This is a genomic window from Lentzea sp. DG1S-22 (assembly GCF_036321065.1).
Lineage (GTDB): Bacteria > Actinomycetota > Actinomycetes > Mycobacteriales > Pseudonocardiaceae > Lentzea > Lentzea jiangxiensis.
Map to the genome: position 1 here is coordinate 4215928 of NZ_CP143276.1, position 54110 is coordinate 4270037.

A 54110-nucleotide genomic window follows, 5' to 3' on the forward strand; every position below is an offset into this window, starting at 1 on the left:
TTTCACGACGGGCGGCGGGGCTGGCGGACGGTGCGCTGGCAGGCAGCAGGGAAGGCACCCAGAAGGTTCTCAACTACTACGCGGCCCCCGGCTCGTCCATCTCCTCCGAGGAGGACCTGTTCGCAGCCGCCGGTCGCGCAAGGATGGGCTGGTAAGTGCCACGACTGCAACTCGAATCCACAGTGGACGTCTTCGACCTCGACGACGCACTGCGCAAGGGAAGGGGGGTCCAGGCCCTGTCCGGTGTGACCGGGCTGGGCCTGCCCCCGGTCTCCGTGCAGTGGCTCAGCGGCGCGGGTGATGGCGCGATCTACCGCGGCCGGCGCGTCCTGCCGCGCGACATCGACCTGCCCCTGCTGCTCGAAGCTCCCGACCGCGCGGAGCTACAGCGCCTCGTGAACCGGCTGGCGGTCATGCTGGCCGAGCCGTGCACGCTGCGCTGGGTCGAGGACGACGGAACCTCGTGGACCACCAGCGTGGTCCGCGTAGGGGGCGGCGACTACGGCTTCGGCGTGGACACGATCGGCGAGACCGACCTGCTGATCGTGATCACGCTCCGAGCCGGAAACCCGTTCTTCACCTACAGCGTGCCGACGCGCAAGATGATCGGCGAGCAGGCCGTGATCCGCGGCCTGCTCGCGGGCAGCCTCGCGACCATGAACGTGGCCTCCAGCCAGGCCATCGGCCAGATCCAGTTGGAGAACTCTGGCGACGCCAGTTCGTTCCCCGTCTGGGAGATCGTCGGCCCCGGCCGCGACTTCAAGGCCACCTCACCGACCGGCGAAGTGCTGCACTGGCGCGGCGTCCTCGGTGTCGGCGAGAGCCTGTTCCTTGACGCCAGCCTGGGCACGGTCGTCGACAACCTCGGCCGCAACCGCTACGGCGAGCTGGCGCCGGCACCCCGCTTCTGGAGTATCCCTCCCGGCACGACCACCGCGACGGTCAGCCTGGAGGACGTCATCCCCGAGTCGCGAATCCTGTGCACCTGGCGACCCCGGAAGTGGATGGTGATCTAGTGCGGCTCGCCGATCTCACGGTCGAGGTCCGCAACCGCGACCTGATGCGCCTGGGCCTCATCCGGCCCGAGGAGCTGAACCTCCGGATCGAGGGCGAGCACAACGGGGTCGGCGTCTGGAAGCTGGAGCTGCCCGCGGAGCATCCTCTCGCGGGCGCTCTCGGCCAGCCCGGCGCCGGAATCATCGTCACCGGCCCGCAGGACATTCTGATGTCCGGTCCCACGGTCAGCCCGGTCACGGTCACCTCCGCCAACGACACTGCGGGCATGGTCAGCTTCGAGGGCGTGTCGGACTCCGTCGTGCTCGCCGACATGCTGGCCTGGCCCCAACCGTCCAATCCGGACCCGACCACGCAAACCGCCTCGCATGACGTGCGCCAAGGCGACGCCGAGAGCGTCATCCACGGCTACGTCAACGCCAACTGTGGACCGGGCGCACCGGCCGCACGCCGCAAGGCCCGGCTGCGCATGGGCTCCAATCTCGCGCGCGGCCCCCGCGTCAAGAAGTCAGCCCGCTTCCCCGTGCTGGGCGCGCTGGTCGCCGAGATCGCCGTGATGGCGGGCCTGGGATTCCGCGTGGTGCAGCGCGGGGACGAGCTGGTGTTCGAGACCTACCAGGTGATCGACCGCAGCATGGACATCCGCCTGGACGTCCTCAGCGGCACACTGGCCTCGCAGTCCGTCGCCATCGCGGCCCCCGGCGTCACGCGCGTGATCGTGGGCGGCCAGGGCGAGCTCGAAAACCGCGACTTCCTCGCGGCCACCACCCCGGAAGCTGTCGAGGCGGAACAGGACTGGGGCCGGCGGATTGAACGGTTCGTCGACCAGCGCCAGACCGACGACCCTGACGAGTACCAGCAGGCCGCCGACGAGGTCCTCGCCGAAGAGGGCTTCACGGCCGTCGCCATGCGCGCGGTGCCCACCGATGACAGCACGATGCGCTTCGGCGTCGACTGGTACCTGGGCGACCGCGTCTCGGCCGTCGTCGGCTCGGGCGAGGTGACGGCCGTCGCGACCGGCTACGTGCTCGCGGTCGGCGCGACCGGCGTGCAGCTCGGCGCGATCCTCGGCGACCCGAGGCAGTTCGACCGCAACGAGACGCTGAACCGGCGCCTGGAGGACGCGCGCAAGCGCATCAGCGCCCTGGAACGCAACGCAGAGATCGGAACGACGGCCGCGGACGACGCGGCGGTCATGAGCCTCATGGGGGTGTGGTAACTCGTGGCGGTGACGCCGAAGACCTTTGTCCGCGAGGAACTCGGAAACGAGTACGGCGAGGTCGTTGCAACGGTGCCGGCAGGCAAGCGATGGGTGTTGACCAGTCTGCTGCTCTCCAACTCCAGGACGGGAAGCGAGTCCGCGAGCGCGAACTTCCTGATGCTGGAGGACGTGTTCGTTCTCCATGACCTCAAGCTCAGCCCCGGCGGGGTCTTCACGCTCGACTGCGCCCAGGTGCTTGAGGCGGGCCAGCGCATCCAGGCATGGGCCGATGGTGGCTACGGCGCCTCACTGCACGCCTGCGGCGTGGAGATGGAGGCCTGATGGGACACCAGTTCCTCAACAACGGCCCGGACCCAGCGCTGCACGCGATCAGGGTCCAGTTCGGAATGACCGGCGGCGGCGTAAAGACAGTGGCCTGGAACCGCAGCGTCCGATGGTCCTACGACTTCCGGGTCTACGCGCACGGCTACCACCCGATGCTGGTCACCGACACGTCGTGGTGGATTCGGATGCCACCAGACGGCACGGTCATCCCCAACCCCGTTCCGGGCGGCGACAGCGTCACCGTCACAGGTGGCCGAATCCCGATGGGAAACTTCACCACGCTCTGGTACGTGCTCCCCATCGGCACGAACGGCGACACCTACCCCAACAACTTCCGCATCACCAGCGCCGACGACAACGACGCCATCCCGTGGGAGATCCCGTCCCACTGGGTCATGATCGTCACGCGCAACGACTCCACCGGAGGAGGTGCCCATGTTCGTTGGGGCACAGGCGAAATCGACGACTGCTGGGAGCCCCTCACCCTGACCAATGGGTGGGTCAACTACGGCGAGGAGTGGGCCACCGCCCAGTACCGCAAAGGCCCAAGCTCGCTCGTGGAAATGCGCGGCCTTGTTCGCTCAGGCAACGCCAGCCACGTCACAACCCTCCCGGTCGGCTGCCGCCCCTCGGCAACCCTGCTGACCGTCCAGAACGTAGGCGACACCTTCAACCGGGTGGACATCCGCGCCAACGGCGAGGTCCACCGCATGGGCGGCGGCAACGCCTACCTGACGATCAATGCGACGTTCTTCGCCGACCAGTAGGAGGCGCTGGTGACAACCCCGAACGCGAGCGCCGCCCCCGGCGTGCCGCTACGTCTGCTCGGCTGGGAGTACGACCAGGCCGCGGACATGATCCTCGGCGTCTTCACCGACGCTCCCGCAACCGACGACCCCAACCCGGCGGCCTTCCGGCCCGCGCTGCGCTACGTCGTGGCCCTGGAGGTCATCGCCAGCGAGATTCACCCGCTCGACGAGCAGCCGGCAGACCCGGCGCCCGAGCCGGACCCCGCCTAGCTTTCCGTCTCCCGAAGCCCCCTGTGCCACGCCGCGCAGGGGGCTTCCCCGTGCCCGCAGGAGGCCGCCCCCGTGGCAGTCAGCTCGTACCCGTTCGACAACCAGTCCACCACCGAATCCCAGTACAGCCACCTCTTCCGCGAACTCCAGGACTCCGGCGTCGTGGACAGCGCGAGCGGCTCGGCCTTCTCGGTCAGCGCCGACGCGGGCGGCATGTACGTCAACGTCCAGCCCGGCATGGCGATCGTCCGCGGCCACGTCGTGGTGTCCACCGCCGTGGAGCAGGTCCCGATCCCCGCGGCCGAGCCGCTCTCGCGCACCGACCGCGTGGCGCTGCGACTGGACCCGGCACAGAACCAGATCACCCTGGAGGTCGTGAAGGGCGAGCAGGGCGCGGGCCTCCCGCCGCTCACCCAGACCGACAGCGGCATCTACGAGCTGGGCCTGAGCCGGGTGCCCGTGCCGACCGGCACGACCAACATCGGCACGACCGCGCCGCAGGACGACCGCCAGTTCGTCGGCGGCCGTGTCCGGGTGTGGCGCACCGAGACCCGCCCGCCCGCGCCGCGGCTGGGCACGCTGGGCCTCAACCTCTCGACCGGCCGCTGGGAGTGGCACAACGGCTCGGGCTGGGTTGACCTGGCCCCGGTCATCGTGTGGAGCACGATCGAGGGCAAGCCGGCGACCTTCGCCCCGGCTCCGCACCGCCACCACTGGAACGACCTCGACGGCGTGCCCAGCTCGTTCACGCCGTCCGCGCACACCCACACCTGGGACAGCGTGAGCGGCAAGCCCTCCTCGTTCCCGCCCTCCGGCCACACGCACGGCAAGGGCGACATCACCGGACTCCAGGGCGACCTGGACTACCTGTGGAACAACAAGAGCTGGGCCGACCACGGCCACGGCAACTACGCGGTCTGGGGGCACCGGCACGGCGGCGGCGAGATCGACGGCCACGTCCACCGCGCCTGGGGCACCGACCGCGTCCACACCAACGGACCCGGCCCCGGCCCGTGGTTCGCGGCCTGGGTCGACGGCAACCGCAACTTCTGCCAGAACACCTCGGCTCGGCGGTTCAAGGAAAACATCCGCGACTACTGGATCGAGCCCGAGCGCGTGCTCGCGCTCCGTCCGCGGGTCTACGACCGCAAGAACACCGACCACAAGAACGAACTCGGCCTCATCGCCGAGGAGGTCGACCAGACGCTGCCGGAAATCGTTCAGCGCAACGAGGACGGCGTGATCATGTCCCTGCGCTACGACCTGCTCGGCGTCGCCCTCCTCTCGGTCGTGCAGGAGCAGGAGAACCGCATCGAGCGCCTGGAGCTGCTCGTGCACCAACTCAAGGAGCGTGGCGCGTGAGCGACCCCGTCATCGTTGCCCTGATCACCTCGGGCCTGGGCTTCCTCGGCGTCGTCGCCGGACTGCTCCGCAAGACGGACAAGAAGCTCACCGCAGTCAAGACCGACACCGCCGCAGCCCGCGCGCAGGTGCAGAACAGCCACTCGACCAACCTGCGCGACGACGTGGACAAGGTCATCGCCCGCCTGGACGCCGTCCTCGCCGGGCAGGCCCGCCACGACGAGGCGCTGCGCGAGCACGGCCAGGAGATCAGCGGCCTGGCCCGCGACCTGTCCCACGAGCGCGCCGAGCGCTTGGCCGTGTCCGAGCGCCTCGACCGACACATCGACGCCGCCGGGCGCTAACCCCGCCTGCCCCTCATCCCCCGAACGCCCTCGCCGGCCAAGCGCCAGCGGGGGCGTTCGGCGTTCCATCCACCCTCACCCAAGGAGCAGCCCCGTGGCTTCCATCCCGCTCACCTCTCGCGAGCCCCTCGTCATCCGCGGCGCCATCGTCGCCGCGCTGACCGGCCTGCTGCACACCCTCGTCGTCCTCGGCGTCCTGCCGATCGACCCGGAGGCTGAGGCCGCCATCGCTGGCGCGGTCGACCTGCTCGGTACCGCCGTCCTCGTCATCTGGGCGCGCGGCGCCGTCTCCCCGGCGACCCGCGGCTCCGACGAGAGCTGATCTCGGAAATGCAAACGCCCCGCCCGCTGGTTCATCCAGCGGGCGGGGCGTTTTTCGTCGTTGTGATCAGGCGCCCTGTTCGCGCTTCTTCTTCTCGATCTCCTCGGGCGTCGTGACCCTGATCCCATGCGGGCGGTAGCGCGCCTTCGCGGGTGCGGCACCAGTAGCCCTGGACTTGGGCTTGGACTTCCCCGCGTTCGTCGCGGAGGCCTTTTCGAGCAGTGCCGCCAAGGGCGCCTCGTGCTCCTCGCACAGGTCCACGTTCCCGGCCACGCCCCCACTCACGTTCCGGATCTGCCAAGACCTGGTCTCCCGCTCGGCGTCCTCGCAGACGTCGCACACCGTGACGGTAACCCTCATCCCCATCTCCCCAAGTTGCCCGTGCAACCACTTAGGATCGCCTAAAATGTTACTTGCGACAAAGGTTCCAATGTGGCAAGGTTACACACGCATTGATCAGGGGACAACCATAAAGGGTGTGCAACATGGCGAGGTCAAAGATCCAGGACGAGGGCGAGGTTCGCCGCTGGATGGAGGAAGGCAAGACCTTCCGCTGGATGGTCGAGGAGTACCTACGCAAGTACAACATCGAGACGACCATCTCCATGTGGTCCAACTATCGCCGCCGCAGCGGGTTTGAGGCACGAATGGCCCGCGACCCCGAACTGGTGCCATGGAAAGTCAAAGAGGAACACCAGTGGGCAACGCCGCTGACCATGCTCAGGCTGGAAGCGCGGCGGCGACAAGGGTTCGAGCTCCGCCCCCAAGACGAGACGCGCCTGACCAACTGGCTGGACGCCATCAAGCTGGAAAACGCGGTCGTTCACTACGACCCCGACACCGACGAAGGCTTCTTCTACGTCCCGCGCGAGCCACAGGACGACGACCTGATCCGTCGCCCCTCGCTCGATGGAGGGAGCAGCGACCGCCGTGACTTTGCGTCACTCCCGGTGTCCGAAGCCTAACTGGTTGAAGCTTCACCTGATCACGCAATTGCACGCACACTTGCACAGTCGCCCAAGTGACGAAATGACAGCGCCCCGGCCTTCGGCCTGGGGCGCTTCTGTTTGACGCGAAACTATATTGGATGTTTACTACTGGCCAGTAGGGGTAACGGGCTTGATTCCATGATCGATGGATCAGATGGAATCGACAACAGACAGTGACGCGGTCCGTCTCCCGCCCCCCGTTGACGAGCAGCGCAAGATCGGGTAGAACAGAGGAGAACTTCTCAAGTTACCCGATCTCAACCTACCCAAAAGGACGCTCCTCAGTGCACACGGCACCACTGCATGACACGGCCCCAACACGTGCGGTTCCGACCGTCTTCGACGGCGACGACCGCGCAGCTTCGGACGCCAGGGCGACGCCCCTCCTGACGGGCATGGCGGCTGGACGGGTCCGCTTCTACCTCGACACCGAGGAGTTCAACTTCTACGTCGATGTCGCGCCCGACACCGCCTCTCGCTGGGTGGCGCACACGCTGACCCACCTCGCGCTGCTCGGCTACGAGCCGATCCCCCTGGACGAGTGCGAGGCCGAGCTGCTCGACGACGGCTGGGTGCGCCGCTACCTGGTGCCGATCGAGCCCGTCGAGGACGCCGACATCGCCCCCGAGATCATCGTCCCGGAGATTGTCGCGCCGCGGGTGGGCGCTTGACCATCCAGGTTCCCAGCAGGCTGTCCTACTCCTCGTTGTCGTCCTACTCCGAGTGCGGGGAGCGCTGGCGCCTGGAGCGCGGCCACAAGCTCAACGGCTCCACCTGGTACGCGACGGTTGCCGGCTCAGCGGTGCACACGATCACCGAGGCCCACGACCTCAACGAGGTCGGTCGTCGAGTCGGTGAGATCCCCAGCTTCAAGGAGACGTTCGACAGCCTGCTCGCCAAGGAGCGCAAGAACGGCGTCGAGGTCAAGCCCTCGGGCAAGAAGCTCAAGAACATCGGCCCCACGGGCGGGCCGAACAAGAAGGACTACGAGTGGTGGCTGGTCTACGGCCCCATCTACGTGGAGAAGTGGCTGGCCTGGAAGGCCGCCAGCGACTGGAAGATCGCGATCCTGCCGGACGGCTCGGTCGGGATCGAGGTCATGGTCAACGAGAACGTGGCGGGCGACCCCTTCCTGGGCTTCATCGACCGCGTCTACATCACGCCGGACGGCCAGGTCGTCATCGTCGACCTCAAGACTGGTGCGGTGCCGCTGTCCTCGGTCCAGCTCGGCAGCTATCGAGTGGCCCTGTGGCGCAAGTACGGCATCGACGCCGAGTGGGGCGCCTACTGGATGGCGAGCGACGGCGAGCTGACCGGCCTCAAAGACCTCACGGTCTACAGCGACGAGTACATCGACGCGCAGTACGCGATGGCGTGGACGGGCATTCGCAACGGCGTCTTCCTGCCGAACGTCACGTCGCTGTGTCGAGGGTGCGGAGTGCGGGACTACTGCCGTGCGGTCGGCGGTCGGCGCTCGAATGAGCTGCCGATCCGGGATGACCTCATCCTCGCGCCGCCGGTGAGCCAGGCCACAGACTCTCAAGTTGCACAATCATCTCCGATTGGGTAACCTGAGAACATCGAACGAGAGGAGCCCACACCCTAGTGAGCAACGAGAACAGCAAGGCCCGCGGGATCACGGTCACCATCAAGGGCAAGGGCGACAAGGCCGACCCCTGGGCCGTCTTCTACGGCTCGCCGGCCGAGATCCGCGACGACCTCATCGTCTTCTTCGGCCTCGACTCCTACGCGACGGAGCAGCGCACGCTGCACGAGCTGGTTCAGCTCGCCGCGAAGGTCGCCTCGGGCGCCCCGATGCCCGCGGGGATGCAGGCCAGCAGCTCCGGCGAGTCAGAGGCGGAAGCCGAGGCTCGGGCGATGAAGTTGCTCAAGGACGAGCTGGGCGCAAAGCCGGTCACGGAGACGACCACCGCAGAGGATGTCTGGGCCAGCGCCAGCTCCTCGCCTGCGGACCCGCCCTGGCCGACCGACGACAAGCCGGCCGTGAACCCGATGCTGGCGCAGATCGAGGCCTGCGCGTCGGTCGAGGCGCTCAAGAAGCTCTGGGCCGCGAACCAGGCCGCCTTCGCGGACGGCTCCCTGATGGACGCCTACAAGGCCAAGGGCCGGGCACTCAAGGCTGCCGTCTGATCTTGCGCCTGTCCCTCGTCCCGTCTCGTTAGGAGGTCCCGCACCCGTGTTCAAGAACCCCTTCTCGAAGTCCGTCGAGCCCGCCGAGCCGTCGCTGTCCGAGCGGCTGACCCTGGCTGACGTCCAGGCCGGTCGTGCCCTGGCGCAGTTCACCGAGGCCGCGGAGGCACTGGAGAGCGCTGCCCGCGAGCAGGAGATGGTCGCGCAGGAGACGGCGGCCCAGATCGAGACGCTCGCCGGCCAGGCTGCGTTCGCCGAGTTCTCGGCCGCGCAGAACCGCGCCTCCGCGAAGAAGCTCCGCGAGATCACGCGCTAACAGGGGTTGCACTTCCAATCCGGATTGTGTAACCTGAGAACATCTTCGGCGAGGCGCTGACCTCGCCTTTCTTCGAGTCGCATGGGTAACCTGAGACATGCGGCTCTCCGCTTCACCTCATCACCCCCAACCTAGGGAGAACCCCAACAGTGCTGACCTTCGCCGACATCCCCAACCAGTCCGGTGGCTGGCTGAAGCCCGCCGAACTCCAGGGCGCTGTCGCGATCCTCGTTGAGGTCAAGAGCTTCGAGCGCCAGCGGCCGACGCCGCACGGCCCCAAGGACTCGGCCCTCGTCGACATCTCGGCCTTCCAGACCGCGGCCAACCTCGACAGCGGCGAGCCGGAGATCCAGCAGGGCGTCCGCGTCGAGCAGACCGTCCTGGCCCGCGACCTCGGCCAGCTCGTCGGTCAGGCCACCGTCGTGACCCTGGCGCAGGTGCCGAGCAAGACGCCCGGCAGCAAGCCCGCCTGGGTGTGGCGTCAGGTCGACCGCGCCACGATGCAGAAGGTCGTGGCCTACGCGACCAAGCGCGAGGCCGCCCTCCAGGCCGCCATGTCGGACGCGCCCGACTTCGACTGATGGCCGAGGCGCAGCAGGGCACGAGGCGGGCCTCCCGGTCCGCCTCCGCCCCCACCCCCAGCGTGGCTCGGCTCGTGCACTACACGACCGACCCTGGCGGCGCCACGCGCGCCGCGCTCATCACCGACGTTCATGAGGACGGCTCCACCGCGGACCTGCTGATCTTCAACCAGGTCGCCCCGTACGCGCACCCACTGCCCGGCGTGCCGTACGCGGAGGAGCCGACCCCTGGTCACTACCACTGGCCCCCGCGGGTCTAGGAGGCATCGCAGTTGCTCACGCCCTCGCGGTCGCTGAGTCTGCACGCCGAGTCCGGCCGTGAGCTTCCTCGGGTGCCTGCATTCCAGAGTCTGTACGACCTGGGATGCAGGCCCCGTCACGGGGAAGTGATCATGATCGCCGGTCGGTCAGGCACGCAGAAGTCCGGCCTGGCGCTGTTCTGGGTCGCGCAGATGAACCTGCCGACGCTGTACTTCAGCGCCGACATGAGCGCCTTCACCGCCTCGTCCCGCCTTGCGTCGATGGCCCTCGGGCACACGACGGAGATGGTCGAGGCGGGCATGGCCGAAGGCGGCCACCACCGCCAGAAGTACCTCGACGCCCTCGCCGGCTCCCGCATCACCTTCAGCTTCGGCTCGCCGATCACCTGGCAGGCGGTCGACGAGGAGCTGGAGGCGTACATCGAACTGTGGGACGAGTACCCGCAGGTCATCGTCTTCGACAACCTGATGGACTTCGACGGGGCCGAGTCCGACTACACCGAGCAAATGGCGGTGATGAGTTCGGCCACCGAGCTTGCCCGCGCCACGGGCGCGACCGTCATCCTCCTGCATCACGCCAGCGACAAGTCCTGGGAAGCCAAGAGCGACCCGTGGGCGCCGCCGTCCCGCGACCAGGTCAAGGGTGGCCTGTCGGAGAAGCCGGAGCTGTCGCTGTCCGTGGCCCTGGACCCGACGTCGCTCATCTACCGCATCGCGGTGATCAAGCAGCGCATGGGGCCGTCCGACCCGACAGCGCGCACCTACGCGGCACTGCGCTGCGAGCCCGACAAGACGCGCTTCCACGCGATCGACACCCACAACCCCGCATTGGCAGGTGTTTCACTTTGACCGACACCGCGAAGCGCAACGCCGCCAACCGGCGCCGCGGCGCCCAGTGGCAGAGCGACCTCCGCAACGGCCTGCGTGACGCGGGCCTGGACGTGGAGCGCCTCGTGCTGACCGGCAAGGAAGACGAGGGCGACCTCGTGGTCCGCGACTTCGCCAACCCTGGCGAGTTCGTCGTGATCGAGGCCAAGGCCGGCCAACTCCACGTGACGGAGTTCGTCCGCCAGGCCCTGGCCGAGGGCGGCCACTTCGCCAAGCACCGCAACCTCGACCGGGCGCGCGTCGCCAGCATCGCCGTGGTCAAGCGCCGGGGCATGAACTGGAAGGACGCGCTCGTCCTGACGACCGTGGGCGACTACTTCGGGTTGACCAGGTGACCAACGAGCACCTGAAGCCCTACCTCGCCGTCATCTCCAACACGCTGGACGAGCTCGCCGCGCAGGCCGAGATCCGCGGCGGCGAGTGGCAGGAGTGGATGGACCTGCGCGCCTGGCCGCAGGGCACCGACACCGCCACCGTCGAGTTCGAGATCGACGCCCGACTGGAAGCCGACGACCTCGGCATCGAGCACTGGGGCGTCCGCCAGATCCGCGCCGCCGAACTGCTCTTCGACGTCGTGCCGACGCCGGCCAGCCTCGCCGAGTTGGGCTACGACCGGACGACCGGCACCCTGCGCGGCCGGAAGTTGGCGTGACGGATGTCGAGCGCCCGGACCTGGGCGCGCTCTTCGAGCACTACGGCGTCCGCTTCTCCGGCCGCACCCGCCAGATGGTCGCCTGCCCGCTGCACGAGGACCGGACTCCCTCGTGCAGCGTCGATCTCGACAAGGGTTTGTGGAACTGCCACTCCTGCGGCCGGGCGGGCGACAGCTTCAACCTGATCCAGCTCAAGGAGGACCTCGACTTTGTCGGAGCACGAACCTTTGCAGCCTCTCTCGGACTCGCAACGGGAAGCGCTGGAGGAGGCGACGACGAGCTATCAGGCAGCGCTTACGGCGGACGCCGCAAGGTGGCTTCTCGCAAGGGGAATCAGCCGCGAGGCGGCGGTTACGTTCCGGCTTGGCGTCGTCGGTGACCCTCACCCCGGACACGGGAAGTTCCGCGGCTTTCTCGCGATCCCCTACCTGGACCGCAACGGCAGGCCGCTGATGATCCGCTTCCGGTGTCTCCAGGAGCACGACCACCGGGCGCTGTTCCACGGCAAGTACATGACGCTGGAGGGTGACACCCCCCGGATGTTCAACGTCGGCGCCGTGCACGAGGCCGCGGACGAGATCCACATCTGCGAGGGCGAGCTGGACGCGGTCATCCTCCGGATGCTCGGCCTGTACGCCGTCGCCATCCCCGGCGCCAAGCTCTGGTTCGCCCGGCATCGCCGGATGCTGGCCGGCTTCTCGCGGGTGTACGTCTGGGGCGACCCGGACGACGCGGGCGCCGAGTTCGTCAGCAAGGTCACCCGCTCCCTGCGCACCGCCAAGGGTGTGCGGCTGTCGCCTCAGATCGGCGACGTCACCGACACCTACCTGGCCGGTGGCCGCGACGCCATCTTCGACGCCTTCAGGCCCAAGGAGTTGGTCGCGGCGTGACCCGCGACGTCCCCGAGGTCTGGTGGTCCGGGGACCCCGCCGACCAGCGCCACCTGCAACACCTTCCCCCGCCTACAGCGAACACCTGGAGCCCTACACAGTGTTGACCTTCACCGAGCTGACCCATTCGACCGAGCGCGTGCGCACCACCAACGGGGTCCTCGCCGAGATCCGCGCCGAGCGCAACGCCGAGGTCGCCGCCCTCGGACTGTCCACCTCCGCCGGCCAGCCGGACCGCGCGGACGGGACCGGCCCCGCCTTCGTCGGGATGCTGCACGACGCCCGCCACAACATCGACGAGGCTGCGCGGTACGGCGTGGTCTCCTGGCGCGACATGCTCCTGGAGAAGACCTCCGTGGCGCTCACCAAGCAGGACCCCAAGGACCTCGCCAGCAGCCTCATCGAGGTCGCCGCTCTCGCGGTCGAGTGGCGGGAAGCCTTGCACCGCCGCGGCACGGCACGGCTCAAGGACGCGGCGCCGGTCATGCACACGACGCAGGTCGCCAACGTCGCCGAGCTGTTCTGGGGTCCGAAGAACCCGTGACCTCACAGGACTTCGCGCACGGCCAGCTCGCTCTGGTCATCCGGTACGGCGAGGAAGACGGCGAGCTGGCCCTGTTCGTGGACGACGGCGAGGACGTCGGGCACTGGCAGTTCTTCGGGGACGAGGTCGTCGACTACCCCGAGGACGTGACCGTCGTGCAGCGCGTCGAGGTGGTGCCGGCGTGAGCACCGAGACGATCACCGTCCGAGTGCCGGTCTACCCGGCTGAGCCACGCGATCTCGGCTTCCACCCGGAGCACGACGGACTGGTTGATCGCTTCTGTGTGTTGTGCCGCAAGGTGACGCGCTCGGACGGCACGAGCGACTGGACCGGCGCCGAGTGCGACCAGGTGGTGCTGTCCGACTTCTGGGGGCCGGTGCACGCGACCTGCTACGTCCGCGCCGTCGAGGGGCAGCACGGCGTCGGGGCCTGGGTGGTGCTCGCCTCCGACATCGCCAAGCGCCCGAGTCGTTACAGCGCCTCCGACATCCGCTCCGTGCTCCGACAACTCCTCCGCATCGTGAGCAGCTCCGCTCACAGGAAGGCAGTGCAGCCCGAGTGACCGAACCCCTGCCTGGGACTCCAGGCCCCACCCTCGCGGCCCTCTGGGGCGGCCTCAACTCCGACCAGAGGGCCGCTCTGCGCCCACACCTGCTCGGCACCACCTCGGCCGACTGGTTGACCACAGTCCTGCGCGAGCACGGCCTGACCGTGTCCGCGTCCACCATCCGCAACTACCGGCGAGCCACTCGCCAGGAAGGGGGTGTCCACGTTGGCTGACAGCCTGACGGAGCAGCTCCTCGCCAAGCCGGTCGGCCCTGCGATCCCCCCGCGAGCCGCCAACCCCGAGCGTGACTTCACCCGCGCGGTCGAGGTCTCCGGCGACACCGCCGAGGTCGTCGTCCGCAGTGACGTCGAGGTCGACGAGAGCGCGGCAGCCAACTTCCTGCGCGAGAAGGGCGAAGACCCGGCGCTGTGGGAGGTAACCGGCTTCCGCTCCTCGGAGTGGACGATGGCCTCGGGCGAGACCGGCATCTCCACCCGGTACAGCTTCGCCCGTCGCGGCACCGCGGCCAGCACCGAGCGCCCGCCGCTCGATGAGCTGTTCTCCGAGATCCGCGTGCAGAAGCCGACCGCCAACCGAGCGGACGGCGACCACGGCTTCATCGTGGCCCTCGGCGACACCCAGTTCGGCAAGATCGACGGCGACGGGGTGGAGGGCACGCTCAAGCGCGCGGTCGACGGCATCGACCGGGCAGCCGAGCTGTTGGAGCTCTACCGTCAGCGGTTCGACATCGGCCACGTCCACATCGGCTGGCTGGGTGACCACACCGAGGGGTTCGTCTCGCAGGGCGGCTCGAACGTGTGGCGCACCCGGCTCACGCAGACCGAGCAGATCCGCCTGCACCGCCGGGTGATGCTGCACGCGCTGCTCACCTTCGCTCCGCTGGCTCGCCAGCTGACCCAGGCCGCGGTGCCCGGCAACCACGACCAGGCGGTTCGCATCCAGGGCAAGGGCCTGACGCGATACGACGACAGCCACGACACCGAGTCCCTGATCGCCGTCTCCGACGCCGCGAAGCTCAACCCGGACACCTTCGGACACGTGGAGTTCTACGTCCCCGAGACCGATGAGCTGACCGTCGTTCTCCCGGTAGCCGGGACCGTCGTGGCGCACGCACACGGGCACCAGTGGAAGCCCGGCAAGCACTTCGAGTGGTGGAAGGGCCAGGCGTTCAACACCGCCTCGCCGATGCATCAGGCAGACCTGCTGCTCGCCGGCCACCTGCACCACGAGCACATCGACAGCGACGGACGTCGCCTGTTCATCCAGCCGCCCGCACTGGAGTCGGAATCGACCTGGTGGCGGCACGCCAAGGGCACGACCGGGCACCCCGGCCTGATCGTCGCCGTGACCAAGGACGGGGCCGTAGGCCCACTGGAGGTGGTTCGTTGACCGACCGGACTGACTGGCGCGTGGCTCAGCTCGCCCCCGTCGTGGAGGCGATGAACATCGCCTCGGGAAGCATCGCCCGCGACTTCGGGCACGTCGTCGAGATCGCCGACCTCCGGCAGGACGCGGCCATCCTTGCCGCCACCAACCCGGACAGGGTCCTCGCCTACCTCGCGGACGAGACCAACCCCGGCCACCTCGTCCGGTGGTTCTGGTCGAGGCTGCGGGATCAGTACCGCCCGGTAGTTCGCCGGTCCAACCGGGTCGTGTCGACCGACTGCCTGGGGGCAGAAGTTTGACCTACACCCCGGAACAGGTCGAGCGGCTCCTGCCGACTGTCTGGGGTAGGGCGTGGGCCTGGGGGATGCAGAACTCCCAGGCCCCTGATCCGGACATGCCCCGAGCATCTTCCGTTGCCTCCCATGCCGGCACCTACTGGGCGCACCTGGCGGACATCAGTTCCGCCTGGCACAAGACGTACCTGACCCGCGAGCTGCGGGTCGCCCTGTTCCTCACTCACGCCTGCGGTTGGACCCAGGAAGAGATCGCCAAGCACGAGCAGGTCAGCCAGCGCGCGATCAGCAAGCGCCTGACCCGTGGCCTGGAGCTGCTCACCAACCACCTCAACAACGGGACCATCCACACGGAGGAAGCCGCCGCGTGACCTGAGGCCGGCCAGACAGCAAAGAGCCCCCGCCGATCCCTTCGGCGGGGGCTCTCGTGTGCGCAAGCTTCAGCGGCTGTTGAGCCGGTGCTCAAGCCAGCGCACCGCGGCATCCGTAGCCTCGGTCCCCGCGAACTTCCGTTCCCAGAGACGCACCAGCGAGGCCGCGAACGCTGTTATGCCGTCACGCTCTACAGAGCCGAACCCGTCGAACTGGGCGGCCCACGCCTCGGCTTCCGCTGGGGAGTGCCCGGCGGCGACCAATCGCACGACGAGGTGTGCGGCGTCGACCCATGCGGGTCCCGTCTTCCACCAAGCCCAGTCCACGACCTGTGCTCGATCTGCCACGAGGACGTTGAACGGGTTGAGGTCGGAGTGGATCAGCGCGGAGCCGCCGAGGTAGGACGGGGCACGGCGTGCCCACTCCTCGATCGTCAGCGCGTTCTCACGTGACCATGAGTGGGCGTCGTCAGGCGGTGCGAGGGCCAGTTCTTGATCCAGAGCCGCCGCCCACTGTCCCTGAATCGCGCGCCTGTCGTCCGCGATCGTTGGCGCTTCGGTCTGGCTGATCACCTGCACGGTCTTCGCCACGAGCGGCAGGTCCGGCGAGTTTGGCGAGTAGTCGGCGTGCTGCCCGGAGACGTGCTCGAATCCGAGCAGCAACCACCCATCGTTCTCGACCTGCCACAACAGCCGTGGAGCCACGTCCCGAGGCAGGAAGGGGTTCACCGCGGCTTCGTTGCGGTGCATGAAAGCCTGTCGATCGTCCGCCTTGATGCCCTTGCAGAAGATCCAGCCGCCTGCCGTCATGAGCGACGCAGCGACCGCGGAGTTGCGGCCGGCAGAGGCATCCTCCGCTTCGATCACGTGGCCCGTGTACTCGCTGACAGCGTTGGTCACACCTGCGGGCAGGTCGCTCCAGTTGAGGCGGTTAATCGTCAGACTCCTCTTGTTCGGACTGCTAGTGGAAGCCGTCGCCCTGGCCGCAGTTGGTGCACCCGGCGTGGCACTGAGAGCATTTGTCGCCGCCCGACAGCCACAGCTCCGGGTGCAGCGGCAAGCCAGCATTGGTGATGGCCTCTACCGTAGGTGCGAGCACCTCTTGAACCGCGGCCTGGTCGCGGCGCGGCGCGGTGAACTCGTCCGGCACGTGGTGGATGAAGTACCCGGCAAACTTCTCGCAGAAGGCCGCGTACTCCTTGGTGTTCAGGATGAACGTGTGCCAGCCGATGTCGACCTTCTGACTCGGGCGGAACGTGGTGCACGGGTAGGCGATGCACACGGTGAGGAAGCTCAACGTGTCCGAGATGATCCGGTCGGCCTCCACGAACTCCAGATCGTGTTCGCGCATGATCTGGTTGCGCCACTTCATACGGAACTCAGTCGAAACCCTGGCCTGGGCGAGCTTGGCCGCAGGCTCAATCGTTGCCGTCATTGCCGTCCTCTCACGATTTCCTCGATACGATCTGCTTCGCGCAGGCCGCTGGTGCCCCTGAGCGGGAGTCGAACCGCTACTGAAACCCTTTTAAGGGGTCTGCCTCTACCAGTTGGGCTACAGGGGCGAGCGCGTGCTACTTCCTCTTGCGCTTCCTCGGATTCCTCTTCCAGGTCCAGCCAAAGAGGCGCGTGTGCTTCAGTCGCTCCCAGGCGAAAACCGAGACGATGAATGCGACGGAGGCGACGGCGAGTCCAGTACCAATCCACTGTTCGGCACCCCAGGTGGCCGCGGCCAACTCTGCCGAGTGCAGGTGGGTACTCACGGTCAGATCCGGTTGCCGTTGGCTGCGACGATCTGAGGCCAGCCGAGAACCGTCCGCACTACGTCCACGGCCTTGCCCTCCGCCTTCTCTTTCGGCACGCCTCCAACCAAGCGAACTGCGCTTGCTTCGTCTTCGTCGTAGACCCGCACGATTTCGTGAATGTCCCAGCGCATCTTCACGAATCCCAGCTCGTCCGGCTCGGCCGGGTTGTCGCCGTAAGGGACTGCAATGAACCCGTTTCGAAGCAACGCCTGGAGCGCGATCATGGTCTCGATCTGCTCCGGAGTTGCCTGCTCGCCCTCACTCACCTTCCACAGTCCTTCCCAATACGAACATGAACGCCCTCCCTGAATCTGCGTGCTGCCTTCAGCGGCGGATCAAGGAGAAATCGCAGATGCACGAAACGATCACAGGAGGTGCAGCCGAGCCAGGCGTGGCAGATGCGGCACAGGTAAACGACCGCGAAGCTGAAGACAACTCCCAGCAACGCGAGCAGTGCCCCGGCGAGCATTGACCTACCTCCCGACTTGGACGGGCCGCCCCCGTCGAACGGTTTCGGGGCCGATCGGCGGGGGCTACCCAGGTCTCTATTTCTAGCCGAGATGGGATCGGTTTATGCTGGTAGAGGCCTTGCCAAGTCTTGCCAAACCGGAGGCGTTGTGTCGGAACTCGGGGCCGCACTTCGAGCGGCGCGGAATGCTGCCGGGATGAGCCTCGCCCGGATGTCCAAGGCGACCCACTACAGCGAGCCGTACCTGAGCCGAATCGAAAACGGCCTCCGCGCTGCGAAGCCAGATGTCGTTACCGCGTACGAGGATGCGCTCGGCGTGCCGCTCGGGAGCGACCCTGTGCGCCGCGCACACGAGTGGCTCCTGGCCGACTCCCCGATGGTCGAGCACCGCCGCTCCGGCCGGCAGGTCGGGAAGTCGCTCGCGGACAAACTCGACGCCCGCGTAGTCGAGCTGCGCCACCTTGACGATGTCGTCGGCAGCACCGACCTCCTCCCTGCGATCGAGAAGGAGCTGAATGAGGCCCGCGCGCTCATACGTACGAGCACCTTCACGGAGCCGATCGGCCGCCAGCTGCTGACTGCCACGGGTGAACTCGCACAGCTCGCCGGGTGGGTTGCAAGCGATGCGGGAAAGCACGCGGACGCCGAGCGGAAGTATCTCGGAGGCGTTGACGCCGCGGAGGAGGCCGGGAACAGCGCGCTCGCGGCTCAGCTCTTCTCGTCGCTGAGCTACCAGGTCGCGAACATCGGGAAGCCACAGGACGCGCTCCTGCTCGCGCGGTCAGCCGTCAAGGGGGCGCGCGACGCCACTCCGGTGGTCCGCGCACTGCTACTCGAACGTGTGGCGTGGGCGAACGCTCGAACCCGCGATCGGGACGCAACTCGTCGTGCACTGGACGCCGTGGACGATGCATACGAGGCGCGGTCGGCGGAGATCGAGGAACCCGAGTGGGTGTACTGGCTGAACCGCTCCGAGATCGACGTCATGGCCGGTCGGTGCATGATCGAGCTTGGCGACCCGGCGAAGGCCGAGCCGTTGCTGTCGAAAGCCGTGGCGACGTACCCGGAAGAGCACTCGCGCGAGGTCGCGCTGTACCTCTCGTTCCTTGCTGAGTCCTACGCCCGAACCGGCGCCTTCGACGCCGCAAAGGCCACCCTCGAACGGGCCGCGAGCTTCGCCGAAAAGATGCCCTCAGCGCGAACCGACGACCGTTTCAGCGCGGTCCGCGAGCTGCTGTAGCTCGACGCCCCGCCAGCACGCATAATCGAACATGTGATCGATGGGCTCGGGAGTCGCGCTGAACCCCCGCGCAAGATGGGGCGCGTGATCCGCTGCGACCCGAAGAAGCCGGTTTGGGTCCACCTGGACAAGCTGAACCCGATCAACGGCGCACCACGGTTCGCCTTCCCGGAGGGCATCGACCTTCAGTCGCGAGTCCCCGGCGAACTGCACTACTGGCAGATGACCACCACGGGCCACTGGGCCGGGTACGTGTCCTATCGGATCTCCCAGGAAGGCGACGGCGGGCTCCGCATGTCGCACCTGGTCATCGAGACCGCGCTTGAACCCCGCGAAGACGCTCCTGCGCGCCGCGGTGACCCTGTTTGGGAAGCGGCTTCCCTCAGGCGCTAGGCTCTGCCTGTCTCGGACCGGGATGTCCAGTCGAGCACAGGTGGGCTGAATGTTTGCTCACCCAGTGCCACTGAACTGCCCCGCGATCATGGGATGCCCGAGCGTTGCAACGTTCGGGCCGCTAATCGGAGGTTGACAGACCTTGCCGCGCGCAGTTTTTCTCGTGCGGCGAAGCGCGCCGAGGTCCTTGATCAGGGCCGCCCGAAGTCGTCGCGCTTGCACTCCCCATGAGGCAGACACACAGCACTGCTCGACCACCTGACGCGGTGGCCAGGGCTTCGGGCACTGGTCACAGACAGGTGTGTTCGCGTGCTGACGCCGTTCGTCGACTTTGCGCTCTCGGCCGGCCCCATGATCGGAACGATCGTGATCGTGGCGCTCCTCGCCACAGCGTGTCTGATAGCCGGCTTGGCCTTGAGGAAGTCACTCAAGGGCCGAAACGTCGACATCAGCATCATGGGCAGGTTCATCAAAGTGAAGGTCGAGGACTCGACCACCCAGCCGTCCGCGCTGCCGCCCGGAACGATGGGAGCCCCCGCCGACGTCAACGGGGGCTCCCAGCCGGGCCAGCAAAACCGGCCTATTAACCCTGCGCCGTAAGCCGCGGGTCGTCGGTGACAAGCCCTTCGAGCACGGAGTCAATCTTCTTGAGCAGCTCGGCGTCGAGCTTCACACCGACCGCCTTGACGTTCTCGACGACCTGCTCGGGACGCGACGCACCGATGATCGCGGATGCGACGTTCGGGTTCTGGAGCACCCACGCGACGGCGAGCTGCGCCAGCGTGAGCCCGGCTTCCTCGGCGATCGGCTTCAGGTTCTGAACCGCGTTCAGGACGTCGTCGCGCATCCACCGGGCGATCATCTTCGAGCCGCGCTCGTCGGCCGCACGCGAACCTTCCGGAAGTTCCGCGCCTGGAAGGTACTTGCCGGTCAGGATGCCCTGGGCGATCGGCGAGAAGACGATCTGGGAGATGCCCTCGCGCTCGCAGACCGGAACAACCTGAGGTTCGATGACGCGCCACAACATCGAGTACTGCGGCTGGTGGGAGATCAGCGGAACGTTCAGTTCACGGGCGAGTGCCGCACCACGGGTGATCTGCTCCGCGGTCCACTCGGACACGCCGATGTAGAGGGCCTTGCCCTGCCGGACGATGTCGGCGAACGCCAGCATCGTCTCCTCCAGCGGCACCGTGTGGTCGTACCGGTGGGCCTGGTACAGGTCGACGTAGTCCGTCTGGAGGCGCTCCAGGGAGCCGTCGATCGACTCCATGATGTGCTTGCGGCCTAGTCCCCTGTCGTTGGGGCCGCCCGGACCCGTGGGCCAGTAGACCTTTGTGAGCAGCTCATATGAGGCGCGACGCTGGCCGGCGAGCGCACGCCCGAGGACTGACTCCGCAGCCGTGTTGGCGTAGACGTCGGCGGTGTCGAAGGTCGTGATGCCCGCGTCGAGGGCGGCGCGGACGCAAGCCGTCGCCTGGTCCTCCTCGACCTGGGAGCCGTGGGTGAGCCAGTTGCCGTACGAGATTTCGCTGATGTTCAAGCCGCTGCGGCCGAGGCGTCGGAACTCCATGCCGCCAAGACTAGTCCGAAGTCCTTCGGCTTGCTAAGGAAACTCGTCGTCCCAACACACGAGCCGCTAGAATACGCGCTGGTACCATGACGTCACCAAGGGCAAGGAGCCCGCTGGTACTGGATATGCGCGGCATAAGGCCGTGGAACGCGCTCTGGAGGCGCAAACTCCCAGCACTGGCGACTGCGGCTTATTGAGGCCCTTCGGGCGGTGCGCCAAGGCTCTGCTGAGAAGGAGAGTCACCCGAGGTTGGGGCACCTACGCGGACGCAAGCGGCACTTTGCGGTTGTACGGCACGGTAGGACCACCTGAGCAGGTGGCCTGGCACTTCGGGACTGGTCGCCGGACAGGTGCGCGCGTGCTTCAGCAGTTCGGCGAGTTGGTCGCCGTCGTCGGTCCCTGGTTCGCTCTCGTCGCGTTCTGCGTCTCGCCCGTGTGGTGCTACTTCTTCGCGCGGATGGTGCTCAAGAGCCTGAAGTACCAGGGGCAGAGCGGTGTAACCGTAAAGGCGCGCATCTTCCCCCTGCCGCACGTTGACATCACGATCAACGGTCCGGTCGCCGAGCAGATCCCAGCGCCCGGTGAGCCGAAGCAGCTCCCCGCCCCGAAGCCGGAGACCGTTGGTCGAGCGAAACAGCGAAACAAGAAGTCCAGCGGCCCGTGACCCTGACCTGCGAGGATGTGTTTCGGTCTGGTTGGCCGAACCGAAACACCTTGACGAAGGTCTACTGGCCGACCGGTCCCGGCGGCCCCAACGACCGCGGGCTCGGCCGCAAGCACGTCATGGAGTCGGCCAACGCCTCCCTGAAGCGCCTGCAGACCGACTACGTCGACCTCTACCAGGCGCACCGGTACGACCACAGCGTGCCGCTGGAGGAGACGATGCTGGCGTTCGCCGACCTCGTCCGCCAGGGCAAGGTGCTCTACGTCGGCGTCTCCGAGTGGACCGCCGAGCAGATCACCCGCGGTGCCGCGCTGGCCCGCGAGCTGCAGGTGCCGTTCGTGTCGCACCAGCCGCAGTACTCGATGCTGTGGCGCGTCATCGAGCCGCAGGTCATCCCCACCTGCGAGCGCGAGGGCATCAGCCAGATCGTCTTCTCCCCCATCGCCCAGGGCATCCTGACCGGCAAGTACCTGCCGGGCGCCGAGGCTCCGGCGGGGTCGCGGCTGGCCGACGAGCGCGGCTCGCAGATGATCGCCCGCTGGATGCGCGACGACGTGCTCAACGCCGTGCAGCGGCTCAAGCCGATCGCCGACGAGGTGGGCGTCACGCTGGCGCAGCTCGCCGTCGCGTGGGTGCTGAAGAACCCGAACGTCGCCTCCGCGATCATCGGCGCCTCGCGTCCTGAGCAGGTCCGCGAGAACGTCAAGGCCGTCGACGTCGAGCTCGGCGACGACGTGCTGGAGAAGATCGACGCCGTGCTCGAGGGCGTCGTCACCGACGACCCGAGGCTGACCGCCCAGGGCTGAGCCCGCTCGTCAGGAAGCAGGGTGCAGGCTCATCGGGCCGTACACCTCGGATTCCGACCGCAGCAGCGTGACCTGCTCGACCCCGGCGTCGAGCAGGTCACGCCACCGGTCGCCGAACCACTCCTCGGCCTGCGTCTGGTCCGCGAACATCACATCCGGGCCCGTGACGTCCCGTCCCTGTGCATCCTGGTAGCGCCAGCGGTATTCCACGGACGAAGGCTAACTCTTGTCATCTCGGACGCTCGTGCTCGGCGGAGCGCGTTCCGGCAAATCGGCGCACGCGGAAGGCCTGCTCGCCGAGCCGGTCGTGACGTACGTCGCCACTGCCCGCCGCTACCCCGACGACCCGGACTGGGACGCACGGATCGCGCAGCACGTCGCGCGGCGTCCGTCCACCTGGCACACCGTCGAGGCGCCGGGTCCCGCGGACCTGCCCGCGCTGCTCACCGCCACCGCCTACGACGACCCGCCGATCCTGGTCGACGACCTGTCGACGTGGCTCGTCGGCGTGCTCGACGACGCCGGCGCGTGGGAGGGGAACGTCTCCGACGTCGTGACCGGTGCCGTCGACAAGCTCGTGTGGTCGGTCGCCACGTGCCGGGCCCGGCTCGTGCTCGTGACGGCGGAGGTCGGCCTCGGCGTCGTTCCGTCGACGCGCTCTGGCAGGCTCTTCCGCGATCACCTCGGCGCGCTCAACGCACGCGTCGCCGAGGTGTGCGACGAGGTCACCCTCCTCGTCGCGGGCATCCCGCTGAAGTTGCGGGAGAGACGACATGGTTAAGGAGCCGCAGGTGAGCACCGAGTTCCCGCCGGTGGAACCGCCGGACGAGACCGTTCTGCGCGAGGCGGAGGCGCGCCACGCGGTGCTGACCAAGCCGGTCGGCTCGCTCGGACGGCTCGAGGAGCTGGGCAACTGGGTCGCGGCCTGCCAGGGCGTCGTGCCGCCGAAGCCGTTCGTGCGGCCGCGGGTCGTCGTGTTCGCGGGCGACCACGGCATCACCGCGCAGGGCGTCTCGGCGTTCCCGAGCGAGGTGACCGGCCAGATGGTCGCGAACTTCCTCACCGGTGGCGCCGCGGTGAACGTGCTCGCGCAGGTCGCGGGCGCCACGGTGCGCGTGGTGGACATGGCGGTCGACGCGGACACCCCCGCGGCGGTCAGCCAGCACAAGGTGCGGCGCTCGTCCGGGTCGATCGACCGCGAGGACGCGCTCACCCGTGAGCAGTGCGAGCTCGCGATCGCGGCGGGCCGCGCGCTCGCCGACGAGGAGGTCGACTCGGGCGCCGACGTGCTCGTCGCCGGGGACATGGGCATCGGCAACACGACCCCCGCGGCCGTGCTGATCGCGTCGCTGACCGGGTCGGAGCCCGTCTCGGTCGTCGGGCGCGGCACCGGCATCGACGACCAGGCGTGGATGCGCAAGACGGCGGCGATCCGGGACGCGCTGCGCCGGGCCCGCCTGCAGATCAGCGACCCGGTCGCGTTGCTCGCCACGGCCGGTGGCGCGGACCTGGCGGCGATGGCCGGGTTCCTCGCGCAGGCCGCGGTCCGCAAGACCCCGGTCGTGCTCGACGGCGTCGTCGTCGGCGCGGCCGCCGTCGTCGCAGAGGAGCTCGCTCCCGGTGCGCGCGAGTGGTGGGTCGCCGGGCACCAGTCGGCCGAGCCCGCGCACGCGATCGCGCTCGGGCACCTGAACCTGAAGCCGCTGCTGGAGTTCGACATGCGGCTCGGCGAGGGGTCCGGTGCGGTGGCGGCACTGCCGCTGCTGGTGTCGGCGGTGAAGGTGCTCGCCGAGATGGCCACCTTCGAGAGCGCCGGCGTCACGAACAAAGAATGAGACTGGCTTTCTCCTGGCTGACGGTCCTGCCGCTGCGCGTCGACGACGTCGACCGCACGGCGGCGGGCCGGGCCATCGCGAGGACACCCGTCGTCGGCGTCGTGATCGGGGCGTTCGTCGTCGGCGTGCTCCACCTGCTGGCGACATCCGGTACGCCGGAGCTCGTCGCCGGGTTCCTGGCCGTCGGCGTCGTCGCCCTCGTCACGAGGGGCATGCACCTCGACGGGCTGGCCGACGTCGCCGACGGGCTGGGGTGCTACGGGCCGCCGGAACGCGCGCTCAAGGTCATGAAGGACGGCGGCGCCGGGCCGTTCGGCGTGGTCTCGCTGATCGTGGTGCTCGGCGCGCAGGCCGCCGCACTCCCCCACGCGCACTGGGGCGTCGTGCTGCTCGCGTTCGCGACGAGCCGGGCCGCGTTCGGGATCTGCTGCCTGCGCGGCGTGCCCGCGGCACGACCAGAGGGGCTCGGTGCGCTCGTCGCCGGCACACAGCACCCGGGAATCGTCATCGGGACGTGGGCCGTGCTCGCGCTCGCGGCGGTCCCGCTCGGCATCCGTGCCGTCGTCGCCGTCGTCGTAGCGGGCGCGCTGGTGTGGGGCCTCGTGAAGCACACCGGGAAGCGTTTCGGCGGCATCACCGGTGATGTGCTCGGTGCTGCCGCCGAAATCGCGCTTCTGGCCGTTCTGGTTGTCGCTTAACCCAGGGTCGTCATCCAGCCGCGGGAGTCGGTGACGTGGCCGTGCTGGAGGCCGGTCAGGCGCTCGCGCAGCTTCATCGTCACCGAGCCGGTGCCGCCGTCGGCGATGTCGAACTCGCCACCGGCGTGCTTGACGTGGCCGACCGGCGTGATGACCGCCGCCGTGCCGCAGGCGAAGACCTCGGTGAGCTCACCGGAGGCGTTGGCCTTCTCCCACTCCTCGGTCGAGATGCGCCGCTGCTCCACGGACAGGCCGAGGTCGGCGGCCAGCTCCAGCAGCGAGCTGCGGGTGATGCCCGGCAGCAGCGTGCCGGTCAGCTCCGGGGTGACGACCTTGTCGCCGAAGACGAAGAACAGGTTCATGCCGCCCATCTCCTCGACCCAGCGGCGTTCCACCGCGTCGAGCCAGACGACCTGGTCGCAGCCCTTCTCGGCGGCTTGTGCCTGGGCCACGAGGGAGGCGGCGTAGTTGCCGGCGAACTTGGCCGCGCCGGTGCCGCCGGGGGCCGCGCGGACGTACTCGGTCGAGAGCCACACGCTCACCGGGCGGACGCCGCTCGCGAAGTAGGAGCCGGCGGGGGAGGCGATCAGCACGTAGAGGTACTCGGACGCGGGTCGCACGCCGAGGCCCTTCTCCGTGGAGATCATGAACGGCCGCAGGTAGAGGGACTCCTCCTCGGCGGACGGCACCCAGCGGTTGTCGACCGCGAGGATCTGCCGCACGGACTCCAGGAAGAGCTCGTCGGGGAGTTCGGGCATCGCCATGCGGCGGGCCGAGGCGCGGAAGCGCTCGGCGTTGGCCTCAGGGCGGAAGGACGCGATCGAGCCGTCGGGCTGCCGGTAGGCCTTGAGCCCTTCGAAGATCGCCTGGCCGTAGTGCAGCACCATTGCCGCGGGGTCCAGTGCGAGGGTGGAGTACGGGCCGACTTCAGCGTCGTGCCAGCCCTTCTCGCGGTTCCAGCGGATCGTCACCATGTGGTCGGTGAAGTGCTGCCCGAAGCCCGGCTTGGCAAGTACCTCCGCTACGCGCTCCGGGGTCGCCGGGTGCGGGTGGGGAGTCCGGGTGAAAGGCAACTCGCTCGTCATGTGAGCACGGTAACCCGCTGGTCGGGATACGGAAAATCGTCTTCCCAAAACTCGGACGTCCTACTAAGTGAAGGTCTATAGAGTCCCCGTTCATGACCAAGGAAGAAGGATCTTCACGGGGTGCCGACGTCCGCACCGTCTCGCAGGCCGCGCTGCTCGTCCTGGGCACCGGCATGACGCTGCTCGACGGATGGGTCATCGGCGGTGTGGGAGGAGTCGTCGCCGCGGTCTTCCTCGCCGTCTTCTTCCTGGCCATCTACTACGGCATCAGCAAGGAGAAGCCCTCTACGAACGGCCGGGTGTACGGGCTGGCGGTGTGCGTCGGAGTGACTCTTCTCGTTTTTCTGTCCGTGACTCTTTGAGCGACGCGCGGAGAGACGCCGTCAGTCCGATGAGGCCGGTGCCGGCGCCCAGTGCCGCGATCGAGATCAGCAGCGCGGGCACCGGCAGGCTCATCGCGAGCAGCACCGAGAGCCCCAGGCCGAGGCAGGCCGTGCGCATGGGCCACGTGCGGTCGTTCTGCAGCAGCACTCGAGCCGACGCGTTGGTGAAGGCGTAGTAGAAGAGCGTCGCGCACGCTGCCACACCCAGCGCCGTCGCGAGCGGCATGAGCAGCACGGCGAGCACGCCGGCGACGGTCAGGACGAGGCTCAGCACCCCCGGCTTCAGGCGCGTCGGCAGGTCGCCGTCCTCGGCCAGCCCGGTGAGCGTGCGGTGCGCGGACGCCAGCACGAAGTGCAGCACCGCCACCCCGGCCACGGCCGCGGCCACCTGCACGAGCGGCACCAGTGCCGAGGCGTCCGCCGCGACGAGGGCGTCGCGCAGCGGAGCCGGCGACAACGCGAGGCGCGCGCTGCCCAGCTGGCGGAGCACTCCGGCGCCCACGGCCAGGTAGACCGCGAACGACAGTCCGACGAGGATCGGGATCGCGAACTTCAGCACCCCGGGCGGATGCGGCTGTTCACCGCGGTGGGGCGCGGTGATGCGTTCGAAGCCCGCGAACGCCGTGAACATCAGGCCGGCGACGCCGACGAGCTCGTTGGGGGTGCCCGTCTCCCCTGCCGACGGCACGGGCGCGATCGAGAAGCTCGACGCGACCACGAGCGCCAGCACGGCGAGGACGACCAGCGACACCACCACGCTGACCCCGGTGGTGAAGCGGAACCCGGCCGCGCCGAGCACCGCCGTCGCGACGACGAGGGCGAGCGCGCCGGCCACCGGCTGGTCCGGCACCACGTACGCGCCGAACATCGACGCCACGGCCGCCGCCATCGCGGCGCGGCCGACGAGGTGGGCGCTCGCCGTCATCCTTGCGGGCCACACGCCGAGCTGGGCACGTACGTATCCGTAACCGCCGCCGATGTCCGGGTAGGCACGGGACTGGTCGGCGGTCGAGAAGGCCGAGCAGAGGGCGGCGAGCGCGGTCACGGCCAGCGCCGGGAGCAGCCACCAGCCCGCAAGACCTGCGGCAGGGGCTAATCCGGCGAAAACACCCGCTCCGAGCACGGCGGGGAGACCGAGCGCGACCGTCGTCACGATCTCGCGAGGCGTGGGGGTCACCGGTACACGTTCTCAGATGCGTCATCCGGTCGTAACCACCCGGTCGACTGATACGTGAAACGGGCGAATCGCCACTGTGCGCAACTGTGAACGTCACGGATTGCGGCGAACGTGGCGGGCCTCGCCATGGGTGGACCAGTCCGACCTTTAGCATGGGTCACGATCCCGAGCCCCCGCACGAACCCTGGAGCAGCACGTGACAGCCCCGAAGCTGGCCCTCACCGAGGGTGACCTGAGCACCACCGCCGCGGACGCAGTCGTCGTGGGCACCCTGCAGGGTGCGGACGGTCTGGAGCTCGCCCCCGGTGCCGAAGCTGTCGCCGCCGCGTTCGACGGCGCGCTGCTCGACGTGCTCGGCACGCTGCGCGCGTCCGGCAAGGCCGACGAGCTCGTGAAGGTGCCGACGTTCGGCAAGATCGCCGCTCCGCTCGTGCTGGCCGTGGGCCTCGGCAAGAGCGCGGGCGAGGAGCAGGTGCGCCGCGCGTCCGGTGTCGCGGCCCGCGCTCTGGCCGGCAAGAAGCGCGCGATCACCACGCTGGCCGCCCTGCACGTCGGTGCCACGGCCGAGGGCACGCTGCTCGGCGCCTACACGTTCACCGAGTACAAGTCCGACAAGGGCGAGGGCCCGGTCGCGAGGGTCGACCTGCACGCCGCCGGTTCCAAGGAGAACAAGGCCGCGCTGAAGGCCGCCGTCGCGATCGCCGAGGCCGTCGCCACCGCGCGCGACTTCATCAACACCCCGCCGAACGACCTCTACCCCGGCTCGTTCGCCGACCGCGCCGCGAAGCTCGCCACGGCGGCGGGCCTCGACGTCGAGGTGCTCGACGAGAAGGCGCTGAAGAAGCAGGGCTTCGGCGGCATCCTGGGCGTCGGCGGCGGTTCGACGCGCCAGCCGCGCCTCGTGCGCATCTCGTACAAGGGCGCGAAGGCCGTCAAGAAGGTCGCGCTCGTCGGCAAGGGCATCACGTTCGACACCGGCGGCATCTCGATCAAGCCGGCCGCGAACATGGACGAGATGACCTCGGACATGTCGGGTGCCGCCGCGATCGTCGCCACGATGGTGCTCGCCGCGAAGCTCAAGTACCCGCTGGAGATCATCGCGTCGATCCCGATGGCGGAGAACATGCCGTCCGGTGACGCGTACCGCCCCGGCGACGTGCTGACCATGTACGGCGGCAAGACCGTCGAGGTCCTCAACACCGACGCCGAGGGCCGCCTGATCCTGTCCGACGCCATCGTGCGCGCGTGCGAGGACGGCCCGGACTACCTGATCGAGACCGCGACGCTGACCGGCGCGCAGGTCGTCGCCCTGGGCAAGCGCACCTCGGGCGTCATGGGCTCGGACGAGTTCCGCGACCGCGTGGCCTCGATCGGCACCGCCGTCGGCGAGTCGGCCTGGCCGATGCCGCTGCCGGAGGAGCTGCGCGCGGACCTCGACTCGCGCCTCGCCGACCTCGCGAACGTGACCGGGCACCGCTGGGGCGGCATGCTCGCGGCGGGCCTCTTCCTGCGCGAGTTCGTGGCCGAGGGCGTGCAGTGGGCGCACATCGACATCGCCGGCCCGGCGTTCCACACCGGCGGCCCGTACGGCTACACCTCGAAGGGCGGCACCGGTGTCCCGGTGCGGACCATCGCGGCCGTGCTGGCGGACATCGCGGCCAACGGCTGAGTCCTCCGCCGCGAACGGGCGGGGATCCTCCGGGGTCTCCGCCCGTTTCGCGTTTCAGGGCCACGGGAGCACCTGCAGCGCCGGCCACTGCTCGCGCCACCTCGCGGTCTTCGTCTCGTGGACGTGGCGGGGAGCCAGGACCGGGTTCGGGCGCACCACCAGGTTGAAGACGTCCGACAGACCGTGCGGCGCGTAGACGCGCCGCCGTCCGTCCCGCTCCAGCCGGACGCCGACGCAGCACGTGGTGGCGGCGAACGAGTCGATGGCCGCTTCGGTCGACCCGTGGGGCCGGCAGGGGACGCCGAACTTCCGCTCGTACCAGAGGTGGACGCGGGCCTCGTTGCGGATCTCGACCGTCGCGGGCAGACCGGCGAACCTCCGCGCGCCCGCTCTGATGACGGTGTCCTCGGCGTGCCAGGACAGGTCGGGGCCGAAGTAGAACAGGTCGTGGTCCAGGACTCCTTCGGCCGGGGACCTGCCGGTCACCACGTTCCGCACCGTCTGGAACACGCAACCGGCCGTGAGGTACCAGTCGGGCAGCCTCAGCTCGGCCGCTCCGTTGAGGACCTCCACCAGGATTTCGTTGCTTTCGAGGATGGTCCGCAACGCGGCCAGCTGTTCGTCGACGGGCAATCGCCCGAGCTTCGTCTCCACGGCCGGATCATCGCCCTTTCCCGATTCGAGGTGGGCGGAATTCCGGAGGCCGGCGGAAAACGCCGCGCCCGGTCGTCCCCGGTTCGAATTCGCCGGCCGAGCCTCGCCGTCCGGCACCTCCTCGCAGTCCTTGCAACAGCTCGTTTGCGGACGAAGTCAAAAGACTTGTTGCAAAGATGCAGTTCAGCGCGGTCGCGGAACTGATATATCGGTTGGGTGGAGTGCCGGGTGTGGTTGGCTGGTGGCGTGACGGTGCTGTCGGCCGCGTTTTGGGAGTGGCGGCCGTGGTGCCGAAGTGGGGGTAATGGTGGCGATGAGCGAGTTTCTCGCCGGCCTCGACAGGAACATGGTCGTCGAGGGCGATGTGAGTGCGATTCTTCCGTTCGGCGTGTTCGTCGCACTGGACGGGGCACCCGGTCCGGTGGCGGCACTGGTGCGCATTCCGCAGATTTCCTGGGAGCGGATCGACCACCCGGGCGACGTGCTGGCGGTCGGAGACCGGGTGCGGGCGCTCGTGCTCCACGTCGACCTCGAACGGGAGCAGGTGTCGCTGTCGATCAGGGCGTTGCTGCCCGAGCCGCCCCCGCGGGAGAAGACCGGGAGCGAGGTCCTGTTGGAGATGCAAGTGGAGGCGTTGCGCCGGAAGCTGCTCGAAAGCTGACGCGTCCGGCGGGGCTAGGTGATCGCGGCCGGGCGGAGGAGGATTTCCGCATGGGGACGCATCACTACGAGGCCGACGTCGTGTGGACCGGGAACACCGGGAGCGGGACGTCCGGGTACAAGACCTACGAGCGCGCGCACGAGATCCGGGTCGCGGGCAAGGCGACGATCCTCGGGTCGTCCGATCCGTCGTTCCGCGGTGATCCGAGCCGGTACAACCCCGAGGAGCTGCTCGTCGCGTCGCTGGCGCAGTGCCACATGCTGTGGTTCCTGCACCTCGCGTCGGTCAACGGCGTCGTCGTCACCGAGTACCGCGACCACGCGACCGGGACGATGGGGGAGCACCCCGACGGGTCGGGGCGGATGACCGAGGTGCTGCTCCACCCCGTCGTGGCAGTCGCCGATCCGGCGACCAAGGAGATGGCGCAGGCGTTGCACGAGAAGGCGCATTCGATGTGCTTCATCGCGGCGAGCGTGAACTTCCCCGTGCGGCACGAGCCGACCGTCGTGTGAGGTATGGGCTTGAGTCTCGAGTTGGTCGAGGCCCCAGGGTGGCGCTCATGACGAAGCAGCTGTACCCGATCGGGCACGTCGCACGCCGCACCGGGTTGAGCGTGAGCGCGATCCGGTTCTACGCGGACGAAGGTGTCGTGCCGCCCACCAGTCACACCGATGGCGGCTATCTGCTCTACGACGTCGAGGCCGTCGCACGGCTGGAGCTCGTGCGGACGTTGCGCGACCTCGGGGCGAGCGTCGAGGACGTGCGCAGGGTGCTGGCCGAGGAGCTGACGTTGCACGACCTCGCGAGCACGCACCCGGGCATCGTCGAACGGCAGTTGCGGCGCCCGGGGGCGCGCCGGGCGGTGCTGAGGACCGTGGTGAGCCAGGGCGGCAGCGCGCGGCAGGTGACGTTGATGCACGAGCTCGTCTCACTGTCCGATGAGGACCGTGAACGGCTGCTCGACGACTTCTGGGACGAGGTCACCGAAGGGCTGGCCGTGCACCCGGCTTTCGTCGGGCACCTCCACCGGCTGCGGCCCGTGCTGCCCGACGAGCCGGCCACCGAGCAGCTGCAGGCGTGGATCGCGCTCGCGGACATGGTGCGGGCCGAGGATTTCCGCGACGAGGTGCGGAAGTTCTTCCACGGCGCCTTCGCCGCACCGGAGGCGAGGACGATGACGTCGCCGGAGGTGATGGCGCGCGTCGAACGGCATCGGCTGGTCGAGGTCGAGGCGTGGGAGGCGGAACGGTCCGGAGTGGAGCCGGACTCGGAGCGCGGGCGGGAGATCGCGGGCCGGTTGCTCGCCTCGCTCGCCGGGCTCACCGCCGAGGTGACCGGGACCGCGCCGGAGGCGGCCGGGCTGCGGCGGGCGCTGACCGAACCCGATCCGGTGGTCGACGAGCACGCGCGGCGGGCCGTCGCGGAGTTCGAGGGCGTGCTGGACCGGTACGCGGCGCTGGTGGCGACGGTCAACGGCACGCCGGACGAGACCGGCGGTGGGGCGAGCGAGCGGTGGGTGGCCGCCGCGATGGCCGCGCTCTAGTGGCGCCTCGCGGAACGTCGGCGCTGTGATCCACGCTCGGCGGGGCGCCTCGCGGCACCGCCCCCCACGCCGATCCCACCGGCGGCGTTCCGCACCACACCAACTAGCCGTTGCCGAGCTTCTTCTGGCGCGCGGTGTAATCGCGCATGCGCTTGGGGTAACCGACGATGCCCGCGTCGTAGATCGGCATGCCGAGTTTGCGGGCGAACGACCTCGCGGCGTCCGGGGAGGCGATCCTGCGGCGGGTCCACTCGCCGTCGTGGGCGACCAGGACCACAGTGGTTTCGGTCACCGTCGTCCTGGGTTCCACGTAGGCTTCGACGCCCTGGCGGCTCTTCGTCCACTGCTCGAGGTGGCTCGTGTCCTGGTTGGAGGCGGTGCGCAGCACACCAGGGCGTGACTTCCTGCGGAAACGGTCGAACAGCCCCATCGGGCACCTCCTGTGCTTGCCTGCACCATGGTGCCAGGAAAGGGTGTTATGAGTAGGTGAATGATCGGGATCGAGACGCGGTCTCCCCATGCCGGATCACCGCGCTCCGGCAACTAGTGACAAGATGGCCGCGTACCTCGCGCGCACCCGCGCGTAGTAAGTAATCCCGAGGAGATCCGAAGTGACTTCGCCGGAACTGGAGTCGGCCACCAACGCCGATCTCGTCATCCTCGGCGGCGGTTCGGGCGGCTACGCCTGCGCGTTCCGCGCGGCCGAGCTCGGCCTGTCCGTCGTCCTGGTCGAGAAGGACAAGCTGGGTGGCACCTGCCTGCACCGCGGCTGCATCCCGACCAAGGCGCTGCTGCACGCGGCCGAGGTCGCGGACAACGCCCGCGAAGGCGACCAGTTCGGTGTGAAGTCCTCGCTCGAGGGCATCGACATCGCCGGCGTCAACTCGTACAAGGACGGCGTGATCTCGCGGCTCTACAAGGGCCTGCAGGGTCTCGCGAAGGCCAACAAGGTCACCCTGGTCGAGGGCGCCGGCACGTTCGTCGGCCCGAACACCGTCGAGGTGAACGGCCAGCGCTACGTCGGCAAGAACGTGGTCCTCGCGACCGGTTCGTACGCCCGCAGCCTGCCCGGTCTGGAGATCGGCGGCCGGGTCATCACCAGCGACCAGGCGCTCAACCTGGACTTCATCCCGGAGAAGGTCGTCGTGCTGGGCGGCGGCGTCATCGGCGTGGAGTTCGCGAGCGTGTGGCGCTCGTTCGGCGCCGACGTGACCATCGTCGAGGCCCTGCCCCGCCTGGTCCCCGCCGAGGACGAGTACGCGTCCAAGCAGCTGGAGCGCGCGTTCCGCAAGCGCGGCATCAAGTTCAAGACCGGCGTGAAGTTCACCGGCGCCACCCAGTCCGACTCGGGTGTCTCGGTCACGCTGGAGAACGGCGACGTCCTCGACGCCGACCTGCTGCTCGTCGCGGTCGGCCGCGGCCCCAACAGCGCGGGTCACGGCTACGAGGAGGCCGGGATCACCATCGAGCGCGGCTTCGTGATGACCGACGAGCGGCTGCGCACGAACCTGCCGAACGTCTACGCCGTCGGCGACATCGTGCCGGGCCTGCAGCTCGCGCACCGCGGCTTCCAGCAGGGCATCTTCGTGGCCGAGGAGATCGCGGGCCAGAACCCGAAGGTCATCGACGAGGCGGGCATCCCGCGCGTCACCTACTGCAAGCCCGAGGTCGCCTCCGTCGGTCTCTCCGAGGCCGCGGCCAAGGAGAAGTACGGCTCGGCCGAGACGTTCGTCTACGACCTCGCGGGCAACGGCAAGAGCCAGATCCTCAAGACCGCCGGCGGCGTCAAGCTCGTCAAGGCGCCCGACGGCCCGGTCGTCGGCATCACCATGGTCGGCGAGCGCGTCGGCGAACTCATCGGTGAGGCCCAGCTGATCTACAGCTGGGAGGCTTACCCGGAGGACGTGGCACCCCTGGTCCACGCCCACCCGACCCAGACTGAAGCCCTCGGCGAGGCGTTCCTCGCCCTGGCCGGCAAGCCGCTGCACGTGCACGGCTGACCGTTCCCCACACAAAGTCAGCCACACGAGAGCACGAGGAGTCAGCGAACAATGGCCTTCTCCGTCCAGATGCCCGCACTCGGTGAGAGTGTCACCGAGGGCACGGTCACCCGGTGGTTGAAGCAGGAAGGCGACCGGGTGGAGGTGGACGAGCCGTTGCTCGAGGTGTCCACCGACAAGGTCGACACCGAGATCCCCTCCCCCGCGGCGGGCGTCCTGCAGAAGATCGTCGCGCAGGAGGACGACACCGTCGAGGTCGGTGGCGAGCTCGCGGTCATCGGCGACGGTGACGGCGCTTCCGCCGAGCCCGCGCCCGCCCCGGCGCAGGAGTCCGCCCCCGAGCCCGAGCCGCAGCAGACGCAGCCGGCTCCGCAGCAGCCTTCCGAGGAAGCCCAGGAGGCTCCCGCGGCGCCCGCCCAGTCCGGTGGTTCCGCCGAGGGCACCGACGTCACGATGCCCGCGCTCGGCGAGTCCGTCACCGAGGGCACCGTCACCCGCTGGCTGAAGCAGGTCGGCGACAGCGTCGAGGTCGACGAGCCGCTGCTCGAGGTCTCGACCGACAAGGTCGACACCGAGATCCCGTCGCCGGTCGCGGGCACGCTGCTCGAGATCGTCGCCGGTGAGGACGAGACCGTCGAGGTCGGCGGCAAGCTCGCCGTCGTCGGTTCCGGCAGCCCGGCGGCGCAGTCCGCTCCCGCACCGGAGTCGAAGCCCGAACCGAAGCCCGAGCCGAAGCAGGAGGCTCCCGCCCCCGCGCCGAAGCAGGAGGAGGCCCCGAAGCAGCAGGCCCCGGCTCCGCAGGCCGCCCCGGCGCCGAAGCAGGAAGCGCCCGCCGCGTCTTCCGCGTCTTCGTCGGACGACGCGAACGGCACGCCGTACGTGACGCCGCTCGTGCGCAAGCTCGCGTCGGAGAACGGCATCGACCTGGGCTCGCTCAAGGGCACCGGTGTCGGTGGCCGCATCCGCAAGCAGGACGTGCTCGCCGCCGTCGAGGCCAAGAAGGCCCCGGCTCCGGCGCCCGCCGCCGCTGCTCCGGCCGCCACCGCCCCCGCCGCCCGCACCGCCACCCCGGCCGCGGCCGACAACTCGGGCAAGCGCGGCACCGTGCAGAAGCTCCCGCGCCTGCGCCAGATCGTCGCGCAGCGCACGCGTGAGTCGCTGCAGCAGTCGGCCCAGCTCACCCAGGTGTTCGAAGTCGACGTCACCAAGATCGCCCGCCTGCGCAACCAGGCGAAGAAGGCGTTCGAGGCTCGTGAGGGCGCGAAGCTCACGTTCCTGCCGTTCTTCGCCAAGGCCGCCATCGAGGCGCTCAAGGCCCACCCGGTGCTCAACGCGTCGATCGACGAGGAGCGCAAGGAGGTCACCTACCACGGTGCCGAGCACCTCGGCCTGGCGATCGACACGGAGCGCGGCCTGCTCAACGCCGTGATCCACAACGCCGGTGACCTGAACCTGTCGGGCATCGCCCACAAGATCGCTGACCTGGCGGCGCGCGCCCGGTCGAACAAGCTCACGCCGGACGAGCTCGCCGGTGGCACGTTCTCGCTGACCAACCTCGGCAGCAACGGCGCCCTCTTCGACACCCCGATCATCCAGCAGCCGCAGGTCGGCATCCTGGGCGTCGGCGTCGTGAAGAAGCGCCCGGTCGTCCTGACCGACGAGGACGGCAACGACACGATCGCGATCCGCTCGATGATGTACCTCGCGCTCACCTACGACCACCGCCTGGTCGACGGTGCGGACGCGGGCCGATTCCTCACGACGGTCAAGAACCGTCTCGAGGAGGGCGCGTTCGAGGCCGACCTCGGTCTCTGACGCGGCAACGCCGATGTGAAGGCCACCCCGGGTCCGCCCGGGGTGGCCTTCGGCACATTCGTGCCACTGTGCACGGAATGGTCCGGTGCGGAACGATCTAGGCATGCGAGTCGTCATCGCGGGATCGTCCGGCCTGATCGGCACGAGCCTGGTCGCGTCCATGCGCGCCGCGGGTCACGAGGTGCTGCGACTGGTGCGCCGCAAAGCCGCCGCCCCCGACGAACGCGGCTGGGACCCGTACGCGGGCCGCGTCGACGAGGGCACGTTCGACGGCGTCGACGCCGTCATCAACCTGTGCGGCGCGGGCATCGGCGACAAGCGGTGGGACGACGCGCGCAAGCAGGTCCTGCACGACAGCAGGGTCGTCCCGACCGAGGTGCTGTCGGCGGCGGTCGTCGAGCACGGCGTGCCCGCGCTCATCAACTCCTCCGGCGCCCACTTCTACGGCGACACCGGTTCTCGGCTCGTGGACGAGGACGCGCCGGCCGGGCACACCTACATGGCGCGGCTGACGCAGGACTGGGAGGCGGCGACGTCCGCGGCCCAGGCGGGTGGCGTCCGGGTGGTGCTGATGCGCACCGCTGTCGTCATCTCCCCGTCGGGTGGCGTGTTCGGCCGGTTGAAGCCGGTGTTCCAGTTCTTCCTCGGCGGCAAGCTCGGGACCGGTGAGCAGTTCTTCCCGTGGGTGTCGCTGGACGACGTCGTGTCCGCCTACCGGTTCGTCACCGAACACCAGGAGATCCGTGGCCCGGTCAACGTCGCCGCGCCCACCCCGGTGACGAACGCCGAGTTCACCAAGGCGGCCGGTGCGGCGCTGAACCGGCCGACGCCGTGGGTCGTCCCGGCGTTCGCGCTGAAGACGCTGCTCGGCGGTGAGATGGCGCAGGAACTGCTGCTGAGCGGTCCCGGCCTCACGCCGGGGGTGCTGGAGGCGCACGGGTTCCCGTTCCTGCACCCGGCGCTGCCGTCCGCCCTGAGCGCGGCGGTCGCATGACTCGTGCGTTCGCCGCGGTACTGGTGATCTCGTGGATCCTGCTGGGTCTGCCGGAGACGACGGCGCTCGACGTCTGGGCGCACGACGTGCTGCCGAGACCGGACTGGCTGCGAGCGGCGGCGTTCGCGGTGAGCCTGGTCCTGGGGCCGACGGTCGGGTGGGCGTTCGCGGCGGTGCTGTCCGTGCTGGCCTGGCGGCGGCGCGACCCGCGGCTGTGGAAGGCGCTCGCGCTGCACGCCCTGTGCTGCGCGACGATCTTCACGCGGTTCCTCTTCGACCGCGTCCGCCCCGTCGAGTACCACCTGCCGAGCTACCCGAGCGGGCACACGGTGGCGGTCGCGTCGGTCTGCTTCACCCTGGTCGTGCTGCTCCGGCGCGGGGTTCTGTGGGCCGTGCTCGCGGTGCTGGTGGCCGGGTTCGCGAGGGTCGTGCTGGAGATGCACTGGGTCACCGACGTCCTCGGCGCGGCGCTGGGTGTGACGGGCGTCGGACTCTTGGCGGCCACCGCTCTGGGGTTGGTAACGTCGGGTCGTGAACTCGTGCCGCACCTCGTCAGACCCCGTCGTCATCCGTGAGCTGGGGCTCATCGACTACATGGCGGCGTGGGACCTGCAGAAGGAGATCGCCGAGGCGCGTGCCGCCGGCACCACCCCGGACACGCTGCTGCTGCTCGAGCACCCGCCCGTCTACACCTGCGGCCGGCGCACCCTCGACGAGGAGCGCCCGCGCGGTGGTGACACCCCGGTCGTCGACGTCGACCGCGGCGGCAAGATCACCTGGCACGGCCCCGGCCAGCTGGTCGGCTACCCGATCGTCAAGCTCGCCGACCCGATCGACGTCGTGGAGTACGTGCGGCGCGTCGAGCAGGGCCTGATCGACGTCTGCGACAAGCTCGGCGTGCACACCGGCCGGGTCGAGGGCCGCAGCGGCGTGTGGCTGCCCGCCGACGACAGGGGTCCGGAGCGCAAGGTCGCCGCGATCGGCATCCGGGTGCAGCGCGGTGTGACCATGCACGGCTTCGAGATCAACTGCAACGCGAGCCTCGACGCGTTCGACGACATCATCCCGTGCGGCATCAAGGACGCGGGCGTCGCTTCTCTCTCGCACGAGCTGGGCCGCGACGTCACCGTCGCGGAGGTGCTGCCGATCGCCCGTGACTCCGTGCTCGCGGCGCTCGACGGCACGCTCCCCCTGACGGACCGCACTGTGACCCGCTCCGGCCCCGTCGCCGCGGGTATCACCTTCGCTAGCATTCCGTAGCCCTGCGGCGGGGAGCGGCGGAGTTCTCCTTCGGGGCCTGCGGAGGAGGGTGCGTCGTGAGGCTGTCCCGACGCCAGTTGTTCACGGCTGCCGGTGTCACGGCACTGGCAGCGGCGGGCACCACGTCGACCGGGCCGGTGGCGGTGGCCGCGCCCGTGCGCACGTGGTCCGGCGAGATCCAGGTCGCGGAGTGGGAGCGGTACTTCCTCGGGCTCGACGGCGGCGCGCACCAGAAGGCGCTCGACGCGCTCGGCATCCCGCACCGCGACGGCGTGCGCGCGGACGAGCAGTACCTGATGGTGCCGGCCGAGTCCGTCCGGCGGGCGGCGCTGGAGTTCGGTGACCACGCCGCCGCGGACGTGCTGCGCGAGCGGTTCGGCCTCGACTCGCCGTCGATGCTCGGGCGCGGGCTGGAGCTGGTGCTGGGGCGGCGCGGGCTGGAGCAGCGCTACCTCGACGACCCCGGCCTGCAGCTGCGGTACATCGGACATCGGCGACCGTTCGCGAAGCACGTCCTGCCGATGCCGGCGGCGGTCCGCGAAGCGCTCGCCTGATGCCCGGATGTCCGTCGTCTCAGAGCTGGGGAGCCACGTCCGACGCGACCTCGGTGATGTGGTCGAGGTCGGCGAGGTCGAGGACCTGCAGGTACACCCGCCGCACACCGGTCGCCTCGCGCCACTTCCCGATGCGGTCGACGACCTCGGCCGGGGTGCCGGCCAGGCCGTTCTCCTTGAGCTCGTCGACCTCGCGGCCGATCGCGGCGGCACGGCGGGCGACGTCGGCGTCGGTGCGGCCCACGCACGCGACGAGCGCGACGGAGCGGATGAGCTCCTCCGGGTCGCGGCCGATCTCCTCACACGCGGCGTCGACGCGCCCGAACTGCTCCACCGCGGCGTCGATGCCGACGAACGGCAGGTTGAACTCGGTGGCGTAGGACGCGGCGAGCGCCGGGGTGCGCTTGGCGCCCATGCCGCCGATCAGCACCGGGACGCGTTCCTGCGCGGGCTTGGGCAGCGCGGGCGAGTCGGTGAGCGCGTAGTGCCTGCCCTCGAACGAGAACGTGCCGCCCTCGGGGGTCTCCCACAGGCCGGTGATGATCGCGACCTGCTCCTCGTAGCGCTCGAAGCGCTCCCCCAGCGCCGGGAACGGGATGCCGTACGCGGTGTGCTCGGCCTCGTACCAGCCGGCGCCGATGCCGAACTCCACGCGGCCGCCGGACATCTGGTCGACCTGGGCGACGCTGATGGCGAGCGGTCCGGGGTGGCGGAACGTCGCGGCGGTCATCAGCGTGCCCAGGCGGATCGTCGACGTGTCGCGGGCGAGTCCGGCGAACGTGATCCACGGGTCGGTCGGGCCGGGCAGACCGTCGACCGACCCCATCTTGAGGTAGTGGTCGGAGCGGAAGAAGGCGCCGTAGCCGGCGTCCTCGGCCGTCCGCGCCACGCGGAGCAGGTCGTCGTAGCTCGCCCCCTGCTGGGGCTCGGTGAAGATGCGCAGTTCCACGAAGACCGAATCTAGTCGCTGGAAAAGCGCGGCGCAGGAACGGCGGCGCCTTCCTGCGTGAACACCCCCCTGGCCGCCAGGTGCGGGTGCGAGGACGCCTCCTGCAGCGTCAGCACCGGCGTCACGCAGGCGTCGGTCGAGGCGAACACCTCCGACCACTCGTCGCGCGTCCGGGTCAGGAACGCCTCGGTGAACGTCTTGCGCAGCAACGGCCAGGAGTCGCGGTCCATCTGCTCGGGCAGGTCGGCGGCGTTCAGCCCCAGCCCGGCCAGGAGCAGGGCGTAGAACTGCGGTTCCAGCGACCCCACGGCGACGGAACGGCCGTCCGCGCACTCGTAGATCGAGTAGAACGGGCACCCGCCGTCGAGCAGGTTCGCGTCCGGCGCGTCCTGCCACACCGACTGCGCCTTCATCGACCAGATCATCTGCGCGAGCGACGCCACGCCGTCGACGATCGCCGCGTCGACGACCTGGCCGCGCCCGGTGCGCTGCCGCTCCCACAACGCCGCCAGCACGCCCAGCACCAGGTAGAGCGATCCGCCGCCGAAGTCGCCGACGAGGTTCAGCGGCGGTTTGCCGATCGCGTGCAGCACTCCGGTCACCGACAGGTAGTTGATGTCGTGGCCGGCGCGCTGGGCGAGCGGGCCGTCCTGGCCCCAGCCGGTCATCCGCGCGTAGACCAGGCCGGGGTTGACCGCGAGGCAGTCGGACGGCCCGAGCCCGAGCCGTTCCAGCACACCGGGGCGGAAGCCCTCGATCACCACGTCCGCGGACGAGATGAGCGACAGGACCGCGGCCCGGCCCTCCGGCGACTTGAGGTCCGCGGCCACCGAACGCCTGCCGCGCAACAGGAAGTCGCGGGAGGCGTCCGGCACCACGGACAGCCCGCCGGACGGGCGCTCGACGCGCGTGACCGTCGCGCCGAGGTCCGCGAGCAGCATCGCGCCGTGCGGACCGGGGCCGATGCCGCCGAACTCGACGACCTCCAGTCCGTCCAGTGGACCCATGATCAGGCTTCGAACGACAGGCGCGGGTTGTAGATGGCGCCCGAGGACTCGGCGAGGCCGCGCATCGCCTTGGCGTGGTTGCCGAAGTCCGGGTGCGCCAGGGCGGCGCGCAGGGCGTCGGCGCTCTCCCACAGCGCGATGTTGATGTAGGAGGCCGGGTCGTCGAGCTGGCGCGAGAGCGTGTACTCGATCAGGCCCGGCTGCTCGCGCAGGAAGGCCGCCGTCTCGTCGAAGGCCTTCTCGAACTCCTCGGGGTCACCGGTGAGCGTGAAGCGGTTGAGGAAGGTGATCATGAGGTGGCACTCCCCTGATGCAGCGGTGTCAGTGATTTTCCTTTGTTTCTCGGTAAAACCATGCACACCGCGTCTTGAGACGTGCTCAAGGAACGCCCGCCAAGCTCTGCTCCATGCGCATCATCGATCTGTCTTCCCACATTGACGCATCCGCGTACGAAGCGGACCCGGTGACGCACGAGGTGCTCACGGCCGCCCAGGGCGCGGAACACATGGCCGAGCAGCTCGAGGCGCGGCTCGGCATCGAGTTCGACGTCTCCGTGCTGCGGGACTCCGAGTTCCTCACGCTGGACCGGATCAGCCTCACCTCCCACACCGGCACGCACGTCGACGCGCCGTCGCACTACGGCTCGAAGACCACGTACGGCAACGGGATCCCGCGCCACATCGACGAGATGCCGCTGGAGTGGTTCCACAACCCCGGCGTGAAGCTCGACGTGCGCGGCCACGGCACCGGCGTCATCGGCGTCGAGGTGCTCGAGAAGGAGTTCGCGCGCATCGGCTACACGCCGAAGCCGATGGACATCGTCATCCTCGACACCGGCGCCGCCGAGCACGCGGGCACCCAGACCTACTTCACCGACTACACCGGACTCGACGGCCCCGCCACGAACTTCCTGCTGGACCTCGGGGTCAAGGTGATCGCGACCGACGCGTTCAGCCTCGACGCGCCGTTCCCGGACATCGTCAAGCGCTACCTGCAGACGAAGGACGAGAGCGTGCTGTGGCCCGCGCACTTCGCCGGCCGCGACCGCGAGTACTGCCAGATCGAACGCCTGGCGAACCTCGACGCCCTGCCGGACTTCGGGTTCACCGTCGTCGCGTTCCCGGTCAAGATCAAGGGCGCCGGAGCGGGCTGGACGAGGGCCGTGGCCCTGCTCGACGACCAGACCTCAAGTGAGAGCTGAATCACCGTACTTACCTTCGCAGGTATGGAAAACAGCGACACATGGCCACCCGAGAACGAAGACCACATCGTCCGCGGCATCGACTAGCAGCGCTCAAGGGCCGCTCTCCGGGAGGAGGGCGGCCCTTGTGGTTCACGAGCTCACACCAGACGAGCGCGTGCGGTCTCGACGGAGTCGGCGGCGTCCAGCAGCGGCAGCACCTGCGAGGCACCGGACCGCACGGCCTTCGTGCGGCGCGCGAACGACGTCAGCGTCTGGCCCGGCCCCGCCTCCACCAGCAGCACGTCGTACATCGCCACCAGCTCGGTGAGCGCCGGTCCGAAGTAGACGGCGTCGGTCAGCTGGCGGGTCCAGAACCGCGGGGACAGCGCGTCCTCCTCGGTCATCAGCTTGCCCGTGTAGCCGGAGTACAGCGGCATCGACGGCGCCACGGGCGAAGCGCTCCACGACGCCAGCGCCTCGTCGACGGCGGGCTGCATCGCCGGGCTGTGGAACGGCGTCGACGCCGGCACCGTCACGACGACGTACTCGTCCGCCTCCAGCCGTGCCCGCACGCGTGCCAGCGGCCCGTCGGAGCCCGCCAGCATCGTCTGCCGGGCCGAGTTCACGGCGGCGATCGCCACGTCGCCCTCCAGGTACGGCAGCAGGTCGGCCTCGGAGGCGGCGACGGCGAGCATGCCACCGGACGGGATGGGCACGGCGGACAGCACGCGGTCGCGCACCAGGGACACGGCTTCCTCCAGCGAGAACACGCCCGCCAGCGTCGCCGCGACGACCTCGCCGGCGGAGTGGCCGATCAGCGCGACGGGCTCCACGCCCCACGACAGGACGGTGCGGCCCAGCGCGTAGTCGACCGCGAACAGCAACGGCTGTGCGCGGGACACGTGGTCGATGTCGGCGCCGGACAGCCAGTCCTCGCAGGCGACCGAGCCGACCTCGCCGAAGAGCTCGAACACCTCGTCGGCCACCGAGGTGAACACGGCGTCCGTGCCGTACAGGGAGGCCGCCATCCGCGGGTACTGCGACCCCTGCCCGGGAAACATCAGTGCTACGTCCACAAGTCGCCTCCAGAAACGGCTCGGGGGCCGTGAGAGAAAAACCCCCACGGCCCCCGAGGCACGACATCACCTGTATTCGCGAACCACCATGGCGGAGTTGTAGCCGCCCTTGCCGCGTCCGAGCACCAGCGCGGCCTTGATCTTGCCGTGCCGAGCCTCGTTCATGACGAGGTCGAGCTCGTACTCCGGCACGAGGTTCTCGACGTTGATGGTCGGCGGGATCGCGCTCCAGTAGATGGAGAGGATCGCCGACGCCACGTCGAGGGAGCCACCACCGGCGAACAGGCGGCCCGTCATCGTCTTCGGCGCCGTCACCGGCACGCCGTACGGCCCGAAGATCGCCTTGATCGCGTCGGCCTCCGCCTTGTCGAGCTCCGGGATGCCCGCCGCGTCGGCGAACACCACGTCGATCTCCGAGGCGTCCATGCCGGCGTCGCGCAGGGCGAGCTCGGCCGCGCGCTTGAGGCCGGGCTCCCGCGACGGCATCTTCGAGTCGAACGTCGAGGCGTACCCGACGATCTCGCCGTAGATGCGCGTTCCGGGACGGCCGGCCGCCGACTCCGGCGTCTCGACCACCATGATCGCGCCGCCCTCGCCCGCGACGTAGCCGGCTGCGTCGCGGTCGAACGGCAGGTAGGCGCGCTTCGGGTTGTTGTTGCGCGACAGGCGTCCCGACGCCTGGTGGGCGACCCACGCCCACGGGCACAGGGAGGAGTCCATGCCGCCGGTCAGCGCGAGCTGGACGCCCTTGCGCAGCTGGCGCCGGGCGTGGCCGATGGAGTCGATGCCACCGGCCTGCTCGGACACCACGACCGCGCCGGGACCGCGCGTGCCGTGCCGGATGGAGATCTGGCCCGTGTTGACCGCGTAGAACCACGCGAACGACTGGTACGCCGAGACGTACTCCGGGCCCTGGTGCCACAGCTTCTGCAGCTCGCGCTGACCGAACTCGTACCCGCCGGCCGTCGCGGCGGTGATCACCGCGATGTCGGTGTCCGGGATGTCGTTCGGCTGCACACCCGCGCCGCGCAACGCCCAGTCGGTGCCCACCAGCGTCAACCGCGTCATGTGGTCCGTCTGCGGCAGGAGCCGGCCCTGCAGGTGCCGGCCTGCCTCGAAGCCCGGCACCTCACCGGCGATCTTCGCCCAGTAGTTGGCGCTGTCGAACCGGGTGATCGGCTTGATCGCCGCCTCGCCCTGCAGGGTCGCCCGCCAGTACGCGGTCGGCCCCAGCCCGGTCGGCGAGGCGATGCCGATTCCCGTCACCACCGCACGAGTCACCGGCCTGCCCCTTCCACCTTCTTGAGCACCATGGCGCTCTGGAATCCACCGAAACCACTGCCCACGGTGAGGACCGTGTTGACCTTCTTCTCGCGCGCGACCAGCGGCGTGTAATCGAGGTCGCACTCGGGATCCGGCTCGTGCAGGTTCGCCGTCGGCGGGATGAGGTCCTGCTCGAACGCCAGCAGCGAGCCGACGATCTCCAGGGACCCGATCGCACCCAGCGAGTGCCCGATCATCGACTTGAAGCCGGAGACCGGGGTCTTGTACGCGTGCGCACCCAACGAACGCTTGAACGCGGCCGTCTCGTGCAGGTCGTTCTGCTTGGTGCCCGACCCGTGCGCGTTGATGTAGCCGACGTCCGTGGCGTCCGCCCGCGCCTGCTTCAGCGCGATGTTAATGGCGTCGGACATCTCGATGCCCTCGGGGTGCAGGCCCGTCATGTGGTAGGCGTTGCACCGCGAGGCGAAGCCGCCGATCTCACCGTAGATGTGCGCGCCGCGAGCCCGTGCGTGCTCCAGCTCCTCGAGCACGATGATCGCGCAACCCTCGCCCAGCACCAGGCCGTCGCGGGTCTTGTCGAACGGCCGGCACGCCGAGGTGGGGTCGTCGTTGCGGGTGCTGGACGCGCGGATCACGTCGAAGCACACCACGGTGATCGGGGAGAGCGGGGCCTCGGTGCCGCCGGTGACGACGACGTCCGCGGAGCCCTCCATGATCAGCTCGGCCGCGTAGCCGACCGAGTCGAGACCGGAGGTGCAGCCCGTGGAGACCACGGAGACCGGTCCCTCCGCGCCGACCGTCCACGCCAGCTCCGTCGCCATCGAGGACGGCGTGAAGTAGTCGTAGAGGTGCGGGACGGCGTAGGACTGGTCGACCTCCCAGTACTTGCCCCGGTCGGAGCCGACGATGAACTCGCGCTCCAGCGAGGTCGTGCAGCCGACCGCGGTGCCGAGCGAGACCCCGATGCGGCCGGGGTCGAGCTGGTCGAACTCGATGCCGGAGTCGGCCATCGCCTCACGGCCCGCGACGACGGCGAACTGAGCCGCGCGGTCGAGCCGGCGGATCTCCTGCGGCGTCAGGCCTTCGCGCACTGGGTCGAAATCTGCTTCCCCCGCCATGCGGGAGCGGTACGGAGACGCGTCGAAGTGCGTGATGGTGCGAGTCGCCGTACGCCCTTCGGACAGCAGTTTCCAATACGCCTTCGTTCCTATGCCACCAGGTGCGACCACGCCCACCCCGGTGATGACGGCGCGACGACTCATCGGACACCTCCAATCGCCTTCTGTGCGGACATGGTCTGCTCCAATCTCGGACAGGGCACGGGAGCGATACCTGTCTCTGCCGAATGAACCGATGGTGAGACGGCCCGATCGAGGCCACCTCGAACTACGGCGTAGGACCCCTGTACGAGTCCGGCCCCGGCCTCGGTCGCGAACAGCTGTTTCGCCGCCGAGCCACCGTCGTCGTGACATCCGAAGCCGACGGGCACACCGGTTTCCGCGATCGTCTCGACGATCTCGCCGATCTGGTCCGGCCACAGCCCGCCCGCGGTGTCGTGCAGCAACACGGTCTCCGCCCCAGCCTCCGCGGCGGTCAGAACGACCTCCAAAGCGTGTTCGGGGTCGCTCAGCCAGCCGTCGAAGAAGTCCCGCGCCTCGACGACCACTCGTCGTCCGGCGCGCACGAGTCGGCGCACGGCTTCGCGGACCTCCGAGAAGCCGTGCCCTTGGACAACTATCGCCACCACGGGGGTCTCCGCGGTGATCAGTGCGGTGAGGTCCTCCGGAGCACCGGAGGCGATGAGGGTGGCGGTCCGCAGCCGGAGCTCGATCGCGGCACGGCGGTAGAACCGCCGTGCCGGCCGGCCTCCGTCGACGAACGCGACCCCGAGCGCGTCGAGGCGCCGCACCGCGACCAGCCGGTCCGAAGTGGACAGGCCGGGGCGGCGCAGCGACACGTCGTAGAGCTTCATCCGGCCTCCGCGCCTCGGTCTTCAGAAGCCCGACAGCAGGACTCGGGAGGCCTCGATCTCATGAGCGCAGTGCCCCACCTCCGCGGGACATCCGTTGCGCTGGTGTTCGATCGCGGCCTTCTCCAGGTACATGGCCACCACGTAGAGCCCGTTGCGGCTTGCGGCGCGTGCAGCGGCGATGAGCAAGTCCGCGCCACCCGACCCCATCGCGTCACCTCATCCGTTTTCGGCGAATTCCTTGGCGTGTCGCAGCGTCGTGAGGCTGTTGGTGCCCAGCGCGGTGCGGATGAGCTCGCGAGCGCGCTCGACCGTGCCGTCGGCCCCCAGCACCTCGGGGACGACCTCCGGCCGGATGACGACCGTGTGGTGCGAGGTCGCCTCGATGCCGGCACCGTCGGCGAGGTCCCGGAACGTCCACCGGCCGACGTGCGCCGCCATGATCGGCGGCGTGTGCGTCTGCTTGTAGACGATGCCCTCGTACGGGGTGCAGACCCGCACCGAGTGCGTGGTGTGGATCGACCCGTCCGGGCTGCGGGTGTCCATCTCCATGGACTGCACCCCGGTGACGGCCTCGGTGAGGTCCAGGCGCGCCACGTGCGGCAGCCGCTGCGGCCACAGGTCCGAGCGGTACAGGAACTCGTAGACGTCCTCGCGGCCCGCCTGGATCGTGATGCTGTCGGAGAACGACAGCACCAGCTTGTCGTAGTCGTCGCCGTACTCGGCCGCCCGCTTGAGGGCGGCGAGCTCGGCGTCGCTGTTGTTGTTGACGGCGTTCAGGATGAGGTCGACCGCCTCCGGCTGCGCCGCCGTGAAGTGGTGGAGCAGATCGACCCGAGTCGCCGAGTCGGCGATCGGGACGATCCGCCACTCCCCACCCATCGTCTTCACGGGTGCGGCCGAACGCTCCTGCTCGAAGGAGATGTGCAGGTTCGCCGGGTCGAGCTCTCGCCGGGACGTCCACGTGCGCACGTCACCGTTGGCGAACGCGTGCAACCGCAACCGTTCCGTCGAGCCGTCCCGTTCGAACACCTCGGCGTGCACCGTGGGTCCGAAGATGTACGGCCAGGTCGTCACGTCCGCGACCAGGTCGTACACCACCTTGGCGGGAGCCCCGATCATGACCGTGTGCGTGGTGGTGTGCGTCATGTCCGTCTCCGATTCCGAGTCGCCGGCGTCAGGCCGCGATCTGTCCGTTGACCTTGTCCAGCAGCTGACGTGGCGTCTCGATGTACGCCATCTCGTCGTCGGCGATGGAGGCACCGTGCTTGCGCTTGATCAGCGCGACCGTCTCCAGCAGGGCAAGGGAGTCGAAGCCCAGCTCGAGGAACGGGATGTCGAGGATGTCCTGGCCCGGCTTGAACGAGTCGTCGTCGCCCGCGGCCTCGTTGAGGATCTCCTGGAGACCCTCGATGGTCAGTGCGCTCACGGCTAGTTTCCTTTCGTCCAGCGGGCGGTTTCCGCACGCCCATGTCCGAGGTTGTCAGCGCTCGGCAGTGGGCCGCTGGAGATGCCCTCGAAGAAAACCTTCCCGGCGCAGCGAAAACGGCTCCCGCCACGGTGTGGCGGGAGCCGCTGGAAATGAGCTCGGGTCTGACGCGCGGCCCCGCTCGGCGGGAGCCGGGGAACGCGGAACGACGATCAGGCGAGAAGACGTTGCAACTGGAGGGTTTCCGTGCTGTCCAGTCGCGGGTCGGACGTGAGAATGGCGTGCTGCAACAGTTGCAGGCGCGACGAGGGCTCGACGCCGAGCTCCCGGTTCAGCGTGGTGTGCAGGGCCTTGAACGCGTCGAGCGCCTGCCACTGCCGGCCGGCGCGGAACAGCGAGATCATGTACTGCGCGCAGAGGTTCTCGTTCATCGGGTTCTGCACGCTCAGCACGGAGAGCTCGCTGAGCAACACCGTGTGCTTGCCCATCCGCATCTCCGCGTCGATGCGCGTCTCCAGGGCGCTCAGGCGCGCCTCCTCCAGGCGCACGACCTCGATGCCGAGCGGCATCCCCGGCCGCACGTCCACCACGGCCGTGCCGCGCCACATGTCCAGCGCCTGCCGCAGCAGCCGGGAGGCGCTGGCGTAGTCCTCGACGTCGTAGGCCTGCTGGCCGGCGCGGCCGAGGCGTTCGAACTCGTGCACGTCGACGGACTCCGGCGGCACGTCGAGCAGGTAGCCGCCGTAACGGGTGACGAGCACCTCCTTCGCGCCGTTCTCGCCGAGCGACGACAGCGCGTCTCCGATCAGCTTGCGCAGCTGGAGGATGTAGGTCTGCAGGGTGGTGCGGGCACTGCGCGGCGGCCGGTCGCCCCACAGCTCCTCCACCAGGGTGGGCACGGAGACGACCTGCCTGGAGTTCAGTGCCAGGAGCGCCAGGATCTGCCGCGGCTTGGCCGCGGTGGGAGTCACCGAGCGACCGTTCAGCACGGCCTCGACAGGCCCCAAAACCTTGATCTGCATCGCGACTCCTCCTTCGGTTCCGAGCACGCCACTAGTCTGCTCGGCCCAACGGGGGCGCGTTAGTGCACGGACCACCGATGTCAGATGAGTTCTGCCCGCGAGGGGTATGAAAACTTCATACGGCGGCGCATTAGTCAGTAACTACCGGGACATCAACACCGGTCCGCATGCTTACCCACAACAAATCACCCCAAACCCCGGAGCTGACCATGCACCCCACCGCCAACGTCGAGCACCTGCATTCTTCCGTCGTCACCGCGGACGACTCCGACGACATGAAGATCTACCAGTTCGACCGCGAGGCCTCGATGGACTGGTTCATCGGGGTCGGCTGGACGGCCACGGCGCCGGGCAGCGCGTACCGCGTGCAGGACGAGGTCCTCGCTGCATGACACCCGAACTGGCTGAACCGCACGAACAACGCATCGGGTTCCGGCGCCACCTGCGACCGCAGATCGTCCAGGGCGAGGCCGTGTACCTGATCGGGGAAACCGGGGTCACCGCGATCCAGGGTTCCCACGTCGAGTCGCTCGCACCGCTGCTCGACGGCACTCGTGACCTCGCCGCCGTGCTGCGCGACCTGCCCGTCGGCCTGACGGCCGACACGGTCGGCCGCATGCTCACCAGGCTCGCCGCGGCGGGCCTGATCGGGCCACGCGGTGAGGAGGACGGTTCAGCCACGACCGAGGCCACGCTCGCCTACTGGGACGCGGCGGGCCTCGACTCCGCGGACGCGGTGGCGGCGACAACGACGTCGCTCGTCTCCGTCGTCACGATCGGTGACATCGCCCACGACTCGCTCGTGGACGCCCTGCACCGCAACGAACTCATGGTCACCCCTCGGGGTGGTGACCTGACGGTCGTCGCCTGTGCCGATTACCTGGCACCCGAACTGCGCGACATCGACGAGGCGCACCGGATGACCGGCAAGCCCTGGCTGCTGGTCAAGCCCGTGGGCGCGGAGGTGTCCGTCGGCCCGTTCTTCACCCCCGGCGACGGTCCGTGCTGGCGATGCCTGGCGGTCCGGTTGTCGGCGAACCGCAAAGCCGAGGCACACGTGCGGCGGCGGTGCGGGCAACAGGGTCCCGCTCCACGGCCCGCCATCGGCCTGCCGTCGCTCACCGCGATGGCGCTGGAGATCGCCTCGGTGGAGACGGCCAAGTGGCTCGCCGGCATCCGCCAGGACGCGCAGCGGACCATCTGGAGCTACGACAGCCTGACCATGCAGGTCTCGCAGCACGACGTGCGGGTCCGCCCCCAGTGCTCGGGCTGTGGCGACCCCGGGGTCGTCGCGCGCAGGGCGTTCGAGCCGGTCGAGCTCACGAGCCGCGCGAAGCACTCCAGCGACGGCGGCGGCCACCGGTCGTCACCACCGCAGGAGGTGCTCGACACCTACCGGCACCTGGTGGGCCCGGTCACCGGCATCGTGAAGGAGATCCGCCGCGACGACAACGGCCCCGCGTTCTTCAACTCCTTCCGCTCCGGCTCGAACGTCGCCGCCGGGGAAGGCATCGAGGGGCTGCGTTCGGCGCTGCGCGCGGACACCGGCGGCAAGGGCGTCACCGCTCTCGACGCCCGCGTCGGGGCGCTGTGCGAGGCCGTGGAACGACGCAGCGGCGTGTACGTCGGCGACGAGGCCCGGGTGAGCGGCAGCTACCGGTCGCTGACCGGCCGGGCGATCCACCCCGACACCGTCCAGCACTACCACCCGCACCAGTTCACCGGCCGCGAGCGGTGGAACGCGGCGCACTCGGACTTCCAGCACGTCACCACCCCGTTCGACGAGGACGAGGTGATGGACTGGACACCGCTGTGGTCGCTCACCGGGCAGCGGCACAAGCTCCTGCCCACCGGCATGCTCTACTTCGGCGCCCCCTGTCCGCCGAGCGTGAGAGCGAACTCCAACGGGTGCGCCGCGGGCAGCAGCCTGGAAGACGCCGTGCTGCAGGGGCTCCTGGAGCTCGTCGAACGCGACGCCGTCGCCATCTGGTGGTACAACCGCACGGCGGCACCGGGCATGGACCTGGACTCGTTCCACGATTCGTGGATCACGCGGAACCGCGAGGTGCACGCGAGCCTCGGCCGCGAGGTGTGGCTGCTCGACGTGACGGCGGATCTCGGCGTGCCGGTGATGGTCGCGCTGTCACGCCGCACCGGCGGCGGCCCGCGCGAGGACATCGTGCTCGGCTGCGGGGCGCACCTCGACCCGCGGATCGCCGCGCGCCGGGCGCTCACCGAGCTCAACCAGTGCATGCCGATGGTGTGCGGGTCCACCGGCACGGGCGGTCTCGACGTGGACGTCCGGCGCTGGTTCGAGAACGCCACGATCGCGGACCACCCGTGGCTCGTCCCCGACCCGGCCGAGCCGGCGCGCGTCGCCCTGCACCACGGCTACACGCACCGCGAGGACCTGGTCGACGACGTCCACGCCATCCGCGCCACCCTCGAGGACCGCGGGATGGAGCTGCTGGTCCTCGACCAGACCAGGCCTGACCTCGGGTTGCCGGTCGTCCGGGTGGTCGTGCCGGGGCTGCGGCACTTCTGGTCGAGGTTCGCTCAAGGGCGCCTCTACGACGTGCCGGTACAACTGGGGCGACTGACCCGGCCACACCGGTACGACGAGCTGAACCCGATCCCCCTGTTCATGTAGCTGCCCGAGCGGAGGCGCCGTGGTGCCCACCGAGTCGCACATCCCGGCCTGCCGCCCGCTGTGGTCGTTGCTGGAGGACGCGTTCGTCGACGAGGGGAGCGAGCACCTGACCGTGCACGGCAGGTGGGGCTCGATCGAGATCGCGGACACCAGCCCGCTCGTGCGCGAGGCGCTGCACCGCATGAGCCTGGGGCCGGTGGCGCTGGAGAACATCTCCGCGCTGCACGAGAACTTCGTGAGGTGGAGGGCCGGGGCCGGGCCGTGCCTCATCTGGCGCAAGCTCAAGAACACGCTCGACCTGCTCGGTGGCTGCGTCGTGCCGTCGCTCGGGCTCAACGACGGCGCCGGCCCGATCCTGTCGCTCGTCGCGGTGACGCGGGACGCCACCTTCTGGTTGCCCTTCATCGGGGAGGACGAGCTCGTGACGATGCGGTGGGGCACCGGGATCGACCGGCTCAACGGAGACCAGGCACTGGCGTGCCCGGGCCTCACCTACCAGGTGATCCTGCACGGCGCGCCCGCCACGGAGATCGCGAAGTCGTTGCTGGACAACGCCGGCACGATCACTCAGGTCGCCGAGACGCTGCACGTCGAGAAGGCGCTGGTCGCCGACGTCGTCGCCTATCTCGCCGGGGCAGGGCTCGTCGTCCCGGCCAGGTGCTGAGCCGCTGTCGTGGTGCTCCGGTCACGGATCGCAAACCGCGCGACTTCCCAAGACACGCCCGTATCATGGCCGTGTCCCGACCCTCGCGTGGGAGCTGCTGTGACATCACGACAGGAACGCTCATCCGTGTCCCGTCGTTTGGCGTACGTCGTCATCAGCGTGGTCTTCGCCAACTACCTCGGCAACGCCTTCTCCTACGTCCTGAACGCCGGTCCGACACCCGCGCGCGCCGCGGCCGCGCTCGTCTGCCTGCTCCTGATCGGGTACCTGCAACTGCGGGTGTTCAGCCGGCCGGGGTCCGACCTGCGTTCGGGCAGGGCGCATCTCGCGCTGGGCGTCATGGCCGGGCTGGTGTACGCGCCGGTCCCGTTCTTCCCCAACGCCTGGCACGGCATGCCCGGCTTCCTGGCCGGCAGCGCTCTGCTGGTCCTGCCGCGCCGGGTGCGGTGGCTGGTGTTCTTCGCGGTGGCGCTGAGCAACGGCGCGATCAGGTCGTTGTACGTCAGCGACCCCGCCCAGCTGGCCTACTACGTGGTGCAGTCGTTGGTCGCCGGCCTGGTCGTCTACGGCCTGTCCCGGCTCCCGGCACTGGTCGAGGAGCTGGAGACCGCCCGCTCCGAGCTCGCCGACCTCGCGGTCTCGCAGGAGCGCCTGCGGTTCGCCCGCGACCTGCACGACCTGCTCGGCTTCAGCCTGTCCGCGATCACGCTGAAGGTCGAGCTGACCTGCAGGCTGATCGGCACGCACACCGAACGCGCCGTGCGGGAGCTGACGGACATCCTGAGCATCGCCCGCGAGGCCCTGGCCGACGTTCGCGCGGTGGCCTCGAGCTACCGCGAACTGTCGCTCGCCGACGAGATCGAGTCGGCGCGGTCGGTGCTGACCGCCGCGGGCGTGCGGACCACGATCGAGACGGACCACCCCGACCTCTCACCCCGATCCCGGACGGTGCTCGCGACCGTGCTGCGCGAGGGCGTGACGAACCTGCTGCGGCACAGCGAGGCGACCCGCTGCACCATCACGATCTCCGGCACGGACCGGCTGGCGTCGATCGACATCGTCAACGACGGAGCACTCGCCGAGACCGGCGCCAAGCGCGGCAGCGGTCTGAGCAACCTCACCACCCGCACCTCGGCCATCGGTGGTTCCCTGCTCGCCAGGACCACCTCGGGCGGCACCTACCACCTGCACGCCGAGGTGCCGGTGGAACCGGCACCCGAGAACCAGGCGGCCGCGCCGCGCTTCTCGGGCCCGCCGATCGCGACGCGGTTCGCGCAGGTGCTGATCACGGCCGTGGTGGTCGGGTACGCGGCGATGGCGATGACGCTGGTGACGTACTACCCGGTCAGGTCGGCCGGGGTCGAGGTCGCCGCGATCGGCATCGTCGGCACCGCCGTGCTCGTGCTGGGCGTGGTGATCCGCCCGCACGTCCGGCTGAGCCTGTCGGGGCGGGTCCTGGTGCTCGCCGGGCTGGCGTTCTGCGTGTTCGTCCCTCCCCTGGTGTTCGCCAACCCCTACCTCGCGGGCGTGCCCGGCTTCCTCGCCGGAGCGGGGGCCCTGCTGCTGCCGCGCCGCGCCGGGTGGATCGCGTTCTTCTCGGTCGTCGCACTGCAGGGCGTGATCTACAGCGCGCTCGGCGAGAACGCGGTTGCCATCGCGTACGGCGTGATGGCCACGACCAACCACGGCCTGGTGCTCTACGCGCTGACCCGGCTGCGGTCCATGGTGAACCAGTTGCACGAGGCGCGGGAGGAGCTCGCGGCGGCGGCCGTCACGCAGGAACGGCTGCGGTTCGCCCGCGACCTGCACGACCTGCTCGGCTACAGCCTCTCCGCGATCACGCTGAAGAGCGAGCTGACGCACCGGCTGCTCACCGCCGACCCGGACCGGGCGCGGCAGGAGCTCACCGAGGTGCTGCAGATCTCCCGGCAGGCGCTCGCGGACGTGCGGTCGGTGGCGCTGAGCTACCGCGAGCTGTCGTTCGACGAGGAGGCCCGGTCGGCGCGGGCGCTGCTGTCCGCGGCGGACATCGACGTCACCGTCAGGATCGAACCCTGCGACCGGCTGTCCAAGGAGGTGAAGGTCACGCTCGCGACCGTGCTGCGGGA

71 protein-coding genes, 1 tRNA gene and 2 pseudogenes (2 of these 74 only partly in view) are annotated in these 54110 nt (G+C 69.3%); 52 read left to right on the forward strand and 22 right to left on the reverse strand.

What is annotated here, in order from left to right; genetic code table 11:
• The 9 genes from V1227_RS18945 to V1227_RS18985 form a co-directional block, all read left to right on the forward strand.
• On the forward strand, positions 1–155 hold the 3' portion of the coding sequence (locus V1227_RS18945; RefSeq protein WP_329793886.1) for a hypothetical protein. It extends 3601 nt beyond the left edge of the window; only the last 155 of its 3756 coding nucleotides appear in the window; its start codon lies off the left edge, out of view; its stop codon occupies positions 153–155.
• Positions 156–1016: a hypothetical protein gene (locus V1227_RS18950; RefSeq protein WP_329793887.1), complete on the forward strand. Its 861-nt coding sequence runs from the start codon at positions 156–158 to the stop codon at positions 1014–1016.
• Positions 980–2233, forward strand: a complete 1254-nt coding sequence (locus tag V1227_RS18955) for a siphovirus ReqiPepy6 Gp37-like family protein (protein ID WP_329793888.1) — start codon at positions 980–982, stop codon at positions 2231–2233. The genes V1227_RS18950 and V1227_RS18955 overlap by 37 nt, the downstream gene beginning before the upstream one ends.
• Before the next feature lie 3 nt (positions 2234–2236).
• A complete protein-coding gene (locus V1227_RS18960; protein WP_329793889.1) occupies positions 2237–2557 on the forward strand; it encodes a hypothetical protein in 321 nt (106 codons plus the stop codon).
• On the forward strand, positions 2557–3327 hold the full coding sequence (locus V1227_RS18965) for a hypothetical protein (protein WP_329793890.1): 771 nt from the start codon (positions 2557–2559) through the stop codon (positions 3325–3327). The genes V1227_RS18960 and V1227_RS18965 overlap by 1 nt, the downstream gene beginning before the upstream one ends.
• Before the next feature lie 9 nt (positions 3328–3336).
• Positions 3337–3579, forward strand: coding sequence for a hypothetical protein (locus tag V1227_RS18970; protein WP_329793891.1), 243 nt, complete (start codon positions 3337–3339; stop codon positions 3577–3579).
• 72 nt (positions 3580–3651) lie between these two features.
• The gene (locus V1227_RS18975; protein ID WP_329793892.1) at positions 3652–4941 is read left to right on the forward strand and encodes a tail fiber domain-containing protein; all 1290 of its coding nucleotides are present in this window, start codon (positions 3652–3654) and stop codon (positions 4939–4941) included.
• Positions 4938–5285 carry a hypothetical protein gene (locus V1227_RS18980; RefSeq protein ID WP_329793893.1) on the forward strand — a complete coding sequence of 116 codons (348 nt, stop codon included), beginning with the start codon at positions 4938–4940 and terminating at the stop codon, positions 5283–5285. Before V1227_RS18975 ends, V1227_RS18980 begins: the two co-directional genes overlap by 4 nt.
• Positions 5286–5379: 94 nt before the next feature.
• Positions 5380–5607, forward strand: coding sequence for a hypothetical protein (locus V1227_RS18985; protein WP_329793894.1), 228 nt, complete (start codon positions 5380–5382; stop codon positions 5605–5607).
• A 66-nt stretch (positions 5608–5673) separates the two neighbouring features.
• Here V1227_RS18985 and V1227_RS18990 read toward each other — a convergent pair whose 3' ends face one another.
• Positions 5674–5967, reverse strand: a complete 294-nt coding sequence (locus V1227_RS18990) for a hypothetical protein (RefSeq protein WP_329793895.1) — start codon at positions 5965–5967, stop codon at positions 5674–5676.
• Positions 5968–6092: 125 nt separating this feature from the next.
• On the opposite strand from V1227_RS18990, the gene V1227_RS18995 reads away from it, so the two are divergent.
• The 19 genes from V1227_RS18995 to V1227_RS19085 all read left to right on the forward strand — a co-directional run bounded on the left by V1227_RS18995 (position 6093) and on the right by V1227_RS19085 (position 15497).
• A complete protein-coding gene (locus V1227_RS18995) occupies positions 6093–6572 on the forward strand; it encodes a hypothetical protein (protein WP_329793896.1) in 480 nt (159 codons plus the stop codon).
• Positions 6573–6991: 419 nt separating this feature from the next.
• The gene (locus tag V1227_RS19000; RefSeq protein WP_329793897.1) at positions 6992–7267 is read left to right on the forward strand and encodes a hypothetical protein; all 276 of its coding nucleotides are present in this window, start codon (positions 6992–6994) and stop codon (positions 7265–7267) included.
• The gene (locus V1227_RS19005) at positions 7264–8166 is read left to right on the forward strand and encodes a RecB family exonuclease (RefSeq protein ID WP_329793898.1); all 903 of its coding nucleotides are present in this window, start codon (positions 7264–7266) and stop codon (positions 8164–8166) included. The genes V1227_RS19000 and V1227_RS19005 overlap by 4 nt, the downstream gene beginning before the upstream one ends.
• Positions 8167–8201: 35 nt before the next feature.
• On the forward strand, positions 8202–8747 hold the full coding sequence (locus V1227_RS19010; protein WP_329793899.1) for a hypothetical protein: 546 nt from the start codon (positions 8202–8204) through the stop codon (positions 8745–8747).
• A 46-nt stretch (positions 8748–8793) separates the two neighbouring features.
• Positions 8794–9063, forward strand: a complete 270-nt coding sequence (locus V1227_RS19015; RefSeq protein WP_329793900.1) for a hypothetical protein — start codon at positions 8794–8796, stop codon at positions 9061–9063.
• 149 nt (positions 9064–9212) lie between these two features.
• Positions 9213–9644: a hypothetical protein gene (locus V1227_RS19020; RefSeq protein ID WP_329793901.1), complete on the forward strand. Its 432-nt coding sequence runs from the start codon at positions 9213–9215 to the stop codon at positions 9642–9644.
• Positions 9644–9904, forward strand: a complete 261-nt coding sequence (locus tag V1227_RS19025) for a hypothetical protein (protein ID WP_329793902.1) — start codon at positions 9644–9646, stop codon at positions 9902–9904. The genes V1227_RS19020 and V1227_RS19025 overlap by 1 nt, the downstream gene beginning before the upstream one ends.
• A 72-nt stretch (positions 9905–9976) precedes the next feature.
• On the forward strand, positions 9977–10753 hold the full coding sequence (locus V1227_RS19030) for an AAA family ATPase (RefSeq protein WP_329793903.1): 777 nt from the start codon (positions 9977–9979) through the stop codon (positions 10751–10753).
• Entirely contained in the window at positions 10750–11127 is a 378-nt protein-coding gene (locus V1227_RS19035; protein ID WP_329793904.1) for a hypothetical protein, read from the forward strand. Before V1227_RS19030 ends, V1227_RS19035 begins: the two co-directional genes overlap by 4 nt.
• On the forward strand, positions 11124–11444 hold the full coding sequence (locus V1227_RS19040) for a hypothetical protein (RefSeq protein ID WP_329793905.1): 321 nt from the start codon (positions 11124–11126) through the stop codon (positions 11442–11444). Before V1227_RS19035 ends, V1227_RS19040 begins: the two co-directional genes overlap by 4 nt.
• Positions 11441–11824: a CHC2 zinc finger domain-containing protein gene (locus tag V1227_RS19045; RefSeq protein ID WP_329793907.1), complete on the forward strand. Its 384-nt coding sequence runs from the start codon at positions 11441–11443 to the stop codon at positions 11822–11824. Before V1227_RS19040 ends, V1227_RS19045 begins: the two co-directional genes overlap by 4 nt.
• Positions 11825–11897: 73 nt before the next feature.
• The gene (locus tag V1227_RS19050) at positions 11898–12335 is read left to right on the forward strand and encodes a toprim domain-containing protein (protein WP_329793908.1); all 438 of its coding nucleotides are present in this window, start codon (positions 11898–11900) and stop codon (positions 12333–12335) included.
• Positions 12336–12435: 100 nt separating this feature from the next.
• A complete protein-coding gene (locus V1227_RS19055) occupies positions 12436–12879 on the forward strand; it encodes a hypothetical protein (RefSeq protein ID WP_329793909.1) in 444 nt (147 codons plus the stop codon).
• A complete protein-coding gene (locus tag V1227_RS19060; RefSeq protein ID WP_266038230.1) occupies positions 12876–13064 on the forward strand; it encodes a hypothetical protein in 189 nt (62 codons plus the stop codon). The genes V1227_RS19055 and V1227_RS19060 overlap by 4 nt, the downstream gene beginning before the upstream one ends.
• On the forward strand, positions 13061–13441 hold the full coding sequence (locus tag V1227_RS19065) for a hypothetical protein (protein WP_329793910.1): 381 nt from the start codon (positions 13061–13063) through the stop codon (positions 13439–13441). The genes V1227_RS19060 and V1227_RS19065 overlap by 4 nt, the downstream gene beginning before the upstream one ends.
• Complete coding sequence (locus V1227_RS19070; RefSeq protein ID WP_329793911.1) at positions 13438–13659, forward strand: hypothetical protein; 222 nt, start codon at positions 13438–13440, stop codon at positions 13657–13659. The genes V1227_RS19065 and V1227_RS19070 overlap by 4 nt, the downstream gene beginning before the upstream one ends.
• Positions 13652–14836 carry a hypothetical protein gene (locus V1227_RS19075; protein ID WP_329793912.1) on the forward strand — a complete coding sequence of 395 codons (1185 nt, stop codon included), beginning with the start codon at positions 13652–13654 and terminating at the stop codon, positions 14834–14836. Before V1227_RS19070 ends, V1227_RS19075 begins: the two co-directional genes overlap by 8 nt.
• On the forward strand, positions 14833–15132 hold the full coding sequence (locus tag V1227_RS19080; RefSeq protein ID WP_329793913.1) for a hypothetical protein: 300 nt from the start codon (positions 14833–14835) through the stop codon (positions 15130–15132). Before V1227_RS19075 ends, V1227_RS19080 begins: the two co-directional genes overlap by 4 nt.
• A gap of 95 nt (positions 15133–15227) precedes the next feature.
• Positions 15228–15497 (forward strand): sigma factor-like helix-turn-helix DNA-binding protein, encoded by a 270-nt coding sequence (locus V1227_RS19085; RefSeq protein WP_329793914.1) that lies wholly within the window; start codon positions 15228–15230, stop codon positions 15495–15497.
• 69 nt (positions 15498–15566) lie between these two features.
• On the opposite strand, the gene V1227_RS19090 is transcribed toward V1227_RS19085, so the two are convergent.
• The 4 genes from V1227_RS19090 to V1227_RS19105 form a co-directional block, all read right to left on the reverse strand.
• On the reverse strand, positions 15567–16364 hold the full coding sequence (locus tag V1227_RS19090) for a phosphotransferase family protein (RefSeq protein WP_329793915.1): 798 nt from the start codon (positions 16362–16364) through the stop codon (positions 15567–15569).
• 94 nt (positions 16365–16458) lie between these two features.
• Entirely contained in the window at positions 16459–16932 is a 474-nt protein-coding gene (locus V1227_RS19095) for a glycine-rich domain-containing protein (protein WP_329793916.1), read from the reverse strand.
• A gap of 49 nt (positions 16933–16981) precedes the next feature.
• Positions 16982–17059 (reverse strand) — tRNA-Leu (locus V1227_RS19100).
• 200 nt (positions 17060–17259) lie between these two features.
• On the reverse strand, positions 17260–17565 hold the full coding sequence (locus tag V1227_RS19105) for a hypothetical protein (RefSeq protein WP_329793917.1): 306 nt from the start codon (positions 17563–17565) through the stop codon (positions 17260–17262).
• 294 nt (positions 17566–17859) lie between these two features.
• Here V1227_RS19105 and V1227_RS19110 point away from each other — a divergent pair, with 294 nt between their 5' ends.
• The 3 genes from V1227_RS19110 to V1227_RS19120 all read left to right on the forward strand — a co-directional run bounded on the left by V1227_RS19110 (position 17860) and on the right by V1227_RS19120 (position 20001).
• Positions 17860–19008, forward strand: coding sequence for a helix-turn-helix domain-containing protein (locus V1227_RS19110; RefSeq protein WP_442916509.1), 1149 nt, complete (start codon positions 17860–17862; stop codon positions 19006–19008).
• An 84-nt stretch (positions 19009–19092) separates the two neighbouring features.
• Positions 19093–19401 (forward strand): hypothetical protein, encoded by a 309-nt coding sequence (locus V1227_RS19115; protein ID WP_329793919.1) that lies wholly within the window; start codon positions 19093–19095, stop codon positions 19399–19401.
• A gap of 309 nt (positions 19402–19710) precedes the next feature.
• Positions 19711–20001: a hypothetical protein gene (locus V1227_RS19120; protein ID WP_329793920.1), complete on the forward strand. Its 291-nt coding sequence runs from the start codon at positions 19711–19713 to the stop codon at positions 19999–20001.
• On the opposite strand, the gene V1227_RS19125 is transcribed toward V1227_RS19120, so the two are convergent.
• Positions 19985–20971: an aldo/keto reductase family protein gene (locus V1227_RS19125; RefSeq protein WP_329793921.1), complete on the reverse strand. Its 987-nt coding sequence runs from the start codon at positions 20969–20971 to the stop codon at positions 19985–19987. The genes V1227_RS19120 and V1227_RS19125 overlap by 17 nt on opposite strands.
• A 358-nt stretch (positions 20972–21329) precedes the next feature.
• On the opposite strand from V1227_RS19125, the gene V1227_RS19130 reads away from it, so the two are divergent.
• Both V1227_RS19130 and V1227_RS19135 read left to right on the forward strand, forming a co-directional pair.
• Entirely contained in the window at positions 21330–21635 is a 306-nt protein-coding gene (locus V1227_RS19130; protein ID WP_329793922.1) for a hypothetical protein, read from the forward strand.
• A gap of 53 nt (positions 21636–21688) precedes the next feature.
• Positions 21689–22441, forward strand: a pseudogene (locus V1227_RS19135) (aldo/keto reductase); the annotation flags it as partial.
• A gap of 9 nt (positions 22442–22450) precedes the next feature.
• On the opposite strand, the gene V1227_RS19140 reads toward V1227_RS19135, so the two are convergent.
• On the reverse strand, positions 22451–22651 hold the full coding sequence (locus tag V1227_RS19140; protein ID WP_236223554.1) for a hypothetical protein: 201 nt from the start codon (positions 22649–22651) through the stop codon (positions 22451–22453).
• A 16-nt stretch (positions 22652–22667) separates the two neighbouring features.
• Here V1227_RS19140 and cobU point away from each other — a divergent pair, with 16 nt between their 5' ends.
• The 3 genes from cobU to cobS are packed head-to-tail and all read left to right on the forward strand — an operon-like array spanning position 22668 to position 24974.
• Positions 22668–23222, forward strand: a complete 555-nt coding sequence (cobU, locus tag V1227_RS19145; RefSeq protein ID WP_329793923.1) for a bifunctional adenosylcobinamide kinase/adenosylcobinamide-phosphate guanylyltransferase — start codon at positions 22668–22670, stop codon at positions 23220–23222.
• Positions 23215–24276, forward strand: a complete 1062-nt coding sequence (gene cobT / locus V1227_RS19150) for a nicotinate-nucleotide--dimethylbenzimidazole phosphoribosyltransferase (protein ID WP_329793924.1) — start codon at positions 23215–23217, stop codon at positions 24274–24276. Before cobU ends, cobT begins: the two co-directional genes overlap by 8 nt.
• Positions 24273–24974 (forward strand): adenosylcobinamide-GDP ribazoletransferase, encoded by a 702-nt coding sequence (gene cobS, locus V1227_RS19155; protein WP_329793925.1) that lies wholly within the window; start codon positions 24273–24275, stop codon positions 24972–24974. Before cobT ends, cobS begins: the two co-directional genes overlap by 4 nt.
• On the opposite strand, the gene V1227_RS19160 is transcribed toward cobS, so the two are convergent.
• Positions 24971–26059: a branched-chain amino acid aminotransferase gene (locus V1227_RS19160; protein ID WP_329793926.1), complete on the reverse strand. Its 1089-nt coding sequence runs from the start codon at positions 26057–26059 to the stop codon at positions 24971–24973. The two genes, cobS and V1227_RS19160, sit on opposite strands and share 4 nt — an antisense overlap.
• A 92-nt stretch (positions 26060–26151) precedes the next feature.
• Between V1227_RS19160 and V1227_RS19165 the strand changes: the two genes are divergently transcribed.
• A complete protein-coding gene (locus V1227_RS19165; RefSeq protein ID WP_329786999.1) occupies positions 26152–26421 on the forward strand; it encodes a hypothetical protein in 270 nt (89 codons plus the stop codon).
• On the opposite strand, the gene V1227_RS19170 is transcribed toward V1227_RS19165, so the two are convergent.
• Positions 26345–27619 carry an amino acid permease gene (locus V1227_RS19170; protein WP_329787000.1) on the reverse strand — a complete coding sequence of 425 codons (1275 nt, stop codon included), beginning with the start codon at positions 27617–27619 and terminating at the stop codon, positions 26345–26347. The two genes, V1227_RS19165 and V1227_RS19170, sit on opposite strands and share 77 nt — an antisense overlap.
• A gap of 196 nt (positions 27620–27815) precedes the next feature.
• Here V1227_RS19170 and V1227_RS19175 point away from each other — a divergent pair, with 196 nt between their 5' ends.
• The gene (locus V1227_RS19175; RefSeq protein ID WP_329787001.1) at positions 27816–29288 is read left to right on the forward strand and encodes a leucyl aminopeptidase; all 1473 of its coding nucleotides are present in this window, start codon (positions 27816–27818) and stop codon (positions 29286–29288) included.
• Between the two features lie 54 nt (positions 29289–29342).
• Here the strand turns inward: V1227_RS19175 and V1227_RS19180 are convergent, their stop codons facing one another.
• Entirely contained in the window at positions 29343–29942 is a 600-nt protein-coding gene (locus tag V1227_RS19180; protein ID WP_329787002.1) for a nucleotidyltransferase family protein, read from the reverse strand.
• 313 nt (positions 29943–30255) lie between these two features.
• On the opposite strand from V1227_RS19180, the gene V1227_RS19185 reads away from it, so the two are divergent.
• Genes V1227_RS19185 through V1227_RS19195 form a run of 3 tightly spaced genes read left to right on the forward strand, consistent with a single transcriptional unit; the run spans position 30256 to position 32146 of the window.
• Positions 30256–30603 carry a S1 RNA-binding domain-containing protein gene (locus V1227_RS19185; protein WP_329787003.1) on the forward strand — a complete coding sequence of 116 codons (348 nt, stop codon included), beginning with the start codon at positions 30256–30258 and terminating at the stop codon, positions 30601–30603.
• Between the two features lie 50 nt (positions 30604–30653).
• Entirely contained in the window at positions 30654–31115 is a 462-nt protein-coding gene (locus V1227_RS19190) for an OsmC family protein (RefSeq protein WP_329787004.1), read from the forward strand.
• Positions 31116–31162: 47 nt separating this feature from the next.
• Complete coding sequence (locus V1227_RS19195) at positions 31163–32146, forward strand: MerR family transcriptional regulator (RefSeq protein ID WP_329787005.1); 984 nt, start codon at positions 31163–31165, stop codon at positions 32144–32146.
• A 103-nt stretch (positions 32147–32249) separates the two neighbouring features.
• Here V1227_RS19195 and V1227_RS19200 read toward each other — a convergent pair whose 3' ends face one another.
• On the reverse strand, positions 32250–32576 hold the full coding sequence (locus tag V1227_RS19200) for an oxidoreductase (protein WP_236223566.1): 327 nt from the start codon (positions 32574–32576) through the stop codon (positions 32250–32252).
• 181 nt (positions 32577–32757) lie between these two features.
• On the opposite strand from V1227_RS19200, the gene lpdA reads away from it, so the two are divergent.
• The 6 genes from lpdA to V1227_RS19230 all read left to right on the forward strand — a co-directional run bounded on the left by lpdA (position 32758) and on the right by V1227_RS19230 (position 38769).
• On the forward strand, positions 32758–34146 hold the full coding sequence (gene lpdA, locus V1227_RS19205; protein ID WP_236223567.1) for a dihydrolipoyl dehydrogenase: 1389 nt from the start codon (positions 32758–32760) through the stop codon (positions 34144–34146).
• Positions 34147–34197: 51 nt separating this feature from the next.
• Complete coding sequence (sucB, locus tag V1227_RS19210) at positions 34198–35961, forward strand: 2-oxoglutarate dehydrogenase, E2 component, dihydrolipoamide succinyltransferase (protein WP_329787006.1); 1764 nt, start codon at positions 34198–34200, stop codon at positions 35959–35961.
• A 103-nt stretch (positions 35962–36064) separates the two neighbouring features.
• Positions 36065–36955, forward strand: coding sequence for a TIGR01777 family oxidoreductase (locus V1227_RS19215; RefSeq protein ID WP_329787007.1), 891 nt, complete (start codon positions 36065–36067; stop codon positions 36953–36955).
• Positions 36952–37530 carry a phosphatase PAP2 family protein gene (locus V1227_RS19220; protein ID WP_329787008.1) on the forward strand — a complete coding sequence of 193 codons (579 nt, stop codon included), beginning with the start codon at positions 36952–36954 and terminating at the stop codon, positions 37528–37530. The genes V1227_RS19215 and V1227_RS19220 overlap by 4 nt, the downstream gene beginning before the upstream one ends.
• Positions 37487–38215 carry a lipoyl(octanoyl) transferase LipB gene (gene lipB, locus V1227_RS19225; RefSeq protein WP_329787009.1) on the forward strand — a complete coding sequence of 243 codons (729 nt, stop codon included), beginning with the start codon at positions 37487–37489 and terminating at the stop codon, positions 38213–38215. The genes V1227_RS19220 and lipB overlap by 44 nt, the downstream gene beginning before the upstream one ends.
• Positions 38216–38271: 56 nt before the next feature.
• Positions 38272–38769, forward strand: coding sequence for a hypothetical protein (locus tag V1227_RS19230; protein ID WP_329787010.1), 498 nt, complete (start codon positions 38272–38274; stop codon positions 38767–38769).
• A gap of 19 nt (positions 38770–38788) precedes the next feature.
• Here V1227_RS19230 and V1227_RS19235 read toward each other — a convergent pair whose 3' ends face one another.
• Genes V1227_RS19235 through V1227_RS19245 form a run of 3 tightly spaced genes read right to left on the reverse strand, consistent with a single transcriptional unit; the run spans position 38789 to position 41018 of the window.
• On the reverse strand, positions 38789–39718 hold the full coding sequence (locus V1227_RS19235) for an LLM class F420-dependent oxidoreductase (protein ID WP_329787011.1): 930 nt from the start codon (positions 39716–39718) through the stop codon (positions 38789–38791).
• Positions 39719–39729: 11 nt separating this feature from the next.
• On the reverse strand, positions 39730–40728 hold the full coding sequence (locus tag V1227_RS19240) for a CaiB/BaiF CoA transferase family protein (RefSeq protein WP_329794061.1): 999 nt from the start codon (positions 40726–40728) through the stop codon (positions 39730–39732).
• Complete coding sequence (locus V1227_RS19245; protein ID WP_236223574.1) at positions 40728–41018, reverse strand: antibiotic biosynthesis monooxygenase family protein; 291 nt, start codon at positions 41016–41018, stop codon at positions 40728–40730. The genes V1227_RS19240 and V1227_RS19245 overlap by 1 nt, the downstream gene beginning before the upstream one ends.
• A gap of 113 nt (positions 41019–41131) precedes the next feature.
• On the opposite strand from V1227_RS19245, the gene V1227_RS19250 reads away from it, so the two are divergent.
• Positions 41132–41926: a cyclase family protein gene (locus tag V1227_RS19250; RefSeq protein ID WP_329787012.1), complete on the forward strand. Its 795-nt coding sequence runs from the start codon at positions 41132–41134 to the stop codon at positions 41924–41926.
• A gap of 140 nt (positions 41927–42066) precedes the next feature.
• Here V1227_RS19250 and V1227_RS19255 read toward each other — a convergent pair whose 3' ends face one another.
• From V1227_RS19255 to V1227_RS19290, 8 genes and pseudogenes are all read right to left on the reverse strand, one after another.
• Complete coding sequence (locus tag V1227_RS19255) at positions 42067–42969, reverse strand: acyltransferase domain-containing protein (protein WP_329787013.1); 903 nt, start codon at positions 42967–42969, stop codon at positions 42067–42069.
• 81 nt (positions 42970–43050) lie between these two features.
• Positions 43051–44265, reverse strand: coding sequence for a ketosynthase chain-length factor (locus V1227_RS19260; protein ID WP_329787014.1), 1215 nt, complete (start codon positions 44263–44265; stop codon positions 43051–43053).
• Positions 44262–45530 carry a beta-ketoacyl-[acyl-carrier-protein] synthase family protein gene (locus tag V1227_RS19265; protein WP_329787015.1) on the reverse strand — a complete coding sequence of 423 codons (1269 nt, stop codon included), beginning with the start codon at positions 45528–45530 and terminating at the stop codon, positions 44262–44264. Before V1227_RS19265 ends, V1227_RS19260 begins: the two co-directional genes overlap by 4 nt.
• Positions 45531–45625: 95 nt before the next feature.
• Positions 45626–46240 (reverse strand): annotated as a pseudogene (locus tag V1227_RS19270) (hypothetical protein); the annotation flags it as partial.
• A gap of 21 nt (positions 46241–46261) precedes the next feature.
• Positions 46262–46447, reverse strand: a complete 186-nt coding sequence (locus V1227_RS19275; protein WP_236223580.1) for a hypothetical protein — start codon at positions 46445–46447, stop codon at positions 46262–46264.
• A gap of 9 nt (positions 46448–46456) precedes the next feature.
• Positions 46457–47386 (reverse strand): aromatase/cyclase, encoded by a 930-nt coding sequence (locus tag V1227_RS19280; protein WP_329787017.1) that lies wholly within the window; start codon positions 47384–47386, stop codon positions 46457–46459.
• Positions 47387–47414: 28 nt separating this feature from the next.
• Positions 47415–47666 carry an acyl carrier protein gene (locus tag V1227_RS19285; RefSeq protein WP_329787018.1) on the reverse strand — a complete coding sequence of 84 codons (252 nt, stop codon included), beginning with the start codon at positions 47664–47666 and terminating at the stop codon, positions 47415–47417.
• Between the two features lie 212 nt (positions 47667–47878).
• A complete protein-coding gene (locus tag V1227_RS19290; protein WP_329787019.1) occupies positions 47879–48688 on the reverse strand; it encodes an AfsR/SARP family transcriptional regulator in 810 nt (269 codons plus the stop codon).
• A gap of 209 nt (positions 48689–48897) precedes the next feature.
• On the opposite strand from V1227_RS19290, the gene V1227_RS19295 reads away from it, so the two are divergent.
• From V1227_RS19295 to V1227_RS19310, 4 genes are all read left to right on the forward strand, one after another.
• A complete protein-coding gene (locus V1227_RS19295; RefSeq protein WP_329787020.1) occupies positions 48898–49080 on the forward strand; it encodes a hypothetical protein in 183 nt (60 codons plus the stop codon).
• Complete coding sequence (locus V1227_RS19300) at positions 49077–51338, forward strand: TOMM precursor leader peptide-binding protein (RefSeq protein ID WP_329787021.1); 2262 nt, start codon at positions 49077–49079, stop codon at positions 51336–51338. Before V1227_RS19295 ends, V1227_RS19300 begins: the two co-directional genes overlap by 4 nt.
• 19 nt (positions 51339–51357) lie before the next feature.
• Positions 51358–52002 (forward strand): hypothetical protein, encoded by a 645-nt coding sequence (locus V1227_RS19305; protein WP_329787022.1) that lies wholly within the window; start codon positions 51358–51360, stop codon positions 52000–52002.
• A gap of 126 nt (positions 52003–52128) precedes the next feature.
• A protein-coding gene (locus tag V1227_RS19310) for a sensor histidine kinase (protein WP_329787023.1) crosses the window boundary here: on the forward strand, positions 52129–54110 show its 5' portion. Its footprint extends 244 nt past the window's final position; the window shows 1982 of its 2226 coding nt (coding positions 1–1982); it begins with the start codon at positions 52129–52131; its stop codon lies beyond the right edge, outside the window.

Excerpts from the sequence above, each read along its gene's own strand:
- cobS (WP_329793925.1), top strand. The coding sequence starts at position 24,273 with ATGAGACTGGCTTTCTCCTGGCTGACGGTCCTGCCGCTGCGCGTCGAC.
- V1227_RS19220 (WP_329787008.1), top strand. The coding sequence starts at position 36,952 with ATGACTCGTGCGTTCGCCGCGGTACTGGTGATCTCGTGGATCCTGCTG.
- V1227_RS19275 (WP_236223580.1), bottom strand. The coding sequence starts at position 46,447 with ATGGGGTCGGGTGGCGCGGACTTGCTCATCGCCGCTGCACGCGCCGCA.
- V1227_RS19215 (WP_329787007.1), top strand. The coding sequence starts at position 36,065 with ATGCGAGTCGTCATCGCGGGATCGTCCGGCCTGATCGGCACGAGCCTG.
- V1227_RS19280 (WP_329787017.1), bottom strand. The coding sequence starts at position 47,386 with ATGACGCACACCACCACGCACACGGTCATGATCGGGGCTCCCGCCAAG.
- V1227_RS19085 (WP_329793914.1), top strand. The coding sequence starts at position 15,228 with ATGCCCCGAGCATCTTCCGTTGCCTCCCATGCCGGCACCTACTGGGCG.
- V1227_RS19160 (WP_329793926.1), bottom strand. The coding sequence starts at position 26,059 with ATGACGAGCGAGTTGCCTTTCACCCGGACTCCCCACCCGCACCCGGCG.
- cobT (WP_329793924.1), top strand. The coding sequence starts at position 23,215 with ATGGTTAAGGAGCCGCAGGTGAGCACCGAGTTCCCGCCGGTGGAACCG.
- V1227_RS18990 (WP_329793895.1), bottom strand. The coding sequence starts at position 5,967 with ATGAGGGTTACCGTCACGGTGTGCGACGTCTGCGAGGACGCCGAGCGG.
- V1227_RS19190 (WP_329787004.1), top strand. The coding sequence starts at position 30,654 with ATGGGGACGCATCACTACGAGGCCGACGTCGTGTGGACCGGGAACACC.
- V1227_RS19255 (WP_329787013.1), bottom strand. The coding sequence starts at position 42,969 with ATGTTTCCCGGGCAGGGGTCGCAGTACCCGCGGATGGCGGCCTCCCTG.
- V1227_RS19000 (WP_329793897.1), top strand. The coding sequence starts at position 6,992 with ATGGCGGCTGGACGGGTCCGCTTCTACCTCGACACCGAGGAGTTCAAC.
- V1227_RS19165 (WP_329786999.1), top strand. The coding sequence starts at position 26,152 with ATGACCAAGGAAGAAGGATCTTCACGGGGTGCCGACGTCCGCACCGTC.
- V1227_RS19195 (WP_329787005.1), top strand. The coding sequence starts at position 31,163 with ATGACGAAGCAGCTGTACCCGATCGGGCACGTCGCACGCCGCACCGGG.
- V1227_RS19245 (WP_236223574.1), bottom strand. The coding sequence starts at position 41,018 with ATGATCACCTTCCTCAACCGCTTCACGCTCACCGGTGACCCCGAGGAG.
- V1227_RS19265 (WP_329787015.1), bottom strand. The coding sequence starts at position 45,530 with ATGAGTCGTCGCGCCGTCATCACCGGGGTGGGCGTGGTCGCACCTGGT.
- sucB (WP_329787006.1), top strand. The coding sequence starts at position 34,198 with ATGGCCTTCTCCGTCCAGATGCCCGCACTCGGTGAGAGTGTCACCGAG.
- V1227_RS19200 (WP_236223566.1), bottom strand. The coding sequence starts at position 32,576 with ATGGGGCTGTTCGACCGTTTCCGCAGGAAGTCACGCCCTGGTGTGCTG.
- V1227_RS19050 (WP_329793908.1), top strand. The coding sequence starts at position 11,898 with ATGATCCGCTTCCGGTGTCTCCAGGAGCACGACCACCGGGCGCTGTTC.
- V1227_RS18995 (WP_329793896.1), top strand. The coding sequence starts at position 6,093 with ATGGCGAGGTCAAAGATCCAGGACGAGGGCGAGGTTCGCCGCTGGATG.
- V1227_RS18965 (WP_329793890.1), top strand. The coding sequence starts at position 2,557 with ATGGGACACCAGTTCCTCAACAACGGCCCGGACCCAGCGCTGCACGCG.
- V1227_RS19025 (WP_329793902.1), top strand. The coding sequence starts at position 9,644 with ATGGCCGAGGCGCAGCAGGGCACGAGGCGGGCCTCCCGGTCCGCCTCC.
- V1227_RS19095 (WP_329793916.1), bottom strand. The coding sequence starts at position 16,932 with ATGACGGCAACGATTGAGCCTGCGGCCAAGCTCGCCCAGGCCAGGGTT.
- V1227_RS19290 (WP_329787019.1), bottom strand. The coding sequence starts at position 48,688 with ATGCAGATCAAGGTTTTGGGGCCTGTCGAGGCCGTGCTGAACGGTCGC.
- V1227_RS19250 (WP_329787012.1), top strand. The coding sequence starts at position 41,132 with ATGCGCATCATCGATCTGTCTTCCCACATTGACGCATCCGCGTACGAA.
- V1227_RS19110 (WP_442916509.1), top strand. The coding sequence starts at position 17,860 with ATGGGATCGGTTTATGCTGGTAGAGGCCTTGCCAAGTCTTGCCAAACC.
- V1227_RS19300 (WP_329787021.1), top strand. The coding sequence starts at position 49,077 with ATGACACCCGAACTGGCTGAACCGCACGAACAACGCATCGGGTTCCGG.
- V1227_RS19125 (WP_329793921.1), bottom strand. The coding sequence starts at position 20,971 with ATGGAGTTCCGACGCCTCGGCCGCAGCGGCTTGAACATCAGCGAAATC.
- V1227_RS19295 (WP_329787020.1), top strand. The coding sequence starts at position 48,898 with ATGCACCCCACCGCCAACGTCGAGCACCTGCATTCTTCCGTCGTCACC.
- V1227_RS19185 (WP_329787003.1), top strand. The coding sequence starts at position 30,256 with ATGAGCGAGTTTCTCGCCGGCCTCGACAGGAACATGGTCGTCGAGGGC.